This is a genomic window from Bacteroides caccae (genome assembly GCF_002222615.2).
Classification (GTDB): domain Bacteria; phylum Bacteroidota; class Bacteroidia; order Bacteroidales; family Bacteroidaceae; genus Bacteroides; species Bacteroides caccae.
The window spans coordinates 2,018,505-2,076,175 of sequence record NZ_CP022412.2 but is presented as its reverse complement, the minus strand read 5'-3'; the positions used below and the strand labels follow the sequence as shown (position 1 = coordinate 2,076,175).

The window sequence follows — 57,671 nt, the reverse complement described above, 5'->3', positions numbered from 1 at the left end:
GCTGTGCAGAGTATCCAGCAACGCTTCCGTTGACAGTTGAGTGGTAGAAAGCAGTTCCAATGGCAAATCCGGGAAATACTTGGTTACGACTTCTTTCATATCACAACGAGTCTCCTCGCTAATATATCGGTCGTCTGAAATAAATGCCAGACGTTTCATATCAGGAATCAACTGACAAATCAGCTCTATCGTTTCTTTTATGTAATAATGCTGCTTTAGAGTGGTAATGTTATATCCCCGCCTCCATTCTTTAGCCGGAACACTGTTTGCTTCTGTCAACGGAGCGTGAGACAGCAATATTTCCACCGAAGCCGGCAAACGGTCACGGGCATTCGTCACTACCACGGGAACATCTTTCCAGACATCATCAAACAACTCACGGCAGACAATCCAACCCGGATCACCAATCAGTACTACTGCGGCAGGCGGAACTGGATACTTCTCGCGTAGACGGGTAATCACCGCATTTACTTCCATTGTGTCCAACAAAGCGGGAACAGACAATGATTCCGCCTTAACAGAAACACCCCTCTGCTGAAGTTCATCATGTACGCACCAGTAAAAATGTTTCGACCAAGGTAAATTGAAATTGATGGAATTCAAGACCAATACTTCTTTCTCCGCCTTTCCGGTATCTGCCAACATGGAAAAAAGAAGCCCCTCAAAAAGAATGAAGGAGTAGCAAAGTATAATAATCCGTAGTGTTTGCTTCATTTGTCGGTGATATTAAAAGAGAGAACAAAGATAGTATTAAAATTCAATCTAAAAAAGAAAGGCATCCCAAATCTAGCGGGATGCCTTTGTATTGCATAAAATTAAGTATCAAGTGATTATCTTTTCAACAAAATGGTAAGACTTTCTTTCAAAGATTTGATAATACTTTCCGCATCTGCCTGTTTTTTGCGTTCAAGTTCGATTACGGCTGCCGGAGCATTGTTCACGAATTTCTCGTTGCTCAACTTCTTCACAATTCCCTGCAAGAAACTTTCCTTATGTTTCAGTTCTGCCAGCAAACGATTGATTTCCGCATCTATATCAAGCATATCAATCAACGGCACGGCAAATTCTGTTGTTCCTATCATGAAAGAGGCAGCACCTTCCGCCTTGTTATACACTACCATAATAGATGACAGGTTACACATCTTCATGATAACCGAATTTAGTTTCTCTACCGGATGATTACCTATCACCTGCAATCTGAGTTGTTCCTTCATGGCAATATTCTTCTGCAAACGGATACTGCGAATATTACTGATGATTTCCTTGGCAACTTCAAACTCCTGGAGGAATTTCTCATTCACTTCGAATGTCTCACTCAGCCGGGTAACCATTAAGCTCGCACCCGGTTCACGTTGACGCAGTTGCTGCCACAATTCTTCCGTGATAAACGGCATGAAAGGATGAAGCAGTTCAAGCAGACGTTCGAAGCAATTGATAACCATTGAATAAATAAATCCATTGATAGGTTGACCGTAAGCCGGCTTCACAATCTCCAGCAAGTAGGAAGAAAATTCGTCCCAGAACAGTTTGTAAACCAACATCAACGCTTCACTCAAACGATATTTTGAGAATAAGTCGGCCATTTCAACTGAAGCAGCGTCCAGTCGCTGTTCGAACCACTGAACAGCCAGATGAGCATCTTCAGGTACCGGAATCGAACCTTCGGCATTGGTCCAGCCTTTAATCAGACGGAAAGCATTCCATATCTTATTACAGAAGTTACGTCCCTGTTCGCAGAGTGCATCATCGAAAAGGATGTCGTTTCCGGCAGGAGCCGAAAGCATCATACCCATACGTACCCCATCGGCACCGTACTTATCAATCAGTTCCAACGGATCGGGAGAGTTACCGAGCGACTTGGACATCTTACGTCCCAGCTTGTCACGAACGATACCTGTGAAATAAACGTTCTTGAACGGCATTTGTCCTTCGTATTCGTATCCGGCCATAATCATGCGGGCTACCCAGAAGAAGATGATATCCGGTCCTGTCACCAGGTCGCTTGTCGGATAATAATATTTGATTTCTTCATTACCCGGATTGTTGATACCGTCGAACAAAGAAATAGGCCACAACCAAGAAGAGAACCACGTATCCAGACAGTCTTCGTCCTGACGGAGATCTTCCATTGTCAAAGCTGCGTTGCCTGTCTTTTCCTTTGCTTTCGCCAAGGCTTCTTCGGGAGTGGCTGCCACTACGTAACCGCCTTCCGGCAGGAAGTAAGCAGGAATACGGTGTCCCCACCACAACTGACGGCTGATACACCAGTCCTTGATGTTTTCCATCCAGTGACGGTAGGTATTCTTATATTTCGCCGGATAGAATTTCAATTCATCATTCATTACAGGAGGCAACGCCATATCTGCAAAATGCTGCATTTTGAGGAACCACTGCATAGACAGTTTCGGTTCGATCACCACGTTCGTGCGTTCCGAATATCCTACCTTATTTGTATAAGCCTCTGTCTTTTCCAACAAACCGGCAGCTTCGAGATCTTTCTCAATCTGCTTACGAACATCGAAACGGTCCATACCGATATACATACCGGCAGCTTCACTCAGTGTACCGTTGTCGTTGAAAATGTCAATGCTGGGCAGATTGTACTTTTCACCCAACATATAGTCATTCACGTCATGAGCCGGAGTCACTTTCAGACAACCTGTACCGAACTCAATGTCTACATAATCGTCTTCGATAACAGGAATCACACGGTTTACCAACGGAACGATCACTTTCTTTCCTTTCAACCACGCATTCTTCGGGTCATTCGGATTGATACACATAGCAGTATCGCCCATGATTGTTTCCGGACGGGTAGTTGCCACTACTGCATAACGACCTTCCGCATCACCCTCCACTTTGTAACGAAGGTAATACAGTTTGCCATGTTCTTCCTTGTAGATAACTTCTTCGTCAGAAAGGGCAGTCAATGCTTTCGGGTCCCAGTTTACCATGCGGACACCGCGATAAATCAATCCTTTATTATATAGGTCGACAAATACTTTGATTACACTTTCACTGCGTTTCTCATCCATTGTGAAGGCAGTACGATCCCAGTCGCACGATGCACCAAGCTTGCGAAGCTGTTTCAGGATGATTCCTCCATGTTCGTCGGTCCACTCCCATGCGTGTTTCAGGAACTCGTCACGGGTCAGGTCAGTTTTCTTGATCCCCTGAGCAGCGAGTTTATTTACTACTTTTGCTTCGGTAGCGATAGAAGCATGGTCAGTTCCCGGTACCCAACAGGCATTCTTGCCTTCCATACGGGCACGACGAACCAAAATATCCTGAATGGTATTATTAAGCATGTGTCCCATGTGCAACACACCGGTGACGTTAGGAGGAGGAATGACGATAGTGTAAGGTTCACGACTATCGGGTTTTGAACTGAATAAATGATTGTCCAGCCAATACTGGTACCACTTTCCTTCCACGTCGGCGGGATTGTACTTACTTGCTAATTCCATATTGTTTTATGTATATGATAATGTATATTCAAAAATAACGGGTGCAAAATTAATAATTAAAATTCAAATCTTACCACCCTCGGGCTGATTCTGTGCACGGAATGAGAATTTATATCCCTCATAAACAGCAAATCCATAAAATAAGATAGTCATGGAAGCCAGATTCTCGGTCATCAAAGAGAAGATTTCAGCATAGTCTGCTCCAAACAATACATCCGTATAGGACATATCATAATCCTTGGCAATATATCCGATGATAGAAAAGAAATCACCCAACACACAACTAAGTAAAGCCAGCGTTGCGCCGATTATTCCAAAAACAGGACGTATCCCTTTTCCCTGCCGCATGGCGAAACCCACCAGAAAACCGATACCGATAGCCATATATCCTATCTGATAACCGGTAGAAACAGATATTAATCCCCATGCCGCCGCACCCACTATACAAGCGATAACTGCATATAACACACCCTTCGGCAGATTTTCTTCGGCAAGCATTTCTTCTCTTGTCAACGTTACAGGGAAGTCATCCGGTTTGGGCGGAGCCATTTTCTCCAGTTCTTCGTCTTTCTGAAAACTTTCGCACTCCTCTTTAAATGCAGGAAGGTCTCTGGTGCGAGAACATACAAGGCCTTTTCCATTCACAAAATCACGCGACACGCAATTCCGGCAATACTTCTCAATTTCTTCGGTCGTAGCCATTTTTTATCCGGTTTATGTTCAACAATCGCCTCTATCACACGGGGAATAAAGTCACTGTTAACAGATTTTTTGCAAATATAGAGGTATTTTTTCGCGCGACGTTTATTTAATGCATATTTTTGTTGACCAATAGTAGACAAATGATGAAAATGAAGCCAAATGTTAGATATTTAGTTCTGGGAGTATTATTGGGCCTGGTGTGGCTGACTCAATTAATTCCTGCTCTGGCGACGTTTTATTCGCAAACAGTCTACCCCTGCTTTTCCTATATTCTATCCTCTTTTTCGAACCTGTTTCCTTTCGCCATAGGAGATCTATTTATATTTCTCAGCATTGCCGGAATCATTATTTATCCGATCTACACCCGCCTGCGCAAGAAGACACCTTGGAAAAAGATTTTGCTGCGCGACGGCGAATACCTGTTGTGGGTGTATGTATGGTTCTATCTTGCCTGGGGATTGAATTATTCTCAAAAGAACTTTTACCAACGGACCGAAATTCCGTATACCGCCTACACACCCGAGAATTTTCAGAAATTCGTGAACGAATATATTACCCGACTGAACCGTTCGTACACTCCCATAAACAGTATTAACCGGGATTTGATTCGGGAAGAAACCGTACGGCTATACAAACAGTTAAGCGACAGTCTGGGCGTTCACCGTCCGCCACATGATGCCCCGAGAGTAAAAACAATGATGTTTACTCCGTTTATTTCAATGGTGGGAGTCACCGGCAGCATGGGACCTTTCTTTTGTGAGTTTACACTCAACGGAGATTTACTTCCGGCCAATTATCCGGCTACTTACGCCCACGAACTAGCCCACCTGCTTGGTATCACCAGCGAAGCGGAAGCAAATTTCTATGCATATCAGGTTTGTACCCGCTCGCAAGCCATGGGCATTCGCTTCTCCGGATATTTCTCCGTGCTCAATCATGTACTGGGAAATGCGCAAAGATTGCTGCCGAAAGAAGAATACGCGAAACTCCTGAAACGTATCCGCCCGGAGATTATCGAACTAGCGAAGGCCAATCAGACATATTGGGCCGCCAAATACAGCCCGGTCGTCGGTGCTGTGCAGGACTGGATATACGACCTTTACCTGAAAGGGAACAAGATAGAGAGCGGTCGCCGAAACTATTCGGAGGTGATAGGATTACTGATTTCCTATCAAGAGTGGAAGAACCGATAATTAATAAGAAATTTTTCTTTTGTGTAGCAGGATTAAACTAACTTTGCAGCATTCTAAAAAAATAAACTGATTATGTCACATACCAGACAAGAACAAATGGAAGCCTTCGGACGCTTCCTGGACATACTTGACGAATTGCGGGTCAAATGTCCGTGGGACCGCAAGCAGACAAATGAAAGCCTTCGTCCCAATACGATAGAAGAAACTTACGAACTTTGCGATGCCCTGATGAGAGATGACAAGAAGGATATCTGTAAAGAGTTGGGAGATGTCCTGTTGCACGTCGCTTTCTATGCCAAGATCGGCTCGGAAACAGGAGATTTCGACATCAAGGATGTTTGCGACAAGCTCTGCGACAAACTGATTTTCCGTCACCCCCACGTATTCGGAGAAGTCAAGGCGGAAACGGCAGGACAGGTTTCCGAAAACTGGGAACAGTTGAAACTGAAGGAGAAAGACGGAAACAAAAGTGTGTTAAGCGGAGTCCCTGCCGCCCTCCCTTCGTTAATCAAGGCATACCGCATTCAGGATAAAGCACGCAATGTCGGTTTCGACTGGGAAGAACGGGAACAAGTATGGGATAAAGTGAAAGAAGAAATCGGTGAATTTCAGGAGGAAGTAGCCAACATGGACAAGGACAAGGCGGAAACTGAATTCGGAGATGTCATGTTCAGTCTCATCAATGCGGCACGCCTCTATAAAATCAATCCCGACAATGCCTTGGAACGTACCAACCAGAAATTCATCCGCCGCTTTAACTATCTGGAGGAACATACCATTAAAGAAGGGAAAAACCTGAAAGATATGTCTCTTGAAGAAATGGACGCGATCTGGAATGAAGCAAAAAAGAAAGGATTATAAACCTCCCTTATAAACAAAAAAAACAGAGGCTCTGTTTCAGTGAAACGGAGCCTCTATTTTACCTGAACAGAGCGTCTGTTTGCACGAAACAGAGCCTCTGTTTTTCATCATTATTTCCTTTTCGAATCGTTTCCGCCACCCTTGCGGTTCATGCCTTTTATCATTTCCCGGTGGAAACGCATTTCCGCCCGCTGTACAAGAAATATTTTCTTACTGGAAAGAATCTTCTTGAACTTGCTCAGGTAGGTTTTATCAAGTTGGTCGGCAGCGATACGGTTATTGGCAACTTTCTCGTTTATTTCTTCGTATTGGCTTTCCGTTGTCTTATCATCTTTACCTTTACGCATCAAATCCCATGACTCGTCATTCAGCTTTTTCTTTTTATCCTGAAGTTCGAAATAAACGGGAAAGAACTTGGCAGCTTCTTGTTTACTCAAGCCTGCCTGTTCTATTATAAATGCTTTTTGTTTCGTCCTGAACTCTTCACGGGACAGATGTTGGTCACACCCGTCGGCAGCCCAAAGAACAGGCATAAAGCCACACAACAAAACGACTAATGCGATTACTTTTTTCATTTTCTGTATTCAATCGGTTTTAATAAATCATTCTACACTCGCGTCACTCAAATAAACATATAACGAATAATCATCCAGCATGGCACGGTCCAGTGCCACATCAATCATCTCATCAGATATTACTTCAGTATCCACTACTTCTGTCACTGCCACATCATCTGTCGCAACAGATTTATGGTCTGTCGATGCCACCCGTATAATAAGAGCCGCACCTATAAACATAGCTGCCATATAAAGCAATGGTTTCAGTCTTGTCCATGTGCTGACAGGTTCTTCCTTCAAAGTTACTTTTTCTTTTTCAGGAAGTTTATTCATCACCTCTGAAGTCAGGTTTTCAAAGTAACCTTCGGGAACTTTGAAGGAATTTTCCTTTCCCAGCTTCTTCAATAGGATATCTTCTTCTTTCATACGTTTTTCTCCTCTCTTTTCTTTAGACATTGTCCGGTTTAAAAGGTTTAATCTACTTCTTCTAAAAACTTCTCTATTTTCTTCACCGCATGATGATACGATGCTTTCAGCGCTCCGACCGATGTTCCGAAGATCTCCGACATATCTTCGTACTTCATCTCCTGATAGTATTTCAGGTTGAACACCATGCGCTGTTTTTCCGGTAAAGTCAGCAATGCCTTTTGCAAGAGCAACTGCACTTGGTCTCCTGAATAATAGGAGTCACTTTCCAGTTTCTGCACAATCATCGCTTCGGGATCGTCAATAGCTATGGTCGTTGTAGCACGCTGCTTGTTCAGAAAAGTAAGACATTCATTCAGCGCAATACGATAGAGCCAGGTAGACAACTTCGCCTCGGCACGGAAGTAGTCGATATTCGTCCATGCCTTGATGAAAGTATTTTGCAGGAGGTCGTTCGCATCCTCGTGCGAGAGCACCATTCGGCGGATTTGCCAGTATAATTGTTCGCTGTATTGCGCCACAATTATTTCGAAGCCTTTCCGCTGCGTACTCTCCTCCTGGAGAAGTTTCAGAACCTCGGGTTCATTGTAAGGTGTCATAGTCTCTCGTTTTCTGTATGTTTTTATTTATGGTTTCAAATTCAGGCTTTTCATCGCCTCTAATAAAGACGGATCATAATTGTAAATGTCCTCACAATACCGCATATTATTATCGGCCGACAGATAGACGGTTTGATAATCTATAAATAAAGGTATGTATTGTTCGAGGCTGTAATGCTTCAGTTCACGGTAAGCCGCGCTGATAGGCAATTTCTTTCCTTCCTCGCTTACCGGTTTGATATCCATGGCAATGCGGATACGGTCTTCCAACAATTCATCCGGCTCTTTCAGCAGGAAGAATGCAAAGTCGAGCGCTTTTTGCAGACGGACACAACCATGACTCACTGCGCGGTTCTTCCGACTGAAAGCCCACTTGGAAGGCGTATCATGCAGATAAACGGAATAAGGGTTCGGGAAACGGAAAATAATACGCCCCAACGAATTACCGGCTTTATTATCCTGTTTCACCGTATAAGGAACGCCTTTTCCTGCATACTTCGCCCATTTAATGCTATGCGGATCTACCTGCGTGCCATTTTTATCGTATACCTTCATCCGGTTACGGGTAAAGTATGTCGTATCCCTGCGGTAAGTAGGGATAATCTCTTTCCTGATAATACTTTGGGGAACATTCCAATATGGGTTCAATTCCATATAGTAGATTTTACTCGACAACAGCGGAGTCCTATTCTTCACACTTCCCACACAAATACGCATTTCCAAAATGGAATCCGTTTCTTCGTTGACAGCTTGCAGCATAAAGGCGGCCGTATTGGCAACCACGTATTTCTTTCCCTTCTCCAATGCATATTGCCAACGCGCACGTTCCATATTCACCAGCAGGCGGTTTCGGTAATAATCTGTCGTATCCGTTTCGCCCCAAGAGTTCACGCGTTCCAGTTCTTCCTGCATCTTTTTATAAAACCGGGAGGAAGGTTGCGCCCGTCGGAAAGCCGCATTTGCATCTGTCCGCAGAGAATCGAGAGCTGCCAATGCAAACTCTTTGTCGCAGCGTTTTAAAGGAATCCGATCGATCGAATCGTTCCACCTCCGTTCGGGAGGCAGAAAGCCGAACTTTAGTCGGCAAACATAGGACAGGTAAGCAGATGTCAACCGATATTCCACGTCGGCCAGCAAGCGATTCATTGTCTTTTTCCCTTGCAGTTGCAAGGTACGTATTTGCTCCAAATCGTTACGAATACTATCTGTAAGGTAAAGCCCCGGATGAATGCCATGTTTCGAGATATTTCCTAACCAGTATAACAGAGAGTCTGCTGGCTGTGTAGCCGGTTTATCGGATACCAGAGAATCATTCAGCCAGAAGAATTCATCTTTCTCCTGATAATAAGCTACTAGAGCCGAGTCCCAGGGAGTAACCTGTTTATTCTCGTCCAGATATGAGCGAATCATCCGGTGTATGCTGTCCGTACTGATTTGATAAGCGGGATTGAACAACTTCTGCAAGGAAGCCGGAGAATCGGGTATCGGAGATTGAGGCTGCTCTTTTTTACAGGCTGCCAGACAAGCTATCAATCCTATCACCATACCCCATAGAAGTCTTTTACTTTTCATGCGCAGTTCCTCCGTCAACGTCAATGCATAGATTTTCTTTCGCTAATATCGTTTGCGGGAAGATAGCCGCTGCTTCATTGAGCAATACCGATTCATCTTCATAACGAGCTGAGAAATGTCCGATAACCAATTGTTTCACCTCTGCGTCCAAAGCCAGTTGGGCAGCTTGCGCAGCCGTTGTATGGTAAGTCTCCTTGGCACGTGCCTGTTCCGTCTGTGCAAAGGTTGATTCGTGGAAAAGTAAATCCACTCCTTTTATCTGTTCGGCAATCTTAGGCAGATACATTGTATCGGAACAATAAGCGTATTTTCTCGCCGGAGCCGAAGGACGTGTCAGGCGGGAGTTTGCAATCACTTCTCCCTCGGGAGTGACAAAATCCGCCCCGTTCTTAATCCGGTTCAACTCGTAGACAGGAACTTTGTAAAAGTCCACCATGTCTCTGATTATATGATTCGGGCGTTGCTTCTCTTCAAACAGGAATCCGCAACAAGGGATACGATGTTTCAGGGGGATCGTAGTTACCGTCACCGAACGGTCGTCATAGATAAGTGCCGGTTCTTTCGTTTCAAATTCGTGAAAGAGTACTTTATACGTCAGCGTCTTACAAAAGAAGGCAAGCATCGGAGCAAACAGTTCTTCAAGTCCTTCCGGGGAATGGATATGCAAATCGGCAGTCCTGCCCAACAGCCCGAATGTAGAAATTAACCCCAGCAAGCCAAAGCAATGGTCGCCATGCAAATGGGAGATAAAGATATGATTCAAACGGGAAAACTTCAGCCGGGAGCGGCGCAACTGCATCTGCGCACCCTCTCCACAGTCGATCATAAACAACTTTTCACGCAAGTTCACGACTTGGGACGTCGCGAAATGGCGCGTGGTAGGCAAAGCGGAACCGCATCCTAATATATGTAGCTCAAATTTTTCCATTTCATGCAAAGATAGAGTATTTCAGATTCAATCTTGCAAAGAATAAAGAAAAAAGTTACAATAGACTGTCTCTATCATCCCTGTTATCCATATAAAATTCAGTTCCTCTTTCATACGACATCATATCCGTAAACACAAAAAAGGCGTCCCGAATAACCGGAACGCCTTTTTATTTATCTGGAAATACTTCTTATTATTTCTTTCCTTCCAACTGTTCTTTCAATGCAGCAAGAGCGTCGATATCGCCCAGTGTAGTTGAAGCAGCTTGGTTTTGGATCATCGGAGAATCTTCTCTCTTGTTAGATGTCTTCTTAGCACCGGAAGCAGCCTTCTTTTCAGCTCTTTCTTCAGCTTTAGCTACATCTTCGAAGATACGGCTGTGAGACAGGATGATTCTCTTAGCGTCCTTGTTGAATTCGATCACTTTGAATTCAAGTTTCTCATCCAGCTGAGCTTGTGAACCGTCTTCTTTTACAAGGTGTTTCGGAGTTGCGAAACCTTCTACACCATAAGGAAGAGCTACAACAGCACCCTTATCCAACATTTCGATGATCGTACCTTCGTGTACAGAACCTACTGTAAATACAGTTTCGAATACATCCCAAGGATTTTCTTCGAGTTGTTTGTGACCAAGGCTCAAGCGACGGTTTTCTTTGTCGATTTCCAATACCTGAACTTCAATGTCAGCACCAATCTGAGTAAATTCTGACGGGTGTTTCACTTTCTTAGTCCAAGAAAGGTCAGAGATGTGGATCAAGCCGTCTACACCTTCTTCGATTTCTACGAATACACCGAAGTTAGTGAAGTTGCGTACTTTAGCAGTATGCTTAGAACCAACAGGATACTTTTCTTCGATAGTTTCCCATGGATCTTGTTTCAGTTGTTTGATACCCAAAGACATCTTACGTTCTTCGCGGTCAAGTGTAAGCACAACAGCTTCTACTTCGTCGCCTACCTTCATGAAGTCCTGTGCAGAACGCAGGTGTTGGCTCCAAGACATTTCTGAAACGTGGATCAAACCTTCTACGCCGGCAGCGATTTCGATGAATGCACCGTAGTCAGCCATAACAACAACTTTACCTTTCACCTTGTCACCAACTTTCAAGTCAGGATCAAGAGCATCCCATGGATGCGGAGTAAGTTGTTTCAGACCCAAAGCGATACGTTTCTTTTCGTCATCAAAGTCAAGGATAACAACGTTAAGTTTCTGATCCAGTTCAACAACTTCTTTCGGATCGCTAACGCGTCCCCAAGAAAGGTCTGTAATGTGGATCAAACCGTCTACGCCGCCAAGGTCGATGAATACACCGTAAGATGTGATATTTTTAACAGTTCCTTCAAGAACTTGTCCTTTTTCGAGTTTACCGATGATTTCTTTCTTCTGTTGTTCCAATTCGGCTTCGATAAGAGCTTTGTGAGAAACAACAACGTTTTTGAATTCCTGGTTGATCTTAACAACTTTGAATTCCATTGTTTTGCCAACGAATACATCATAGTCACGGATCGGTTTAACGTCGATCTGAGAACCCGGCAAGAATGCTTCGATTCCGAATACGTCAACGATCATACCACCCTTAGTGCGGCACTTGATGTAACCCTTGATAATTTCTTCATTTTCCAGAGCAGCGTTCACGCGGTCCCAAGAACGAGTAGCGCGGGCTTTTCTGTGTGACAGAACGAGCTGTCCTTTTTTGTCTTCCTGATTTTCGATGTATACTTCTACTGTATCACCTACTTTCAGGTCAGGATTATAACGGAATTCATTCAAAGGGATGATACCGTCTGATTTGTAACCGATGTTCACAACTACTTCACGCTTGTTCATTGCGATTACGGTTCCGTCAACAACCTCACGGTCGTTAACTTTGTTAAGCGTACCGTCGTAAGCTTTTTCAAGTTCTTCGTGGCTTGCGTTTGTTACCGCTTCACCGTTTTCATAAGCATCCCAGTTGAAATCTTCAATAGGAGCTACGTTCTTTAAGTTTTCCATTAATAAATAAATTGTTTAATACTTTAATTAAATAAGACATTATATTATCTATAAATCGGGCGCAAAGGTAGAAATATTTTCTTGATTGCCAAAAGAATGCCAAAAGAAAAGATGCTTATATCCTTATTTTTTGTAATATTGCAAGTCTTAATTTATATAGCTCTAGCCATGGACGAGAGATTGGACAAAGTCAAGGTGCAATGCGACTATTTGCCGCTTATTAATTTCGCGATGCAGCAGAACGGCGCATCTATTATTCATCAGATTTCAATTGAGAACACGACACATGCTCCACTGAAAGATGTACAAGTGCAAATCACCACCGAACCGACCTTTGGTAATTCTGTTCCAACAGTTATAGAAGCAATTCCGGCTAACGACCGGGTCTGTCTGCAAACTTTCAATCTCACCTTGTCCACCAATTATTTCACCCAACTGACCGAAAGATTATCAGGCAGCCTGAAAGTAGAAATCACGTCAGAAACGAAAGCTATATTCTCGCAAACGTATCCGATTGATATTCTCGCTTATGACCAATGGGGCGGACTCAATGTCCTGCCCGAAATGCTGGCTGCGTTCATCACTCCCAATCATGCTGTTATTTCGCCCGTCATCAAACGAGCCGCTACCATTTTGGAGCAGTGGACAGGAAATCCGTCACTGGACGAATACCAGAGCCGTAACCCGGACAGGGTAAGAAAGCAAATGGCCGCCGTCTATACTGCTATCACCGAGCAGCAGATTATTTACAGCACTATCCCGGCTAGCTTTGAGGAGTACGGGCAACGCATCCGGCTCACCGATTCCGTCCTGGCTCAGAAGCTGGGGACTTGCCTGGATATGGCGTTGCTTTACGCCTCCTGCCTGGAAGCTATCGGACTGAATGCTCTCCTCATCATCGCCCGGGGACACGCCTTTGCAGGTGCTTGGCTGGTGCCCGAAACTTTTCCGGACGCTACAATTGATGATGTTTCGCTATTAACCAAAAGGACTGCCGAGGGGATTTATGACATCACGCTGGTTGAAACGACCTGCATGAACATGGGACAGCATTCCGATTTCGATGATGCAGTGAAAAGCGCAAACGGTAAACTGACCGATTCAAGCAAGTTCATCCTTGCGATAGATGTCAAGCGGGCAAGGCATTCGGGAATCCGTCCCGTACCGCAACGGGTACTGAACGGACAGATCTGGGAAATAGAAGAAGATACCGCTTTATATAATAAAGATACGGCTTATGCCACCCCGCAAAGTATCAATCCATACGATTTATCCGGCAACGAAACGCAGACGGTCATAACCAAACAACTATTGTGGGAACGACGGCTATTAGACCTAAGCCTGCGCAACAACCTGCTGAATATCCGGATTACCAAAAACACGCTTCAACTTATTCCCGCCAATCTCTCCTGCCTGGAAGACGCTTTAGCAGACGGGGAAGAGTTCCGCATCCTGCACCGTCCTTCCGACTGGGAGAATCCGGGCATGGAGTTCGGAATCTATTCTTCAATACCGGCTTCCGACCCGATTACTGATTTTGTAAATTCGGAGCTTTCCCAGAAAAGATTACGTTTTTATCTGCCGGAAAATGATTTGAGCAAAGCGCTTACCCACTTGTACCGTTCTTCCCGTACTTCTATTGAAGAAAACGGGGCGAATACGCTTTATCTCGCTCTCGGACTGCTAAAATGGTACGAGTCACCTTCCAGCGAACGTCCCCGCTATGCTCCTATCCTGCTATTACCGGTAGAAATCATCCGTAAGTCAGCGGCCAAAGGATACGTCATCCGTTCACGTGAGGAGGAAACGATGATGAATATCACCTTGTTGGAAATGCTCCGCCAAAACTTCGGGATCTCCGTCCCCGGACTGGACCCGTTGCCGACTGATGAAAGCGGTGTAAACGTCAAGCTTATCTACTCCATTATCCGAAACAGCATTAAGAACCAGCGCAAATGGGACGTGGAAGAACAGGCTATCCTGGGAATATTCTCCTTTAACAAGTTTATCATGTGGAATGATATCCACAACAATGCCAATAAACTGACTCAGAATAAAATTGTTTCGAGCCTCATCAACGGAAAGATAGAATGGGATGCCACAACTGAAGAAATAGATGCCACCTACATGGATAAGGAACTGTCTCCGGCAGATATCGTATTGCCTATTATTGCCGATTCGTCCCAACTGGAGGCTATCTATGAAGCGGTACACGACAAGACTTTCATCTTGCACGGCCCTCCGGGCACGGGAAAGTCGCAAACCATTACCAACATTATCGCCAATGCTTTATACAACGGCAAACGTGTATTATTTGTAGCAGAAAAAATGGCTGCCCTCTCTGTTGTTCAAAACAGGTTGGCAGCGATCGGACTTGCTCCCTTCTGCCTGGAAATTCACTCCAACAAGACTAAGAAATCCGCCGTTATCTCACAACTTAGAGAAACGACTGAAATCATCAAACAGACTTCTCCCGAAGAATTTAAAAAGGAAGCGGAACGCTTGTTGCAACTGCGGGCGGAATTAAACGGATACACAGAAGCCTTACATAAGGAATATCCTTTCGGCATTTCTTTATACGATGCCATTATCCACTATCAATCAACAGACGGAGAGCCTTGTTTTGATATTCCGCAAAGCTATCTGGATACATTGAACAAAGAAACATTCTCCGAATGGAAAGAAGCTGTCGAAACTCTGGTAAGAACTGCCAATGCTTGCGGACATCCTTATCAACATCCGCTATCGGGAATCTCTATTGCGGAATATTCGTCTGCCATAAAGGAAGAAGCTGCCCAATTACTGAGCACTTTCATCGACTTGCTGAGCACAATTCAGCCGAAGTTATCCGTATTTCCCACACTACTGAGAGATACGGATATGCACCCCACACGCATGGATTTCCAAACGACAGCGGACATTGTCCGAAAAGTACTCGACATTCCCGAACTCACTCCCGGATTGCTGACAGCATCTTCATTGAGCGAGACTCTCGACGAATATCGCGAAGTGTCCGCTCGTGGCAGGAAACGTGATGAGATAAAAGCAACCGTAGAAACCGGATTCACCAAAGAGATTCTCGAAATAAATGCAACACAAATGCTCGCAGAATGGAACAGGGTGAGCGCCCAATGGTTTCTTCCCAGATATTTCGGACAGAAAAAAATCAAAAAGGCAATCAATCTATATGCTTTGAAGCCTGTCAAACCGGAAGCCGTCAAGCCCCTGCTCCACCAAATCATCCATTATCAGGAAGAAGCGGAGTTCGTCCGGAAACACGCTGACAGGCTGCCTTCCCTGTTCGGAGGCTTCGGAAGAAGTGAAGACTGGAGCACAATTGAACAGATCATTAATGATATGGGAGTCCTCCATTCCCTTCTACTGAATTATTCGAAGAATATTGCCAAGGCAACGCAAATCAAGCAAAACCTGTCCGTGCAGCTAACGGAAGGGCTCCGGTCATTCAGAGATATGCACGCCCATTCCCTAAATGAATTATACCAACTTGCCGAAAGATTGGTAAACATTGAGAACCGGCTTTCTTCCACGCTGGGCATATCTGCCGAAACGCTTTACATGAACTCTGCCGACTGGATAAACACCGCTCTGGCAAAAGCCCGCCTCCACAAAGAAAATCTGGACAAGCTCAAAGACTGGTACCAGTGGCTCCAGGCATACCGCCAACTGGATAAACTGGGTATAGGATTCATTGCCCTGGAATATAAAGAGAAGAATATCCCGACCGACCGGCTTATCGACAGCTTCCACAAGAGTTTTTATCAGGCAGCTATCCGCTATATTATCTCAAAAGAGCCGACACTGGAATTATTCAACGGCAAGATATTCAACGATATCATAGCGAAATACAAACAAATATCGACGAATTTTGAGACAATCACCCAAAGAGAGTTGTTCGCCAGATTAGCTTCAAACATTCCGTCTTTTACTCATGCAGCAATCCAGAGTTCCGAAGTTGGCATACTCCAGAAGAATATCCGCAACAATGCACGTGGCATATCTATCCGCAAGTTGTTCGACCAGATCCCCACTCTACTGTCGCGTATGTGCCCGTGTATGTTGATGAGTCCGCTTTCCGTAGCCCAATACATTGACGCAGATGCGGATAAATTCGATCTGATCGTTTTTGACGAAGCCTCACAAATGCCGACTTATGAAGCCGTAGGTGCTATTGCACGCGGCAAGAACGTAGTGATCGTAGGTGACCCGAAACAAATGCCTCCCACCAGCTTCTTCTCCGTCAACACCGTTGACGAGGATAATATAGAACTGGAAGACCTCGAAAGCATTCTCGATGATTGCCTGGCACTGTCTATTCCTTCTAAATATCTGTTATGGCACTACCGAAGCAAACATGAGAGCCTTATCGCCTTCAGCAATTCGGAATATTACGACAATAAACTAATGACCTTCCCGTCTCCGGACAACATTGAATCCAAAGTGAGAATGGTAGCAATCGACGGTTACTATGACAAAGGAAAGTCCCGCCAAAACCGGGCGGAAGCACAAGCCGTAGTAGACGAAATAGCAAGAAGATTAAGAAGTGAAGAATTAAGGCGGAAGAGTATCGGTGTTGTTACTTTCAGCGTCGTCCAACAAGCATTGATAGAAGATTTGCTATCCGACCTCTTCATCTTTCACCCCGAACTGGAAACACTTGCACTGGAAAGTGAAGAACCTTTGTTCATCAAGAACCTGGAGAATGTGCAGGGAGACGAGCGGGATGTCATTCTTTTCTCTGTCGGCTATGGTCCCGATTCCGAAGGGCGCGTCAGCATGAATTTCGGTCCGTTAAACCGGATCGGCGGAGAAAGGCGACTGAATGTAGCCGTATCCCGTGCCCGGTATGAGATGATAATCTTCTCTACTTTAAGATCGGATATGATAGACCTCAACCGGACTTCGTCTATCGGAGTGGCTGGACTGAAACGGTTTCTCGAATATGCGGAAAAAGGTACAAGGAACACACCCGGCAGCTCCCTTCCCTCTTTATCGGAAGAAACGGTATCTATCGAAAATATCATAGCGGACAAACTACGCTCTTTAGGATATACCGTACATACGGACATCGGATGTTCTGGCTATAAAATTGATATTGGAATTGTGGATCCTCAAAACACATCCAATTATCAACTAGGTATCATCTGTGACGGAAAGAACTACAAACGTACGAAAACCGCACGCGACCGTGAGATTGTCCAAAACAATGTATTGAAAGCACTCGGCTGGAACATCTGCCGCATTTGGACAATGGACTGGTGGGAGAAGCCGGATGAAGTCATTGCATCCATACAGGAAGCAATCAGCAAAGGAACCTCCGTTTCCAAACAAAAAGAACCTCGGCAGGAAGAACCAACCCGGAAAGAAACACGCAGCGAAGAACCCATAAAAGGTGGGCAAATAAAAGAAGTAACACTAAACGAGGCACCGATAAAGGAAGTATCGCTAAAGACAACACCGGTTTTCGCAAAACCGGAAATAATCTCCGCCGATATTCCCCAACGAAAGTATAACAGCACGAAAGTGAACCCGAACAAATATTCTTCGAAAGATTTCTTCGCTACGGAGAACATCCCTATTCTTATCTTTCAAATCCGGAAACTCATAGAAAACGAAGCACCCATCAGCAAATCATTACTCTGCAAAAAGGTTCTGGTCGAATGGGGAATCAGCCGGTTGGGACAACGGATAGAAGCGCATCTGGAAAAGATCTTCGACAGCCTTCACCTCTACCGTACCACATACGATGGTCTCGTCTTCTTCTGGAAAGATGAAGTACAATGCTGTCTCTATTCCGGTTACCGCCCCGAGTCCGATCGGGATGCAACAGATTTGCCACCCGAAGAGATAGCCAACGCAGTACGGCAACTATTGGCTGATTCTATCAGTCTTCCTTTGGCGGATTTGGTGAAAGCGTGCGCACAAGAATTCGGTTTCACACGTATGGGATCAAACATAGACACTGTCATGCAGAGAGGAATCAATAAAGCCATAAAAAAAAATTATGCCAAAATAGACAATGAAAAAGTAACGATTGCAGACTAATACCCTTTCTCCAAACGTTTCAAAGCAGCAATGGAATCGGATGCATAGGTATTGTCCGGTTCTATCGCCCGCCAATAGCAAAGCATTCCGATAAGCCGTTTCAGATAAGCTGGATCATGAGAGCCGATCCTGCGCTGGTGTTCTGCCAGACCTTTCGTCAGGATGAAATAAACATTCTTGCGAATCTCCCTCTTTTTGCTTTTAGGAATAGTCAGCTTCACACCGGAAGCGACAGACACCCCCGTAATAATCTTCCTACTACTCTGATTCATAAAATGAGTCTTTTTATGGTTCGGCTCGAACTTCTCATCACGGATAATCCGTTTGACTTGAGGGATGATCTGCTCTTTCGGAAACACATCTCCCGAAAAGGTTAGGTCGTCGGCATAACGGGTATAAGTCAACCCGTATTCCGCAGCCAACGCTGAGAGTTTCCTGTCCATTTCGTATCCCACAATATTACTTAAAGCCGGACTTGTAGGCGCTCCTTGCGGCAAATGCCTGTGCAGGCAACACAAAGCCCCCAGTACTTTCGACACATTCTCCGGATAACCTATTTTCTTAAATGTCTGCCTCACTCTCGGGCTTCGTATAGAGCCGAAGAAATCATGAATATCCATTTTCAACACATACCGCTTACCCAAATGAGGAGCAGCATTGTCCACCACAGACCGACCGCAGCGAAAACCGACGGCTGCCGGATGAACTATCGTCACCGATGATAAAATACGCGAATAAATAGTAGATTGGATAGCCTGCAAATCCTTGTCCGGAGCAGAAATCATACGATACCCTCCGCTTCTTTTTCTCATCCAAAACTCCTGATAATGCCCGGAAACATTGTTCAATATTTCTTCCAGGCGGTTCACTTCCACTCCTAACAGAGCAGCACACCAGATTACAGCCTCTTTTTCAAATCTCGGAGTATAGGGGGCCACCGGAGTAGTAACACCCATTGCATGACGAAGCCAGGATCCTCGCTCCCATTTTGTTTTATCAACCTTTTCTTCTTTACCACCGCCTGTTGCTTTCCACCTTTTATACCCTTCTTGTCTCCTGCTCGAGGAAATCATTTTATAAATCAAAAAGCCGGTGATAATAAGTATCGTTATTAGAATTTTGTTCATTGTGCATCTGTATAAAACTAAGGAGAAGAGGATGAGTTATTTACTAAAATAAATTTAGGTATGTATACCTAGTAATTTATTTTCTAGGAAAATACCTGTGCTTATGAGGCGACTACACCTCTCTTGTGCTAAATTCTGCCCTCATCCTCTTCTACACAAAGGTAGAAAATAATTCCCGGATATCCAACCGGAACGCAGAAAACTATCGGTTAAACAACTCGAATGTAAACTTACAGCCTATCCCGCCAAACTTCCAGTTCTCGCTGCTCACAAAAACTCCGAGATCAAAGATATGCGTGCCAATGCCGTATCCCACTTCCAAATAAGGTTGAAGATGTGGCATGGAAAGGGCGCTGACATAGATCCGTTCATTTTGTACATAACGAGTATACTTCATCAAATGCCGCAGGACAAGGAACGGAGCCTCATACGTGAAATGTCCGCGTACATAACGGCGGGAGGAGTTGTACCAACGTCCGTCAAGCACCTGAAACACACCACCGATTTCATCATTCCACCCTACGGGAAGATTGTGACGTGAAAAGTTGACAAAGTCCACAAAATACAGTTCGTCCTGATTGGTGAATGCGCCGAATCCGAAGCGGTAATAGATATTACGCATCAGTCCCAAACGGATTTGATGTTGAAGGTCGAACTCTATCCTTTCATATTCCCCCGTACTTTTGAACACATCCTTTATACCCCGTTCGTAATCGACCGAGAAAGTCGGGTAGAAAGAACGGAGGTTTATCTTACGCTTTCCGTTCATGTAGTAATAAAGTCCTGGCGTCCATTCCACACGAATACGAGGGGCAAAACTGATATAGGTATTCTTGAACTTATCCATAAACTCGGGAGGCGGCATCGGATAGTCACCGGTAATAACAAAGCGGGAACGCTCCACTGCAGTTCTCTTGTGCGCCGAGAAACCGACACTTATATCCAGCCCGTTAGTAACTTCAACGCTATGGAAAAAATTGAAATATAAATCCTTAAAATAATCCAGGTGAATCAGGTCGAAATTAAAGATACTGTCCGGCATGGCTTTCAGTTCATCCAACACTTTACTGCTATAAATACGGTTACCGTTACCCACATTCAGCCGGAAGAATCCCCGCTTTTGAGGCCAATACTCAAAGTCGGCATTCAGTCCCCAATAGAACTCTTTCCGGGTGAAGTTATACCCCAGTCGAGGGACAATGCGGAGCAACTTATCGCCCCTGAAAAGGCGGTTATACCGGAAGTCCTGCCGATAGGACAACCCATTGCTACCGCTATAACTGAACAAAAGCGGATTGATAAACGGAGAGAAACGGACACTTCCGATATTGGATAAATTGAATTTATAATCTTCCAACATCAAGTCACCCATTGTTCCCCAAAAAGCCTGGCTTTTCGTTTTTTTCTGACTGACCACGGTATCGCGTCTTAACTGGTAGTCCTGATACAGTTTCTTCTCATCGTCCGCCAACGGAATAGGACGAAGTATGGCAAAAGTCGAAGCGTCTGTTTTGTAGGCATTCGTATCGCACTGCAACGAGAAAGATTCTGACAGGTTATACTTCTTCTTTTCTTTCTTACGTGTTTTCTTCTCTTTCAGTTCGATCGACTTATAATCCAAAGAAGCCGTATAGGAGCCGTCAACCTTGTTTCCCAAAAACTTAAAGAGGGCCTCCACGTCATATCGAACCGGCAGAAACTCGTCTTTCTTGCCCACTTCTCCCATTTTAATCCAGCAAGTAAAGGTAATCAGTTCCGACCGTCCCGAGAAACGTATCTCCCGTACGCTCCACACATTACTGCTGACAATCATATAACCTCCTACCAACTGATCGCTTTTCGTTTTGGGGATAAAGCGTATCCGGTAGTCAAGGTTATTGGGGTCGCCCATTACACTATCTATCCGGTATTTATAAAATTTCTGTCCGTTCTTGGCAAGAGGTGACATCAGGCGTTCATCGTTTAAAAGCGAAGCCGAGTAGATATTTACACTAAAATATTCGAGCAACCCCGGCAATCCCCTGTTTCCTCTCACTGTACCTTGCGAGGCTTTTACTTTCTGGTCGTAGATATTGGGAGCCGTATAATGAAGGTCACTGTATGTTTCGAGCATATATTCACGCACCCCTTTCTGCAAACGGAACATGGAAGGTACGTAGCGGAGAATAAAATTCTTCTTCTGGATATCCATTCTACCCTTTATATATAGGTTCGCGCGATAATCGCTTACTATTGTCTCATACAAAGGGGCAAAAGTCATGACACGTTCGATAATGGAGTCAGCCGAGATCTCCGTACTGGTATAGGGATTCATTATATAATTGTTGGCTGTTCCCTTTGATATAAAAGAAAACAGGCATACTATGCATCCTATCAATATTTTAACTCTCAATCGTCGTATCTCCTTCATTAACGTAGGCAAATATAGAAAAGAATATCGAAAAGCAAAGGCAATGTGTCACTAAAAAGAGTTATCAATTAATAGTTGTTATCAGCTTATCTACTAATAACAAACTTCCTGTTGCCCAATAATAAACTTGCTTTGAACCAACAGCAAACTTATAAAACTAAAGTTTCAATTAGTATCATCTCCTTCTATATTTTATAAAATACAAGAAAAAAGTCTACCTTCCCCACAAAAAAGTAGGGGTATTTCTCAAAAAACACACTTATTTTCAAAAATACCCCTACAAAAACAGGGGTACTTTCAGAAAAAACATATAATTTTGCGCCCAGCAACCAATAAAAGTAGACTATTTATGTCAAAAATGCGTTTTTTTGCTCTGCAAGAGCTTTCCAACCGGAAACCTTTGGAAGTGACCGCTCCTTCCAACAAACTCTCTGATTATTATGGCAGCCATGTGTTCGACCGCAAGAAGATGCAAGAGTATCTTCCCAAAGAAGCTTATAAAGCGGTAATCGACGCTATCGAAAAAGGTACACCTATCAACCGTGAAATAGCCGACCTGATTGCCAACGGCATGAAAAGCTGGGCGAAGTCGCTCAACGTTACTCACTACACCCATTGGTTCCAACCCCTGACGGACGGAACAGCCGAAAAGCATGACGGCTTTATCGAGTTCGGTGAAGACGGTGAAGTCATCGAACGCTTCTCCGGCAAACTGCTTATCCAGCAGGAACCGGATGCTTCTTCTTTTCCCAACGGTGGCATCCGCAATACTTTCGAAGCTCGCGGCTATACGGCATGGGATGTTTCTTCTCCGGCATTCGTTGTAGACACAACTCTCTGTATTCCCACGATTTTTATTTCTTACACAGGCGAAGCATTGGATTACAAAACTCCATTGCTGAAAGCACTCGCTGCCGTAGACAAAGCTGCTACGGAAGTTTGCCAGCTATTCGACAAAAACATCACTCGTGTATATACAAACCTGGGCTGGGAACAGGAATATTTCCTTGTTGACTCCTCCTTATATAATGCACGTCCCGACCTCTGCCTGACAGGACGGACACTTATGGGACATTCTTCCGCTAAAGATCAACAGTTGGAAGACCACTATTTCGGCTCTATCCCTCCACGCGTCACGGCATTTATGAAAGAACTCGAAATCGAATGCCACAAACTGGGTATTCCCGCCAAGACACGTCATAACGAGGTAGCACCCAACCAGTTCGAACTGGCTCCTATCTTCGAAAACTGTAATCTGGCAAACGACCACAACCAGCTTGTCATGGACTTGATGAAACGTATTGCTCGCAAGCATCACTTCAACGTGCTTCTGCACGAGAAACCTTATAGTGGCGTGAACGGTTCGGGCAAGCACAACAACTGGTCGCTTTGTACCGACACAGGCGTCAACCTGTTTGCACCAGGCAAGAATCCGAAAGGAAATATGCTATTCCTTACTTTCCTGGTGAATGTGCTGATGATGGTTTATAAGAACCAGAATCTATTGCGTGCTTCTATTATGAGTGCCAGCAACAGTCACCGCCTGGGAGCCAACGAAGCTCCTCCCGCTATTCTTTCCTGCTTTCTGGGTTCACAACTTTCGGCAACTCTTGACGAAATTGTACGCCAGGTGGGAAACGAGAAAATGACCCCGGAAGAAAAGACAACGCTGAAACTGGGTATCGGACGTATACCCGAAATTCTGCTCGACACAACCGACCGTAACCGTACCTCCCCTTTCGCCTTCACCGGAAACCGGTTTGAGTTCCGTGCCGCAGGTTCTTCTTCCAACTGTGCCGCCGCTATGATTGCTATCAACGCTGCCATGGCAAACCAGTTGAACGAATTCCGCGCATCGGTGGAAAAGCTTATGGAGGAAGGAGTAGGCAAAGACGAAGCTATCTTCCGTCTGCTGAAAGAGACAATCATCGCTTCCGAACCGATCCGTTTCGAAGGCGACGGCTATTCCGAAGAATGGAAACAGGAAGCTGCACGCCGCGGACTGACCAACATCTGCCACGTCCCGGAAGCTCTGATGCACTACGTTGACAATCAATCCAAATCCGTACTTATCGGCGAACGCATTTTCAACGAAACGGAGTTGAACAGCCGTTTGGAAGTGGAATTGGAGAAATACACCATGAAGGTTCAGATTGAAGGCCGTGTATTGGGCGACCTCGCTATCAACCACATCGTGCCGACTGCCGTGGCTTATCAGAATCGCCTGCTCGAAAATCTTCGCGGAATGAAGGAAATCTTCTCTGCCGAAGAATACGAAGTGTTGAGCGCCGACCGTAAAGAGTTGATTCGTGAGATCTCCCACCGGGTGACCTCCATTAAAATACTGGTCCGTGAAATGACCGAAGCGCGAAAAGTAGCCAACCACCTTGAAAACTACAAGGAAAGAGCATTTGCATACGAAGATAAAGTGCGTCCGTATCTCGACCAGATACGAGATCACATCGACCATTTAGAAATGGAAGTAGACGATGAAATATGGCCTCTACCGAAGTATAGGGAACTGTTATTTACTAAATAAAATGTTTTCAAGATTGCACGAAAGCTACCGCTTTTGTGCAATCTTTTTATAGATTCGTTCATTTTCTCATTTTTTATTTTTACTTTTGTGCTGTATAACACAGTTTTGTAGCACCCATGGTAAAAATGAATATGTCAGACATAGATATTTCGGAACCGTTATCCGACATGTTAGCTCCTTTAAACAATGAGCAAAAGGAGTTTCTGATGAATAATTATACGATACAGACCTACAAAAAGAATGAAACCATTTATTGTGAAGGAGAAACCCCCTCTCATTTGATGTGTCTCATCAGTGGCAAAGTAAAAATCTTCAAAGATGGTGTAGGAGGAAGAAGTCAGATTATTCGCATGATCAAACCGCGGGAATATTTTGCGTACCGCGCCTACTTTGCGAAACAGGACTTCGTTACCGCTGCAGCTGCTTTTGAACCTTCCGTTGTCTGTCTGATTCCTATGAGTGCTATCACCACCTTGGTTGCTCAGAATAACGATCTGGCCATGTTCTTTATCCGCCAACTTTCTATTGACCTCGGTATCTCCGACGAACGTACCGTCAACCTGACACAGAAACATATCCGCGGACGTCTGGCTGAATCGTTGATGTTCCTGAAAGAGAGCTACGGGCTGGAAGAAGACGGTTCTACCCTAAGCATTTATCTTTCACGCGAAGATTTGGCTAATTTATCGAATATGACGACTTCAAATGCCATTCGTACATTATCTCAATTCGCTGCAGAACGATTAATCACAATTGACGGAAGAAAGATAAAAATCATCGAAGAAGAAAAGCTGAAGAAAATAAGCAAAATTGGATAAAAAACTCTTTTATGCCAATTGCGCCGCTTTAAACAGTGAACACACATATAGAAAATATAATTGCAGACATCAAGCGTGGTAACAAACAAGCTTTCAAAAAGCTATTTGATGACTACTACCCTATTCTTTGCGTTTTCTCATTTCACTATGTTGAAGATAAAGAAGTCTGCAAAGATATTGTTCAAGACGCATTGTTGGCTTATTGGGAACGAAAAGAAGACTTCAACGATATCTTGAAAGTAAAAAGTTTCCTTTATACTGTCACTCGAAATAAATGTTTGAATTACCTCAAACACGCACAACTAGATATTCCTTTTTTTCACGGAAAAGAAGAATATGACAATGGATTTGAAGCTGAGATTATTGAGCAAGAAACATTTCGCATTGTTCGCAAAGCGGTAGAAGAATTACCTACTCAAATGCGGAATATCATCTTATATTCAATGAAAGGGTTAAAAAACAATGAAATTGCTGACAAATTGCAAATCTCAGAAGGAACTGTCCATAAGTTAAAAAAAATAGCTTATCGCAAACTCCGAGAAAGCCTAAAAGGAATTAATTACATCTTATGTCTTTTTCTATGCAAATAAAGTAACTTTTTGATTACCCCATTTTTTCATTTGGATTGTTTTATATACGAACCAATTGAAAAAATGATGGAATCATTTAAAGAAAAATTTAAGATTGCTAAAGTATTAGCCTCCATATTCACTCATTCGTCAACCTTGGAAGAGAATGAGAGTTACCATAAATGGATTAATGAGAATCCGGAACATCAAAAGATAGCCGACCGGATATTAAATCAGAGGACATATGAAGAACACTCACTGTTGATAAAGAGCTTTTCCTCACAAAAAGCATGGGAAAAGATTTATCCTCTGTTAAATGGAGAAAAGGCACCTAACCTTTTTCTGTGGAAAAGAAGTATGAGATATGCAGCCCTTATCTTACTACTCATGATACCGGTTTCCTATCCTATATATAAATGGATATCTGAAGAACCGATTAGCGAAATCAATCCCGGCACACATGGCGGAGAAGTTACATTAAGTAACGGCACTACATTCAAAATTCCGGAAGGAGCTTTACCAGAAGGGACAAGCAAGATGTTTATCATTGATTCCAAAGGTATCAATTATCAAATGCCTACCAATAAACCTCAAATAAAAGAAATCAAAAACACCCTGCAAACACTACATGGAATGGAATGTCACATAACCTTGTCAGATGGAACGAAAGTACATTTAAACGCAGAATCCCAATTGATATATCCTGTATGCTTCAGTAACGAACAACGTATTGTCCAAATCAAAGGAGAAGCATATTTCGATGTTGCTCCAGACAGTGAACATCCATTTATTGTCCAAACACCATATACCTCTATTCAAGTGACAGGAACAACTTTCAATGTCAGAGCCTATCCAGACGAGAATATTGAAAGCACTACACTTATTAATGGATCTATAAAAATTAAAAGTAAAAACGAAGATTTCGAATTAACTCCCAACCAACATTTCATTTTTGACAAGAATTCCAAAAGAAATACTGTAACCAATGTAAATACAGAATTATACACATCTTGGGAATCCGGTTCATTCATATTCAAAAATATCCCTCTTGAGAGTGTCATGTCATATCTTTCTAAATGGTATGGATTCAAATACACATTTGAAGATGATGCTGTCAAACAAGTAAAAATTGGAGCCTATCTTAATCGATATGCAAATATGAATCCGATTATTGACATGATAAAAGAACTGAACCTGGTAGATATAAAACAAAGAGAAGGCGTTCTGCATATCTCTTATAAATAATTACTAATACATTATAACTAACGCTTATGAAAAGACGAGCACATTCCTTATTCAGAGGGATATCGCGTACGAGCAGAAATATTATCAAGCTCTGCTTTTTATGCGTATTCTCTCTATCTTCACTTATGATTCAGGCACAAGACAACCAGAGAATATCGGTTGATCTTAGAGAAGAGACTTTAGAATCAGTACTCTGGTACCTGCAAAATCGAACAAAATTTATCTTTATGTATGCAACTGAAGATATCGCTAACATTACTGATATCAGTGTAAGAGCAAAAGACAAAACAATTACCGAAATTTTGGACGAATGCCTGGAAGGAACTAATCTCACTTACGAAATTTCAGGTAGTGCTATCGTTATCAAGAAAAGAAAAACTGACAAAATCACTATTAGCGGTTGGATACGTGACACAAGCGGTGAAGCACTTCCGGGAGCTACGGTCAGTGTTCGAGGATCAAAGCAAGGAGCTATTGCCGGATTGGACGGACACTACACCTTTAGCATTCCGGCACAGGAAGGACTAATATTGACCTATTCGTTCATCGGAATGGAAAAGAAAACAGTCAAATATACAGGAAAGAGAACCATCAACGTCACTCTAAACAATTCCTCAAATACAGAAATAGACGAAGTAGTGGTAACCGGTTATCAGAACATCCAGCGACGTGACCTGGTAGGTTCGATCACTACCGTCAAAGCCAAGGATATCATAATGCCTTCGTATACCACTATTGACCAAATGTTACAAGGACGTGTGGCAGGTATGGTAGTGACCAATACCAGTAGCCGCGTAGGTACTGCTCCCAAGATTCAGATTCGTGGTACAAGTACACTATTAGGTAATCAGGACCCGTTATGGGTAGTAGACGGAATTATTCAGGAGGACCCATTAGAATTGGATGCGACCTCTCTAATGACCAATGACTTAAAAAATATCATCGGTAACCAGATATCTTGGCTGAATCCGGCCGATATTGAAAGCATCAGTATTCTAAAAGATGCTTCTGCAACTGCTATTTACGGTTCAAAGGCATCTAATGGTGTCATTGAAATTACCACTAAAAAAAATACTACTGATCGTTTAAGCGTTAATTACACATCCAATTTTATAATAGGAACACGACCTAATTACGATCAGTTCAATTATATGAATTCAAAAGAAAGGGTACTGTTCTCACAAGAAGCTTTCAACTGGGGAACTCCTTACAGTGCTGAACCTATCAAACAAATGTACACGTACGAAGGATTATTGAATATGTATTTATCACATGATATATCCTCTGAAGAGTTCCTTGCCCAACGGAATGTTTTGGAAACACAAAACACAGATTGGTTCAAACTACTAACCCGCCGCGCTTTCAGCCATAATCACAATCTAAGTGTTTCCGGCGGAACAAACAAATACAGTTATTCGGCTTCTATGGGATATTCCAAAAGCGAAGGACAAGAAATTGGAAATGATAGTGAACGCATGACCGGCCGTCTTGCTATCACTATACGTCCGGTACAGAAACTAACCATAAATGCAGCTATCAATGGAAGTGTAAACACGAATAAAGGATTTGCGGGAGGAGTCAATCCTTTAGGATATGCCACTACCACTAACCGCTCAATAGACCCTGATGTCTATTATCAGATGAAAGCCTCCTATCCATATAATGAAGGAGTAAGATCGTTATCATACAATTTCATTAATGAACGGGAGAATAGCGGCTCAAAATCAGCATCCAGCTATCTGTCCGCCTCACTTGACTTAAAATGGAACATTCTAGACTGGCTGACTTATCAATTCACCGGAGGATATTCGGATAATAATAGTACAAACGAGGCATGGGAATCGGAACGGACATTTTACATTGCCGAGAATTATCGCGGATATGACTTTAACTCGGTTTCACCAGCCAGTAAAGAATTCAAAGCCGCCTTACTTCCTTTTGGTGGTGAATTGTTTACTAACAACACACATCAATACTCTTACAACATACAGAACAAGTTGCAATTCAGTAAGGCTTTTAATGATGAGAACCGATTGAATGCACTAATAGGTATGGAATTGCGTTCTACTACCAACAAAGGAATCAACAATACGGTATGGGGATATGTTCCCGATAGAGGAGAAGTCATCACAAGCCCGACCACCTTACAAGCTTTCGAACCGATTACCGGTTCTCAAAACAGCGGTTGGGGCATTCTACAAAGAATATATGACGGTGGTTGGAGAAAAGTTAATACTACAGATAATTTCTTCTCTGTATTTGCCACACTGGCCTATTCATTCAAAAATCGCTATGTAATAAATGCCAATGTACGTAATGACGCATCCAACCGCTTCGGACAAGATACCAATCATCGTATTGACCCAACCTACTCATTTGGTTTCTCATGGAGGGCTTCAGAAGAAAGGTTTATGAGAAAATATGTGGGCTGGATAACTAACTTAAACTTCCGCGGCACTTATGGTATTCAGGGAAATGCACTCACACGTCTTAGCCCGGATCTAATTCTGAATCAAGGAACAGTAGCTGATCTATACAATAGATATCAATCTACTATTTCCCAGATTCCGAACCCGACTCTGTCTTGGGAACGTACCAAATCATGGAATTTCGGAATCGATCTGGAATTATTTAATCTGTTCAACATGAATCTGGAATATTACACAAGACGCTCTAATGCGATTGTCGAATTAGACCTGCCTTATGAATATGGAATTTCTTCTATGAAACGTAACGGAGGTATTATCCACAACAGAGGTATCGAATATACATTGACTTTTACTCCGATACAAAAACGTGACTATGCATTAAGTGTCAGCCTGAATGCATCTAAAAACTGGAACGAGGGCGGGCATACGGATATCGAAGTCAAGGCTAGTGATTTTCTGAACGGACGCTCGGATATCATACTCAAACAAGGTTATCCCCTTAGTAGTTTCTGGTCATACTCATTTGCCGGTCTGAATGGACAAACCGGAGAACCTCAATTCAACCTTCTGGATATTCCGGATGACCAACGAAGCCGATTGATAGACCCGACCACCTACCTGGTTTATTCAGGGCAAAGAGATCCCTATTTTACAGGTGGATTAAGTTTAAGTTTCCGGTATAAATCACTGACTCTGAACAGCAGTTTCTCACTCTTGCTTGGCAACAAAAAACGTCTGCCCTCGCCCTACTCGCAGTTTAGCAGTTCCTACTATATGCCAGACCCATATACGAATATAAACCGTGATTTGTTAAACCGTTGGAAAGAGCCGGGAGACGAAGCACATACTATCATACCTTCACTGCCTAAGGGCAATATGTCTCTCATACAATTACCTAATGGAGAGAGTACTTTCAAAATCCCGGTATGGGAGCAGTCTGATGCTATGGTTGTAAGTGGTTCATTCCTACGCTGCCGTAATATCGGTTTATCTTGGCAAATGAAACGCGAATGGTGCGAAAAGATATACATGAAGAACTTGTCACTCAACTTCAACATGGATAATATCTTCGTTATCGCCAGCAAACGTTTCAACGGGTTCGACCCGGAAATCAGCAATAGTGTACTTCCGCGCAATTACTCACTAGGTATTAACATTGGTTTCTAAAAAAAATAAAAGATGAAAAAATTTATATATACAATTATAGGAATCGTTTTATTATCACTGTCCTCCTGCTCCGACTTTCTGGAACCGAAATCCCAAAGCGAATATGTTCCTAAAGACGCTAACGCCCTCCAAGAGATGCTAATCGGCAGTGCTTACCCCCAACATAAGTCAGGCAACAATTTACTAGGTTTTTTAAGTTTCCTCGATGATGATGTCCAGTTCCACAAAACCGGGTATGAGTTCGATTCCAACTCATCAGGATATGTAGAATCCAAGAAAGCAGTTTTCACATGGCAACCGGATATGTTCTTCATAATGGAAAAGAACAGTCCCGTTGTTTACAATATCTGGGAAGGTTACTATAAATTTATTTTAGGGGCAAATGCCGCACTTGATTATATTGGTGATGTAAACGGAACAGAAGCTGAAAAGAACTATGTGATTGCCCAAGCTTTAGGTCTAAGAGCATTCTACTACTTCATGTTAGTCAATCACTTCGGTGCACCTTATAATTATGACAAGCAAGCAGCGGGAGTACCTCTTAAATTGACAAGTAACCTACTGCCCGAAGAAGATTTATTAATGACACGTAATAGTGTAGAAGAAGTTTATAACCAGATTATAGAAGATTTGAGCGAAGCGGAACGGTTGTTTCTCACTTTATCGAAAGATAAGCAATACGAACCGAACTATTTAATCAGCCTTCCTATGATACAATTATTGAAATCCCGTGTTTTCCTTTACATGGAAAATTGGAAGGATGCAGCGATATATGCCGACAAGGTAATCAATGAGTGGTCTTTCTCTTTAATCAATTTGAATAATCTGCCTTCTACGTCAACAGTAGAACCTTATTACAATTTCACGTCTTTGAAATCATCAGAAGTAATCTGGCTATATGGAAATGTATCTGATCTCACAGAATTTAATAACGAAACAGTATCTCGTGAAGAGGAAGACCCCGATTATCCCGGTTGGGGAATAAATATTACCTACTATCGGAAAGCCTTCACAGCTTCCGATGATCTGTTGGAAAGTTTTAAAGTTGGAGACTTAAGAAAAGAAAAATACATAGCTAAAGAATATAACAGAATAAATAACAGTTTTTATCCGGACTATTACAGTTCTTTCGGGAAATACCAACTATCTGCAATGGGCGAGCCTAATGGTTCAGAGAATTTTGCACTCTCTTTTAGACTGAGTGAAGCATATCTGAATCTTGCAGAAGCTGCTGCCTACAATAACGAAGAAAGTAAGGCGCTTTCAGCTATGAGAACTTTATTGGAGAATCGTTACGAACCAGAAAAGTTAGTTGTCCCTGCCGGATTGACCGGTGAGACGTTGAAAAACTTTATCAAGGCAGAAAGAAGAAAAGAACTCTGTTTTGAGGGACAACGCTGGTTCGACCTGAGACGCTACGGAATGCCTCAAATCACACACGAATGGGAAGGTAAAACATATACGCTAAAATCTAACGACCCTTCTTATACCATGCCGATTCCGGATGAAGTATTGATTAAAAATAAAAGACTGGAACAAAATCCTTTGGCTCCTAAACGAGAAAACTAATGCTAATAATTTCAGTAACTTAAAAAAGAAACAAATATGAGAAATATATATTTATTATGGGGACTCCTCACTTGCATAGCATTCACCTCATGCTATGAAGAAGATGCACTTACCCCCACAGAAGGAGGCATTGAATTACGTTTCAAAGTTCCCCAAGGAACGAATAGCTGGGATGATGACATCTCACAAATACAAAAAGATTTCGGCGTCTATCTGATTTATAAAGATTTGCAAGATGAAGATTTCAATCGTAGCTGGACAGGAGGTGCATCCACAAATTATAAAGGGGAAGGGTGTATCAACGATGAAATGGCGAAGTTCTATACGGAATTTATGAAGAAACATGTATTCTCCTACCTCAATAACGAAAAGTGTAAAAAGGTTACAAGCAAATTATTACCGTTATATTGGTATATGGCTTATAATGTGCATATAGCAACGGAAATAGATTTGGGAGCAGTCGTTATCAAACAAAATAATGCCATGCACGAAATCATTAATGGTCTGGATTACTGGAGTACCTGTTTATTCGGACCTCAGGCAGAAATGACCGACAAATATATTATGCCGGACGACCAAGTAACGTTCAGCCAACGTCGGAAAATGATTCTCGGTAATATCATAAAGGCTGCTGTAGAAAAAAGGCTAATTACCATTCCCGAAGAATTCAACCGTGGTTTGGATTACGTGACTCCTATATCATTCTATTTTTGGGAAACAGACAGTCCTGATTTTCACTTGAACAGGGGATTTCCAGGTACTGTAAATACAAATAAATTCACACTGAATGAAGAATATGACGGCAGCAACCCGACCCGGGAAGCAACATTTGCCGGATATGCCTTACTATCATTATATTATACGGAAGCCGAAAGTACCGAAAGATACAGTCAATTCCCGCTTATTATTGAGAAATTCGCTTTCGTACGCAAATACATGAAGGAGAATTATGGAATTGATTTGGAAGCCATAGCTAAAGGTCCGAATGACTGGGATATTCAGCCTCATCCAGAAATACCGGGTAACAACGATGAAGACGGTGGAGACGATGACGATCCCTGGCCAGGATTTGACTGGTAACTATTCTCCTGTGACGATTATTATTTAAATACAATTCTATGATATCAACAAAGAAACTTTTCATTTTATTTTTTTCGTCCTTCTTATGCGCCACGACAAGTTCGTGGTGCAAAGATGGACTACAAATTAAAGGCAAGTTAAGAATACTGAAACCAACCACTTTGCAAGTGAATGACCTGAACGGAACACTTATTCTTAGCTGTGAACTCCAACCCAATAAAGAGTTCGCCACAGAACAGAAGCTGATTCAACCCGATATCTACACATTGCGAATCGGAAAAACGGAAGAAAAAATATATTTCGAGAACCATGAAGTGAACATCATCGGCTACTATGATGAGACAAATCCCGAACAAAGTTCCCTGTCGTTTAAAGGTATCGACTCGTTTCTCACTCTGCAAGAATATTTACCCGCAGATAAAGACCCGGACACAGCAACTGTTTCTCTTCCAGCTAACGCGCAACTGTCACCTAATATGGTATCCGCGCTTGCTTATCTGGCCAATGTAAATGACTATTACTCTAATAAGAAATTATTGGATATGATTTCCGATGATGAGCGAAACTCTTTATCTGCCCGCTGGCTGGTAGAAAGAGTCAAAATCCTTTCCCACCAAATTATTGGTGCAGAATGTCCGGACTTTACTTTCACGAATGTCAATGATCAGAAGGTCAATTTAAAAGACTTTCGCGGTAAAATTGTCGTTTTGGATTTCTGTGCTTCCTGGTGCGGCCCTTGTCGTAAGGAGATGCGTAGTATGCTAAAAATATATAATGAACTGAAAGCTGACGATTTGGAGTTCATCAGCGTATCACTAGACGATAGCCAAGCTAAGTGGAAAAAGATGCTGGACGAAGAAAAACTTCCCTGGGTAATGCTGTGGGATAAAACAGGCTTTCCGAAAAGTAATGAAGCTCCAAGTGCTATCCAGACAGCTTATGGCTTTTATGCCATCCCTTTCCTTGTAGTCATTGACAAAGAAGGAAAACTAATAGCACGTAATGTCCGCGGAGAACAAGTACGTGAAGCCATATTAAAAGCTAGAAATTAATCTGACTATATAAATATCATAACTCATCCTACAATGAAAAAACTTATATCCCTTATCTTATGCTGCCTTATTTGTGGAATTACATCAGCTCAATTAATAAAACAAAAAGTTGAAAAACAAAAAAAACAATCCGAACTGGACTGGTACAATTGTTCTTTCGACAGAGACAGTGTATATGGCGCTGAAGTTAACAAAGCCTATGAATATTTGAATGCTAACAAAAAGAAACTCAAGAAAAGGCCGATTGTCGCATTAATCGGAACCGGAATGGACGTGGAACACGAAGATCTGAGACAGGCTATATGGATCAATCCCAAAGAAAAATTAAATCAAAAAGATGATGATAGAAATGGTCTCATTGATGATATTAATGGTTGGAACTTCCTCGGGGGCAAAGATGCTCAAGTTGTGGAGTCTTTGACGAGAGAAGGAGAACGTGAATTCTTCCGCTTGAAAGATAAATATGCAGACTATATTTTTGATGGGAAAAAGTATTATAAAATTATTAATGGAACACGTCAGGAAGTAGCTGCACCGGAAAACATGGAAGAATATAACTATTATCGATATAAAGTAATGCCCGAATCCAGAATAGGAAGTACTTACAGTGGTCTGCAACTTGCTTATGTCATCGAAGAATACGTTGAAAAATTTAATAGAGACATGAAGCAGCGCTTCCCTAGAAAAGAATTAACCGTCGAGGAGTTTCAAAGTTGTTATGACCCTAAAGCGGAAAGGGACAGCCTCTCTGAAGTAGCCTTTGTATGTACAGCCTATTATTTCAGTTTATATAATACAGATAAATGGGAACCTGTATACCAAAATATGGGTAAGAAAAGTGTGGAAACAGCTAAAGCCTCTTACGAAGAAGCCTTAAGAAAATATGGTACGGACCAACGAAAAGAAATTACAGGTGACAACCCAATGGACATAAATGACAACAATTATGGAAATAATATACTACTTACATCCGATGCAGCAACCAACATAATGAAGGCAGGAATTATAGCTGCTAAACGTGACAATAAAATAGGAAGCGATGGCATTGCCGATCAAGCAGAAATCATGACGCTACGTATCTGTACAGGAGAAGGGGAACCTTACCTGAAAGATATGGCATTAGCCATTCATTATGCAGTCAGCCACGGAGCAGATGTGATTGTATTGCCTGAACAGAATATGTTATACCCCGAGGAACAAAAACAATGGATAATCCATGAATTGAAAGAAGCGGAAAAGAAAGGAGCCATAGTGATAGTTCCCGCGTGGAATACATCTATCGATATGGACAAAGTAGAATTCTTCCCGAACCGGAAAATGAGTAAAGACAAAGAACTCACCAATCTTATGATAGTCGCCTCTTCTGATAAAAAAGGAAATCCGGTTATGGATACAAATTATGGAGCAAATACACTAGATATCTATGCTCCGGGAACAGATATATATTCTGCATACATGGGAGACACTTACCGAACAGGAACAGGAGAAGGACTAGCGGCCGCTACCGTAGCCGGAGTAGCCACACTCATAAAATCTTATTTTCCAAAGCTTACCGGCTCACAAATCCGTGATATTCTATTAAAAAGTGTAACCTCACGCAAAGGAGTAGAAGTAGAAAAAGGCATTCGAGTAGACGACAGACCTTCACAAGATTTATTCCTTTTTGATGATTTATGTATCTCCGGAGGTATTGTTAACGCCTATCAAGCTATTCTAGAAGCAGAAAAAATGAATTCGCAAAAGAAATGATATGAAAAGAGCAGAGATACTCACCGGTTTATGGCTGTTAATGTTTCTAATCTATGGAAAGGAATGTATGTCGCAAATCCAAAATAAGGTTTGCGACACTATTCCCTATGAATTGGTACACAACAAAATCATTATTCCTGTCACAATCAACGGCGTTAAAACGAAATATATCGTCGACACCGGTGGCAAAACTGGAACGATGTACGATATAGCCCTTGAAATGCAGGCAAACGCTGCAGGATATACACGCATTTCTGATGTGAACGGACAGGGACAAAACTATCAAGAAGCATATGTCTCCAATGTATCCATCGGCAATAGTTACCAAATCAAGCTATTAAAAACAATGGTGCTGCCCAAAGATCCTTTTTTCACAGATTTAGGAGTCGCCGGCATTCTCGGTGGAGACGCATTCTCACAATCTGTAGTAACATTCGACTCTCGCTATAGAATCATGGTCATCAACTATCCCTATCGCCCCGAGAAACTGAAACTAACAGACGGAGTTCCTCTTCTGGATGAAACGGAATATCACTCATTTATCACTGTCAAGCAAGAAGAACAGACAATGAAAATATTGTTTGACACTGGTGCAGAAGGTTTTCTACTATATTCGATACAAGATTATAACAGGCTGGCTGATATATCCGATATAAAAGAAACAAATCATGCACATGGGATTGTATCTGCCGGATTAACCGGACTGGGAAGTCCTGTAGAAATCAAAAAACTGAACATACCTTCTATTCGTATCATGGATAAGGAATTCACAAACATAGGCTGCACGACAAGCATAATGAATGAAACAATCATAGGAGTAGACTTGCTGAAATATGGAAAAGTGATTATAGACTATATGCGTAAACGCTTCTTCTTCCTCCCATTCGAAAAAGGGAAAACTGATATGGGAGGTGCTCCCGTTCTTTGGAATGTGAGTATATTGCCACGCAACGAACGATTTGAAATCACAACGATATGGGATAGTATGAAAGACCAAGTATCTTTCGGTGATCAGGTAATCAATATCAACGGAACCTCATTAAGCAACTGTCCGATGAGCCAGATTGCTATAGAAGAGATAATGAACGCTATTCCCGGAGATACAGGATATATTATTATTAAAAAGGACAATCAGGAGAGAAAAATAGAAATCAAAAAAGAAAGATAGACTTTAAAACAATATGAATTTGAGAAATATGATAATAAAAATACATATATGTTTGATTGCTTTTTGTTTTATTTCAGGCATAAAAGCACAAACACAGAACAGTATGACGGAAATCATTCCATTTAAAACAATCGATGGAAAGATTATCATAGAAGCCAATATAAATGGAGAAACAGCAAATTTTGTACTTGATTTAGCCGGACATAATGCATTACTTCCGGAAGCTGTCAACCAACTGAAAATCAACACGAAAAACGCCAGTAGTTTTGGAAGTTATCAGAATTTCAAATTCAAACAGGTTCCCGTAAAGAAGATCTATGAAATAGGAACCTTAACTATTGGCAATAATACATTCAGCAATAGTCTGCCAACATTCATATTAGAAGATGAACCTTATCTACGCAAACTGGGAGTAATGGGAGTATTGAATTCTGCAGTATTCCGAACTTCCGTCTTGACCATTGACATGCGACGAAAAAAGATCACTATCACTCAGCCGTACCGACCTTCGTACATGAAACTAAACTATAGAGAAAATTTTGAATTGATAACAGGTTTAGGTATAGTATGTTCGATATCGATTCAAGATAAAACAATTTTTCCTATTTTAGATACATGGAGCGACGGATTAATCAACCTCACTGAAAAAGACTTTAACGAGTGTAGCACACTTTATCCGAAGGGAACTCCGCAAAAAGTTTCAATCGGCTATAAAGAGACGGCACAAGAAGAAGAAAGCCTGACCTTACCGGAAACAATATTCGTGAAAACAAAGATAGACGATGCCTTTGCCGTGAGGAATCCATCTCTGAAACATTCTGTTTTAGGAAAGAAACTATTGGACTACGGCATTTTGTCCATTGATTATGTTCATCAAAAAATATACTTCCAGCCTTTCGACTTGGTTCCTATTCCCGAATCGGAAGCTAAAGTAACGGAAGTCAAAGCGGAAGACGGCAAGATGAATCCGATTACCCGCCAATTCTTTCTGGAACATATTTTTGATTACCGGACAGGAAATGATTTCGTTTATAATGGAGACAAACCTGTGGTTGTTGACTTTTGGGCAACTTGGTGCGGCCCTTGCATGAGACTGCTTCCGAAAATGGAAGAATTGGCTGAAAAGTATAAGGGAAAAGTCATGTTTTATAAAGTGAATGCGGATAAAGAGAAAGACTTGTGCAAACATTTCGGAGTACAGGCGCTGCCGACTCTTTTCTTTATTCCGGTAGGCGGCAAACCTATCGTCGAAGTCGGAGCTACTCCGGAGAAGTACGTGCAAATCATTGAGGAACAGCTTCTCAAATAATAGCAATGGAGAAAGAGGTATTGATGCCAGCCACCATTGCCTATGTATTCAGCTTCAAAACGGAAACAGGGTATTGACTTTTCCTTTTTTATTTTGTATATTTGCAGAAACGAATCAGAAACAACAGGTATGAAACATACAAAAATAAAGACATAAATCATCAGATTGCATACACGCAAGTGTACTGTAAGAACTAACAATGGGGTGAAGTCTGCAAGGATTTCGCCCCATTTTGTTTAAATTCTTCACCCATTTTTCAAGAGTTCAGCCAATAATCGTTTATAATAAACTTAAGACCCGTTTATAATAAACGTTCTCACTTTTTATTATAAACACAAAGTCTGTTCTTTAAACAACTTGTATAAGAAAGAGAAACAAGATCCATTCTTTTATACGCATAAAGCAATAGGCACAAATAATTTTGTACAAACAGAAATTACAAATTTGTCGTGTCAAATCTATTTATAACTTAACACACATTTTAGGATCATGAAGGAAAGTATTTCTCTTCTTCTTTTATCTTTATCAATGGTCCGGAAGTGATTCCTGCCGAATTATGGCTGGACGAGATTGAAGCGTATTAACCAAGTGTAAATCATCTTAGAGTAAACCCAATATAAAAAGAACGGTGGACACTAGTTTCTAACCGATGTCCACCGTTTTTATTTTAAGAGTTACCACACCGGAATTGTGTGATTACTATCCTTCGGTTTTATACTGAACATTATATTTATCAGATAAGTCCTTTTGCAGAAAGGTAACGTTCTGCCTCAATAGCAGCCTTGCATCCGCTTCCCGCCGCTGTAATAGCCTGACGGTAATGAGGGTCGGCCACATCTCCGGCAGCAAACACTCCGGGAACTTTCGTACGCGGACTGGCACCATCTGTAATGATATAACCCACTTCATCCGTATCCAGATAATCCTTGAATATATCAGAATTCGGTTGATGACCGATAGCCAGAAAGAAACCGTCGATAGGCAGGCTGTAACGTTCCTCATCCGGTTCACCCCAACGTTTCACAAGGTTTACACCTTCCACTCCATTGTCACCGTACAAACCGACAGCATTGTGTTCAAAAAGAACTTCAATCTTCTCGTGATTCATCACGCGCTCCTGCATAATCTTCGATGCACGCAGGAAAGGCTTACGGACAATCAGATATACTTTCGATGCAAGTCCGGCAAGATAAACCGCTTCTTCACAAGCCGTATCACCGCCACCGACTACGGCAACCACTTTCTTACGATAGAAGAAACCATCGCAGGTAGCACAAGCGCTGACACCCATTCCCGCATATTTCTTTTCGTCTTCCAGTCCCAAATACTTAGCTGTTGCCCCGGTAGAGATAATCAACGTCTCCGCTTCGATTTCTTTTTCTCCGTCAATCGTTATTTTATAAGGAGCCTTGCTCAAATCCGCTGCAGTAGCAATACCGAAACGTACATCTGTCCCAAAGCGGCTCGCCTGTGCACGCAAATCTTCCATCAACTGCGGTCCGCTGATACCTTCCGGATAACCGGGGAAGTTTTCAACATCCGTAGTTGTCGTCAACTGACCGCCGGGCTGCAATCCTTCATAAAGCACCGGACACAAGTTTGCACGTCCCGCATAAATCGCTGCCGTATATCCGGCAGGTCCTGAACCAATAATCAGGCACTTAACTTTTTCTATTTCTGCCATTTTAATTATACCTTTATCGTTTTGTTATTCAAAAACATTTTATCTCAAATCAATAATCTCTGCATTCGGATATTGTTTTTTATCAAAAGAAAAAATACTATCCGCATAATTCAGCCGTGTCTGATAACCTGTCACGGTAATCTCATTACGCGTCTGCTGATCACGCTGCTGAAGCAGAATATATAGAGGCTCATACGTATTCTTCGTCACATAAAGAGTGATACGCTCCAAATCCTGTTTCTTATCCTTCGCTATGAGAATTACTTCCCAGACAGCCTTTCCCCCGTAAGTCTTTACTGTTCCCAGTTTATAGGAAAATCCTTTCTGATACATATACAGGAATGTATACGGATTAATCTGTTGCAGTTCTTCCTGTGTCGGATTGCTGACGTTCACTTCATCATTCCTGACTACATAGCTCCATTGCGTTTTCCCATCAAACCAGGTTATCACTTCGGACGCCTTCAATACGAACTTCTCTCCTTTCAACTGAATCGTACCGCTTTCCGACCCTTCCACCAAACCGTTAGTCACAGATTTAATAATGAAATCAGCCTTCACTCCGCCTGCCTTACGAAATGCTTCGGCTGTCTTATCAAGAACAGCTTTAGCCTGCGACTGCTGTTGTTGAGCAATCACAGGCAATGACAGTAAAGCTATTAAAACACTAAAAATGTATTTCCTCATTTGATTAATAAACGATTGATTACTGCAAATTGTTCAAACGCATTTCAAGATCATTATCATCGATGCAAAGTACGTCACGCGCTTTGCTTCCCTGCGTAGGACCGACGATTCCAGCCTTTTCAAGTTGATCCATGATACGGCCGGCACGATTATAACCGATAGCAAACTTACGTTGAATTAACGACGTGGAACCTTGCTGATGAATAACCACCAACCGGGCAGCGTCTTCAAACAACGGGTCAAGACGCCCCATATCAATATCCCCTACTTCGCTACCGCTGTCTTCACTCACATACTCGGGCAGGAAGAAAGGAGTAGGATATCCTTGCTGACGGGCAATAAACTTCGTGATTTCCTCTACTTCCGGCGTATCGATAAAGGCACATTGCACACGCACCGGATCAGCTCCCTGTAAGAAAAGCATATCTCCCTTACCAATCAGACGGTTGGCACCCGGACGGTCAAGAATCGTTCGGGAATCCATCATGGCGGATACACGGAAAGCGATACGGGCCGGGAAGTTGGCTTTAATCGTACCCGTGATGATATTCGTCGTCGGCCGCTGTGTAGCGATAATCATGTGGATACCGACAGCACGCGCCAACTGGGCGATACGGGCAATCGGAAGTTCCACCTCCTTACCTGCCGTCATAATCAGGTCACCGAACTCGTCGATAACAACGACAATATACGGCATGAACTTATGTCCTTTCTCCGGATTCAGACGACGGTTGATAAACTTCTCATTATACTCCTTGACATTACGTACATGAGCCATTTTCAACAGGTCATAACGGGTATCCATTTCCACACAGACGGAATTCAGAGTTTGCACTACTTTCGTCACGTCCGTAATAATCGGTTCACCGCCATCGGGAAGTTTGGCAAGGAAATGGTTTTCAATGACCGAGTAGATGCTGAACTCTACCTTCTTCGGGTCGACCAGGACAAACTTCAGTTCAGCCGGATGTTTCTTATATAATAAGGAAGTAATAATTGCATTCAGACCGACAGACTTACCCTGACCGGTTGCACCTGCCACCAATACGTGCGGCATCTTGCAAAGGTCGAACATAAAGACTTCATTCGTAATAGTCTTTCCCAACACAATAGGCAGGTCAAACTTGGATTCCTGGAATTTCTTGCTTCCGATAACACTTTGCCCGGAAACAATCTTCGGATTCTTGTTCGGTACCTCAATACCGATGGTTCCCTTGCCCGGTATCGGGGCAATGATACGGATACCGTCAGCAGACAGGCTCAACGCAATATCATCCTCCAATCCGCGAATTTTGGAGATACGCACGCCTTGTTCGGGAGTTATCTCATACAGAGTAACCGTAGGACCGACCGTTGCCTTAATCGTGCTGATTTCAATGCCGAAGCTGCGCAACGTATTGATGATACGGTCTTTATTGGCATTCTGTTCATCCATATCAATTGTCGGATCGTCGTTTTCAAAATGCTTCATCAGGTCGATCGTGGGGAAACGATAATTCTCCAAATCTTTTGTCGGGTTATAAGGTTCCATTTCCGGTCCCTGATATTCTTCTTCCGAAGCGGCAGACTCCACTTCAAAACCGGGTTCTTCATCCTCCGAAGACTCTCCCCCCAAAGGAGGAACAACATTGGAAACGGTTGGTTCGAACACCATGGTTACTCCTTCACTCTCATCGGATGAAGCGGAGGATATATCGTCCGTTTCCGGTTCACTCACCGGAAATTCTTCTTGGGGTTCTTCCGCCTGTATATCCATTACAGGTGCCGGAGGCGGTGTCTGTTTGTATGTCCGTTTCAAGTTAAATTCTACTTCCTGCGGTTGGGAGGTCGTAAATTCCTGCGGTTCTTCTCCGGTAGTGGCAAGCTCTTCTTCCTCCTTCTTCTTTCGTTTCAGGAAACTCAATGCAAAGAGTTTGCGCAACCAAATCACTGTACGCGCACTTATATATATAAAGAAGCAAATAGCCGTTATCAACAGAATCATCCACACCCCGGGTACACCGACCTGAGAGATCAGCCAACGGCTGACATTGTATCCGTGCATACCGCCCAGATAAATGAAAGAATCCTGATAATGATCCATAAGCACAAATCCGAAGAATATAGAGAACCATACCAGTAACAATGTGCAACCTATAAACCACTTCCACAGACGGACAACACGCACACGCATCAACTTCAATCCTGCCACCGCCAAAAAGACAAGAATAAAGAAGGAAGAGACACCGAAGCAATCATTAATCAAGTAATGAGCCAACTGCGCCCCACGCGAACCAGCGTAGTTCTTCACATGATTGTTGACCGCCGACAGGTCTGCCGGATTTCCACTGTCGATAATACTCTGGTCGGCAGCTCCCGTGAAAAAGAAAGAGGAAAAAGCCAACAATAAATAAACGGAAAAAATGACCAACATTAATCCGATAACAAAGTGGACAGTCTCATTCTTTAAAATTGCTGCGATTTTACCCGGAGAAGAGGGAGTACGTTCGACCTCCTTATCTAATTTTTTTTTTGCCATGAGTCTTTTATTCTTTTTATAAAATTGGAATCGTAATCTAAGCCGCAAAAATAATAAAAAAATAACGAGCGCTACGCTCATTCAATCCTTTTTCTTACCTTTGCGTTTCAAATCAACGCTGATTATGGAAAAAGAAAGCCAAACGATATTTGATAAGAATGTAATTGAGTTCGTAACGGTAGCCGCCGAATTTTGTGCATTCCTCGAACGTGCCGAAAGCATGAAGCGCAGCACTTTCGTTGATACATCATTGAAAATACTGCCTTTACTCTATCTCAAAGCCTCCATGCTGCCGAAGTGTGAGACGATCGGGGATGAGGCACCCGAGACGTATGTGACTGAAGAAATTTATGAAATTCTTCGTATCAACCTTGCAGGATTAATGGGAGACAAGGATGATTATCTGGACGTATTTGTGCAGGATATGGTATACAGCGACCAGCCTATCAAGAAGTCCATATCTGAAGATTTGGCTGATATTTATCAAGATATCAAAGACTTTATTTTTGTTTTCCAACTGGGATTGAACGAAACGATGAACGATTCGCTGGCCATTTGTCAGGAAAACTTCGGAATGTTGTGGGGACAAAAGCTGGTTAATACACTGCGCGCCCTCCACGACGTGAAGTATAATCTGCAGGACAACGAAGAAGAGGAAGAAAACAACGAAGAAGGATTTTACGAACCAAGCGAAGACGACAGTTGTTGTGAAGAAGGCGGTTGTCATTGCCATGACGACGAATGTCACTGCCACGAAGGCAGTTGCCATTGTCACGATGATGAAAAATAAAAATGATTGTAAGAAGAACCATTGATAAAGACGAATTAAAGGAACTCCCGAAAGTAGTTTTTCCGGGAAGAATCCATGTTATCCAATCGGAATCGGAAACGGAAAAGGCGGTAGCCTACCTGTTGTCGCAGCCGATATTGGGTATCGACAGCGAAACGCGGCCCTCTTTCACAAAAGGGCAATCACACAAAGTAGCGCTTCTCCAGATTTCTTCCGAAGAATGTTGTTTTCTGTTCCGGCTCAATATGACGGGACTTACACAGCCATTGGTTGACTTGCTTGAGAACCCGGGAATTATTAAGGTGGGGCTTTCGCTGAAAGACGACTTTATGATGTTGCATAAACGTGCTCCTTTCAACCAACAGAGTTGTATCGAATTGCAGGACTATGTACGTCAGTTCGGCATACAGGACAAAAGCCTCCAAAAGATTTATGCCATTTTATTTAAGGAAAAAATTTCCAAATCGCAACGACTGTCCAATTGGGAAGCGGATGTGTTGAGTGATGGACAAAAACAATACGCCGCCACCGACGCCTGGGCATGCCTCAACATCTACAACCTGCTGCAAGAACTAAAGCGGACAGGCAATTATGAAATAGCTCCCGAAGAAAAGAAAGAAGAACATTTAATAGAATCAGATAAATAAAACACTATGCATAAAGTATACCTCAAACCCGGTAAAGAAGAGTCGCTGAAAAGATTTCACCCCTGGATTTTCTCCGGTGCTATCTCCCGTTTCGACGGAGAACCCGAAGAAGGTGAAGTTGTAGAAGTATACACCTCCAAGAAAGAATTTATCGCCGAAGGACACTTCCAGATCGGAAGTATCGCCGTACGTGTGCTTTCTTTCCGGCAAGAACCGATCAACCATGATTTCTGGAAACGCAAACTGGAAATTGCATACGACATGCGTTGTGCCATTGGAATCGCTATCAATCCGGTCAACGACACCTATCGTCTCGTACACGGTGAAGGTGACAATCTCCCCGGACTGGTGATTGATATTTATGCCAAAACTGCCGTCATGCAAGCTCACTCGGCAGGAATGCACGTAGACCGCATGGTGATCGCCGAGGCTTTGTCCGAAGTCATGGGTGACAAGATTGAAAATATCTATTATAAATCAGAAACAACGCTCCCTTTCAAAGCCGACCTTTTCCCCGAAAATGGTTTCCTGAAAGGAGGAAGCAACGATAATATCGCACAAGAGTACGGCCTGAAGTTTCATGTAGACTGGCTGAAAGGCCAGAAAACGGGATTCTTTGTAGACCAACGCGAAAACCGCTCGTTATTGGAACGGTATGCCAAAGATCGCTCGGTACTGAATATGTTCTGCTACACCGGAGGCTTTTCTTTCTACGCCATGCGCGGAGGTGCAAAGCTCGTCCACTCGGTAGACAGCTCTGCGAAAGCAATCGACCTGACCAACAAGAATGTGGAACTGAACTTCCCTGGTGATCCCCGCCATGAAGCATTCGCTGAAGACGCCTTCAAATACCTCGACCGTATGGGCGACCAGTATGACCTGATTATCCTCGACCCACCCGCATTTGCCAAACACAAGGATGCGTTGCGGAACGCATTGCAGGGTTATCGGAAACTGAACGCCAAAGCATTCGAGAAAATCAAGCCGGGTGGTATCTTGTTTACTTTCTCCTGCTCACAGGTAGTAACCAAAGATAATTTCCGCACAGCAGTATTCACCGCAGCCGCCATGTCGGGACGCAGCGTGCGTATCTTGCACCAGCTCACCCAACCTGCCGATCATCCGGTGAATATCTATCATCCGGAAGGCGAATATCTGAAAGGACTTGTACTCTACGTAGAATAAGTCCGGCAAGATGTCGGAACCAGATTTCTACTCGAAGGATAAAAAAGAATATTATAAGAGGAAATCAGGAGGCAGTAACAGAAAAAAGGAGTATTCAAAGTTAATTAGAGTTAACAGCATGCAGTTTTTCAATAAAACATTATGTTGTATAACATAAACCACTTATCTTTGCACTGTGTTTTTCATGGTATTAGATTTAAGGTTAACAAAGATTGGCTGTCTGGGATAGATAGCCTTCTTTTTTTATATACCCTTTCCATTCTTATTTTTTATCATAGATATTCTTCCTTCTTTGCATTTATGCCTTTTTTATCGCCTTTTTATCAATTAACTTGCTCACCCAATCAACGAAAATATTATATTTGCATCTATTATTAGCAAAAGAGAAACACAAATTTAAAAAGTCATGAGCATAAAAGTTCGTTTGATTATTATGAACTTCCTGCAATTTTTTGTCTGGGGGTCATGGTTAATTTCACTAGGTGGCTATATGGGCAGAGAACTCCATTTCGAAGGTGGACAAATCGGAGCCATTTTCGCCACTATGGGAATTGCCTCTTTGGTGATGCCCGGCATTATCGGTATCATTGCCGATAAATGGTTTAATGCAGAGCGTTTATACGGACTTTGCCACATTGTAGGTGCAGCCTGTCTTTTCTACGCTTCCACCGCTACGGGATACGACCAGATGTATTGGGCCATGTTACTCAATCTATTGGTATATATGCCTACTTTGTCATTAGCCAATACCGTTTCATACAATGCATTGGAGCAATATAAATGTGATTTAATCAAAGATTTCCCCCCTATCCGCGTATGGGGAACGATCGGTTTTATCTGTGCCATGTGGGCGGTAGACCTTACCGGATTCAAAAACTCAAGCGCCCAACTTTATGTCGGTGCCATATCCGCGCTGTTACTGGGAGTTTATTCTTTCACCCTTCCGGCTTGTAAACCCGCCAAAACAGAAAACAAATCACTGCTTTCGGCTTTCGGGCTGGATGCATTGGTGTTATTTAAAAGAAAGAAAATGGCAATTTTCTTCCTTTTCTCCATGCTTTTGGGGGCGGCTTTACAGATAACCAATACATACGGTGACCTGTTTCTAGGCAGTTTTGCCGGTATTCCGGAGTTTGCAGATTCTTTCGGGGTGAAACATTCGGTTATCCTGCTATCCATATCACAGATGTCCGAGACACTGTTTATTCTTGCTATACCGTTTTTCCTGAAGCATTTCGGCATCAAGCAAGTGATGTTAATCAGTATGTTTGCATGGGTATTCCGGTTCGGTTTGTTCGGCTTCGGAGATCCGGGAGGCGGATTGTGGATGTTGATTCTTTCCATGATTGTTTATGGTATGGCGTTTGATTTCTTCAACATTTCCGGTTCCTTGTTTGTTGAACAAGAGACTAATTCCTCCATTCGTGCCAGTGCTCAAGGGTTGTTCTTTATGATGACTAACGGTCTGGGAGCTATCATCGGAGGATATGCCAGCGGAGCTGTGGTAGATGCTTTCTCGGTATATGCCGACGGCAAATTGGTGAGTCGGGAATGGACGGATATCTGGCTGATTTTTGCTGCGTATGCGTTGGTTATCGGAATTCTGTTTGCCTTGGTATTCAAGTATAAGCACCGACGGGAGAGTAAAACAAATTAAGTAAAAAACAATGGATAAAAAGGTAGAATTACAAGTTTTAAATATCACAAATAGCCAAGCGCAGGTAGGTGCATTCGCAATGCTATTGGGTGAAGTGGACGGTGAACGGCAACTGCCTATCATCATCGGTCCCGCCGAAGCCCAGGCTACCGCGTTGTATCTGAAAGGAATTAAAACTCCACGCCCGTTAACACACGATTTATTCACCACAAGCCTTACCGTATTGGGGGTAAGCCTGATACGTGTGCTGATTTACAAAGCTAAAGACGGTATTTTCTACTCTTATGTTTACCTGAAAAGAGACGAAGATATTATACGTATTGACGCACGTACATCGGACGCCATTGCATTGGCGGTACGTGCCGACTGCCCGATTCTGATTTATGAATCTATCCTCGACCGGGAATGCCTGCGCATACCGGATGAAGAAAGGAACCGTTCTGAAGAAACAGTTGGTGACAAGGAATCTATGGAAGAAGAACATGAATCGTCGTCGCGCAGTGCCACTTCCAAAACACTTGAACAAGCATTGGAGCAGGCTATTAAAGACGAGAACTATGAATTGGCCGCTAAAATACGCGACCAGATCAATCAAAGAAATAAAAATCAATAATTACTATATGCACGTTTTTTATACTCCCGATATACAGAAAACCAATGAGCTTCCGGAAGAAGAAGCACAGCACTGTACCCGTGTCTTGCGGTTAAGTATCGGAGACGAAATCACCCTTACCGATGGAAAGGGTAGTTTCTACAAGGCAGAAATTACGGCAGCAACCAACAAACGTTGTCTGGTAGCTATCAAAGAGACAATTTTCCAAAAACCACTATGGCCGTGCCACCTGCACATCGCCATGGCACCAACTAAAAATATGGACCGTAATGAATGGTTTGCCGAGAAAGCCACTGAAATAGGATTCGACGAACTGACATTTCTCAACTGCCGGTTCTCGGAACGTAAAGTTATCAAGAACGAACGGATCGAAAAGATTCTTATCTCGGCAATCAAACAATCACTCAAAGCCCGTCTGCCGAAACTGAATGAGATGACAGATTTCAATAAATTCATCAATCAGGAGTTTAAGGGACAGAAGTTTATCGCTCACTGCTACGAAGGTGAGAAACCTCTGCTGAAGGACGTACTAAAAGCCGGAGAAGACGCCTTGGTGCTGATCGGCCCGGAAGGAGATTTCAGTGAGGGCGAAGTAGAAAAAGCTATTGAACGGGGATTCACGCCGATCAGCCTGGGTAAATCACGACTTCGGACAGAAACAGCGGCATTGGTGGCTTGCCACACGTTGAATCTGCTAAATCAACAATAAAAGAACAGTTAAATTGAAATTTATACACCATTAAAAAATATGAGTATGGCAAAGAAAATGATTTCACGACTCTCGGTACTTACAGTACTGATTGTTTTCCTGGCAGCATGTTCCAAAACAGTGGAATATACCAATATAATACCGGCTGATGCTACGGTTGTTACCTCTATAAATCTAAAATCCTTGACTAGTAAGGCCGGATTGAATGATAAAGAGAATGAAGCTGCCAAGCAAAAAGTATTGGAAGCACTAAAAAGTGGAATGAACGCTGCCACTTTCCAACAATTAGAAAAAGTGATGAATAACCCCAGTGAATCGGGAATTGACGTAGAAGCTCCTGTCTACGTATTTACTTCGCCCTCTTTTCCATACTCTACCGCAGTTGCGAAAATCAAAAGCGAAGATGACCTGCACGCTTCCTTGGAAATAATGGTAAAAGAGCAAATCTGCCAACCAATCAACGAAGCAGCTGGATATAGCTTTACAACCATGAACGGAGGTTTAGTCGCTTTCAACAATTCTACCGTAATGCTCATTTCCGTAAAAGGAACATCTCAAATAGAGAAAGCCAAAGAAGGCATCACCAATCTGTTGAAGCAAACCGCAGATAACAGCATTGCGAAATCCGGCGCTTTCCAGAAAATGGAAAAACAAAAAAGTGACATCAATTTCTTCGCTTCCATGGCAGCTATTCCTGCACCTTATCAAGAGCAAGTCAGTATGGGACTTCCCGCTGAAGTGAAAGCAGAAGACATAACCATAATAGCCGGATTAAACTTTGAAAAAGGAAGAATTGCCTTGAAAACAGAAAATTACACGGAGAACGAGGCTGTAAAAGCTTTAATGAAAAAACAATTGGAAGCATTTGGAAAAGCAAACAATACGTTCGTAAAATACTTCCCGGCTTCTACCCTGATGTTTGTCAATCTGGGTATAAAAGGAGAAGGTCTTTATAATCTCCTAAGTGAAAATAAGGAATTCCGTAACACAGTATCTATCTCCAAAGCAGATGAAGTTAAAGAATTGTTCAGTTCCTTCAACGGTGATATCTCCGCAGGGTTAATCAACGTAACCATGAACAGCGCTCCTACCTTTATAGTGTATGCAGACGTAAAAAACGGCAATGCACTCGAAGCTCTTTATAAGAACAAGCAGGCATTGGGACTGAAAAAAGGAGAAGATATTCTGGAACTGGGCAAAAACGAATATGTCTATAAGAGTAAAGGAATGAACGTATTCTTTGGTATCAAAGACAAACAAATGTATGCCACCAATGACGAGTTACTCTACAAAAATATAGAAAAAGCGGCAGACAAGTCTATCAAAGACGCTCCGTATGCATCGGAAATGAAGGGAAAAAACGTATTCATGGCTATCAACGCAGAAGCTATACTTGAACTTCCTGTTGTTAAAATGCTGATCGGATTTGGTGGTGAAAAGTTCCGGACCGGTTCTGAGATGTTATCAAAAGTTTCCTATCTGTCCGTTAGTTCAGAAGGAGAAACAAGCGAAATCGACCTTTGCCTGAAAGATAAAGACGTCAATGCGCTCAAATTAATCGTTGACTTCGGTAAACAATTTACCGGTATGTAATTCGTAAACAAACGGCATGAATAGCATTCATTTACAGCAAACACTTCCCCAAGTGTTTGCTGACCGTAATTCGGTGACTTCGGATATATGGCATCAGGATCTTATCTTCCGGAAAGGGGAAATGTATCTGATAGAAGCGGCTTCCGGCACCGGAAAATCTTCATTGTGCAGCTATATTTATGGCTATCGCAACGACTATCAGGGGATTATCAATTTCGATGAGACTAATATCAAAGCATATTCTGTGAAGCAATGGGTAGACCTGAGAAAGCATTCACTGAGTATGCTTTTTCAAGATTTACGTATCTTCACCGAGCTGACTGCTCTTGAAAATGTACAACTGAAAAATAATCTTACCGGATACAAAAAGAAGAAAGAAATCCTAGCCTTCTTCGAGAAACTGGGACTTTCGGACAAGCTGAATGTAAAGACCGGTAAACTCTCGTTCGGACAGCAACAACGGGTTGCCTTTATCCGAGCACTCTGCCAGCCTTTCGATTTCCTTTTTCTGGATGAACCTATCAGTCATCTGGATGATGACAACAGCCGCATTATGGGAGAACTTATTATTGGCGAAGCTGAAAAGCAACAAGCCGGAGTAATCGCCACTTCCATAGGAAAACATATTGAGTTGCCTTATCAACGCATACTCCAGCTATGATAAGTGGCGAGTAATGAGTTATTGTAAATTATAATTTGTAAATCATAAATAAAATGTCAGCCCTTGTCTGGAAACTTCTCCGCCAACATATCAGTATCGGCCAGTTAGCCGGTTTCTTTTTAGCCAATCTATTCGGTATGATGATTGTATTGCTTAGTGTACAGTTTTATAAAGATATCATTCCGGTATTCACCGAAGGAGACAGCTTTATGAAGAAAGATTTCATCATAGCCACAAAGAAGATTAGCACGCTCGGCTCTTTTGCAGGAAAAAACAACACATTCTCTGCCGAAGACATCGCCGACCTGAAGAAACAATCGTTTACCAAGACAATCGGAGCTTTTACCCCCTCCCAATTCAAAGTTTCGGCGGGACTGGGTATGCAGGAAGCTGGTATTCATCTTTCCACCGATATGTTTTTCGAATCGGTTCCCGATGAATTTGTTGATATTAAACTCGATAAATGGCACTTTGATGAAGCCACACACACCATTCCTATCATTATTCCCCGCAATTACCTGAATCTTTATAACTTCGGCTTTGCCCAAAGCCGTAGCCTGCCCAAGCTATCGGAAGGCTTAATGAGTCTGATCCAAATGGACATCATGATGCGCGGAAATGGCCGGGTAGAGCAGTATAAAGGAAATATCGTCGGTTTCTCCAATCGACTGAACACCATTTTGGTCCCCCAGTCTTTTATGGAATGGGCCAACAAGAACTTTGCCCCGAATGCGGAAGCACAACCAGCACGACTGATTATTGAAGTCAGCAATCCTGCGGATTCCTCCATTGCCGGTTATTTTCAAAAGAAAGGATATGAAACGGAAGACGGAAAGTTGGATGCAGGCAAGACTACCTATTTCCTTCGCCTGATTGTAGGTATTGTGCTGGGAGTCGGCCTATTTATCAGTATCCTTTCATTCTATATCCTGATGTTAAGCATCTTCTTACTGCTACAAAAAAATACGACCAAGCTGGAAAGTCTTTTATTAATAGGATACAGCCCCAATAGAGTAGCATTGCCTTATCAGATACTCACAGTAGGGTTGAACATCGTTGTATTACTGCTATCTATCGGATTAGTAACCTGGCTGCGTAGCTATTACATAGAAAGTATCCGCCTGCTATTCCCCCAATTGGAAACAGGTTCACTATGGGCAGCTATCGGCATGGGTATTCTTCTGTTCCTTATCGTATCAATCATTAATATACTCGCAGTCAAACGAAAAGTACTTTCTATCTGGATGCACAAAAGTTAACACTCTAACATTATATATCGTATGAAAAGCAAAACTACCTTACTGACACAAATATGTCAAATAGCTCTGATAACAGGAATGTTATTATCAACTTCAATGCTATCAGCACAAAGTATGCAAGATACGGTTATTGCCAATTTTAGCCTGTTAGAGAAAATACCCCATGAGAAGGTTTATCTCCACCTGGACAAACCATTTTACGGTGCCGGAGAGAAAATCTGGTTCAAAGGCTACCTGATAAATGCCATTACCCACCAAGATGATAGCCAGAGTAACTTTATCATTACAGAATTAATCAATCGTTCCGACTCGATCGTAGAACGAAAAAAAATCCGTAGAGACTCTTTAGGTTTCCACAATGCTTTTACCCTGCCTCCTACCCTCCCCGCCGGTGATTACTACCTGCGAGGATACAGTAACTGGATGTTGAATGAAGGACCGGAATTCTTCTATTCACGTAATCTGAAAATCGGAAACTCCATAGATAACACCATCCTTTCAAACATCGAATATCAACAAGAGGACGATACCCATTATACAGCAAAAGTCAAGTTTACCAGCAATACCCAAGAGGTTTTTAAGAACACAGCAATCCGGTATCGGTTTATCGTAAACGGAAAAATAAAAGATAAAGGGAGAAAAAAGACAGATGAAAACGGACTGATTTCCATTTCCTTACCGGATTTGAAGCCAACTGCTGCCCGCAGCATTGAAGTGGAATTTGACGACCCGCAATACATCTATAAAAAGACTTTTTATTTGCCGGCATTTACAAATGACTTTGACGTCACTTTTTTCCCGGAAGGAGGCGCACTACTTGCTGTTCAGCACCAGAACATAGCGTTCAAAGCTCAGGGAGCAGACGGATTCTCCAAAGAAATAGAAGGTTTCTTACTGGATTCCCAAGGAGATACACTGACATCTTTTCATTCCGAGCACAAAGGAATGGGGATTTTCACATTAAACCCTTCCAACGGCAGTTCCTATTACGTAATGGCTACGTCCAGCGATGGAGTTACCAAACGATTTGACCTCCCGGCTATCGAACAAAAGGGAATCACACTTTCCATAAGTCACTATAAACAGGAAATACGTTATGAGATTCAGAAAACAGAGGCAACAGAATGGCCTCAAAAGCTATTTCTCATTGCTCACACCCGTGGTAAACTTTCCATACTTCAACCTATTAATCCGACAAGGACTTTCGGAAAAATGAATGACAGCCTGTTTACAGAAGGGATCACTCATTTCATGTTAATCGACCAGCAAGGGAATGTGCTCAGCGAACGGCTAGTCTTTGTTCCCGACCGCAAAACTCCCCAATGGCAAATAACTCCGGACCGACCGACATACGGAAAAAGAGAAAAAGTATCATTAAATATTTCAATAAAAGACGACAAGGGAAATCCTGTAAACGGTAGTTTCTCCGTCAGCATTACCAACCGGAAAAGTATCCAACCGGATTCTCTCGCTGACAACATTGTATCAAACCTACTGTTGACTTCCGATCTGAAAGGATATGTGGAAGACCCGGGGTTCTATTTTCTCCGCCAAGATGCACGAACCCTACGCTCGTTAGATTTCTTGATGATGACACATGGCTGGCGCAGATACAAATTTGATAATGTACTGCGTGCTCCCTCATTGAACTTCACTAATTATATTGAGAAAGGACAGACTATCAGTGGGCGTATTAAAGGTTTCTTCGGAGGGAATGTAAAAAAAGGACCTATCGTATTATTAGCTCCTAAACAAAACATTATCGCCACAACAACCACAGACGAGAAAGGAGAATTTATAGTCAATACCTCATTCAGAGACAGTACCACTTTCCTCATACAAGCACGTACAAAGAGAGGTTTTGCCGGAGTTGATATTGAAATAGAAAAACCTGAGTATCCGGTTGCCTTCCATAAATCCCCTTTCCGTGACGGAGCAGCAACCTTTATGGAAGACTATTTGCTCAATACCCGCGACCAATATTACATGGAAGGCGGCATGAGAGTCTACAATCTGAAAGAAGTACTGATTACAGGAAACCGGAAAAAGCCCAGTTCAACAAGTATTTATACAGGAGGAATCAACACCTATACTGTCGAAGGAGAGCAACTGGAAAAATACGGTGCACATACAGCCTTTGATGCAGTAATGAGACTGCCGGGAGTTAGCGTAATGAATGGAAACGAAATACATATACGCAACAATCCGCAACAGCCTGTTATCGTGATTGACGATGTAGTGTACGAGGATGACAATGAGATCCTGACCACCCTGCAAGCCAGTGATATGTCCAGTTTAAGTCTGCTCCGCGGAGCAGATGCGGCAATATTAGGTTCCCGTGGTGCTGCCGGTGCCATTGTTATCACATTAAAAGACGGAAGAGATCTTCCGGCCAGACCGGCACAAGGAATCATCACTTACTCTCCACTCGGGTACAGTGACTCGGTGGAATTTTATCACCCAACCTATGATACTCCCGAAAAGAAAGATGCCCGGCGTTCAGATTTAAGGAGTACTATCTATTGGAATCCGGCACTGCAATTGGATGAAGAAGGAAATGCAATAATAGAATATTACACTCCAGACAGCACCGCACCGGAGGACATTATTATTGAGGGTATAGATGAGAACGGGAAAGTATACAGGCTAACGCAGACAATAAATAAATGAAAATCTATTCCTATATCCTCAAAAGACATATATTTTTTTGATATTTCTAAATTAAATAGGATATTTGTATACGCAATTTATTTAATTGCGTGAACCTCATAAAGTCTAATCAATCATGAAGAAACAGAAATCCGGCTTATATGAAAAAAGTCTTATTCGTATTATTTTGTTTTTGTGCATAAACTTCATACATTTTCCTTTATACGGATATTATTTTAAAAATATAGGAGTAAAAGACGGACTCTCGCAACCTTCAATACTAAGTATTCATCAGGATGAATTGGGAAGGATGTGGTTCGGAACATTGCAAGGTTTGAGTATCTATGACGGAAATGAAATGATAACCTTGAAAGGAGGTGAAGAACGTTTTGACAACTATATTAAAAATAATACAATTTATCGAATCGTTGAAGATTCAAATCACAATATATTTTTGCGTGCTGACAATTCTTTGGTTTGTTATAAATTGACTGAAGACCGTTTTCAGTGTATCAGAGAAAGAGATATAAACGCTGTTAATTCTATTGGTGGCAAAATTTATATAGCTGCTAAAGATTCAATTTTGGAATGGAATGAAGGCGATAATCGTTGGGATTTCTTCAAAAAAATAGAAATCTCTTCAGGAAGAATAAGTTCTATATTTTGCAATAGAAGTAGTGAATGGTATATCGTCACGTCAAAAGGATGTTACAAAGAATATAAAAATGGATTATGGAAATGTATATTGGACATACCTTCCATCGAAATGCTTTATGAAAGTAAAGATGGTTCTATTTGGATGGCAACTCGTTCAAACGGGCTGTATCAGTTTGACAATGATATTTGTGTAAACCATATTGTCAATAATCCCGGAACAGCGAATAGTCTTTGCAGCAATGACGTAAGGGTGGTAACCGAAGACCAGTCCGGTAATTTATGGATCGGAACTCGTGAAGGACTGAACAAATACTCTATCTCAACCGGTAATATAGAGTCCTATGCCTCAGGAGGTTTTTCCGGTGACATGAAACATTCATCCATATTCGCCCTCTATTTGGACAAGGAGGGAGGATTATGGGTCGGCACTTATTATGGAGGGGTCAGTGTCTTTTCCCCAGAGAGTAGAATTTTTAAATACTATCCCGCAAACAAGGAACGCTCTGATTGTCTCAATTTTCCATTTGTCAGTGGAATTGTAAAAGACAAACGGGATGATTTGTGGATATGTACAGATGGCGGAGGACTTAATTATATGAATCATAAGACTGAAATATTCCGTCACCTCAGTACGAAAGACTCCGGTCTTGTAGCAGATAATATGAAATCTATCTGTTATGATAAGAATAAGGATAAATTATATATTGGTACCTATTTATCGGGATTGATAGCTTATGACATACCTTCCGGAAAATTCACCAAGTGTTTTAAGTCTCCAAAGGATAGAGTGTTACATCACACTGTGACACATGTATATATGTATGGCGATAAAATTGTATTTTCTTCAAGTGATGGTATTTATGTGTTTAATGAAAAAACCAACGAAGTTACCCCGCTATTATGTATTAAGGGAGTACTTGCGTTTGTTATCGATCAATCAGACCAGATATGGGCGATATATAATAAAAATATAGTTTGTATGAAAATAGGTGTGCCAGATTCAATGAAACGATACCAATCGAGTGATTTTGGCATAAAGCACAATGTACTCTTATGTATATGTGAAACAAGTAACGGTGAGATTTATGTAGGTACGGAAGGTGGTGGAATGTTAGGATATAATGCTAAAGAAGATACTTTTCAAATATATAATTCCAAGAATTCCCTAATATTGGATGATTATTGCTTTAATTGTATTTCTCTCGATGAAAGATTTATGATAATTATGTGTAGTAACGGACTTTCTTTTTTCGATACAAAAGAAAAGAGAGTGAAATATTCTATATCGGGGAAAAAACTGCCAGTTTCATCGTTTGGTGTAGATAACGGACTTTACGTTTCCGAAAATAAGGATATATATGCGGGCAGTTTGGAGGGGCTGGCTGCATTTTCTGTGGATAATTTAAAGAATTCAGCTAACAAAAAGTCCTTGTATCTTTCAAAATTATTTGTAAATAACGCATTAATGTTACCCAATGACAGTAACAAAATTCTGAAGCGTATTATTTCATATACAGATAAAATTGTATTGAAACACAATCAGAACAATCTGGAATTTACTTTCTCGGACAACGATTTTTATTATTCTATATTTCCGACATTTTATGAATATAAATTAGACGGATTGGATAAAAAATGGATAAAAACTAATGGACATCATATCACCTATACCAATATTCCTCCTGGCAATTATACGTTGCATATCAGAGAAAACAATATTTATGGTAATGAACAGGACGAAGGAATAAGTCTCGATATTGTTGTAAAATTACC

Annotated in this window: 39 protein-coding genes (2 of these 39 cut by a window edge); 25 read left to right on the top strand and 14 right to left on the bottom strand. The window is 42.2% G+C overall.

Going from position 1 to position 57,671, the window contains the following annotated elements:
* The 3 genes from CGC64_RS08065 to CGC64_RS08055 all read right to left on the bottom strand — a co-directional run.
* Positions 1-714, bottom strand: the start of a protein-coding gene (locus CGC64_RS08065; RefSeq protein WP_005677488.1) for a sensor histidine kinase. It extends 1,182 nt beyond the left edge of the window; the window shows 714 of its 1,896 coding nt (coding positions 1-714); its start codon is at positions 712-714; its stop codon lies off the left edge, out of view.
* 116 nt (positions 715-830) lie between these two features.
* Positions 831-3,467, bottom strand: coding sequence for a valine--tRNA ligase (locus tag CGC64_RS08060; protein WP_005677487.1), 2,637 nt, complete (start codon positions 3,465-3,467; stop codon positions 831-833).
* Positions 3,468-3,530: 63 nt separating this feature from the next.
* Positions 3,531-4,169: a hypothetical protein gene (locus CGC64_RS08055; protein ID WP_005677486.1), complete on the bottom strand. Its 639-nt coding sequence runs from the start codon at positions 4,167-4,169 to the stop codon at positions 3,531-3,533.
* A gap of 140 nt (positions 4,170-4,309) precedes the next feature.
* Here CGC64_RS08055 and CGC64_RS08045 point away from each other — a divergent pair, with 140 nt between their 5' ends.
* Both CGC64_RS08045 and mazG read left to right on the top strand, forming a co-directional pair.
* Positions 4,310-5,362 (top strand): DUF3810 domain-containing protein, encoded by a 1,053-nt coding sequence (locus tag CGC64_RS08045; RefSeq protein WP_005677484.1) that lies wholly within the window; start codon positions 4,310-4,312, stop codon positions 5,360-5,362.
* A gap of 72 nt (positions 5,363-5,434) precedes the next feature.
* Complete coding sequence (gene mazG, locus CGC64_RS08040) at positions 5,435-6,223, top strand: nucleoside triphosphate pyrophosphohydrolase (RefSeq protein WP_005677483.1); 789 nt, start codon at positions 5,435-5,437, stop codon at positions 6,221-6,223.
* Between the two features lie 110 nt (positions 6,224-6,333).
* Here mazG and CGC64_RS08035 read toward each other — a convergent pair whose 3' ends face one another.
* From CGC64_RS08035 to rpsA, 6 genes are all read right to left on the bottom strand, one after another.
* On the bottom strand, positions 6,334-6,798 hold the full coding sequence (locus CGC64_RS08035; RefSeq protein ID WP_005677482.1) for a hypothetical protein: 465 nt from the start codon (positions 6,796-6,798) through the stop codon (positions 6,334-6,336).
* A 27-nt stretch (positions 6,799-6,825) separates the two neighbouring features.
* Positions 6,826-7,206, bottom strand: coding sequence for a hypothetical protein (locus CGC64_RS08030; protein ID WP_081447303.1), 381 nt, complete (start codon positions 7,204-7,206; stop codon positions 6,826-6,828).
* 47 nt (positions 7,207-7,253) lie between these two features.
* Entirely contained in the window at positions 7,254-7,805 is a 552-nt protein-coding gene (locus tag CGC64_RS08025; RefSeq protein WP_005677479.1) for an RNA polymerase sigma factor, read from the bottom strand.
* A 27-nt stretch (positions 7,806-7,832) separates the two neighbouring features.
* Positions 7,833-9,377, bottom strand: a complete 1,545-nt coding sequence (locus CGC64_RS08020) for a L,D-transpeptidase family protein (protein WP_005677477.1) — start codon at positions 9,375-9,377, stop codon at positions 7,833-7,835.
* Positions 9,367-10,305 carry a ribonuclease Z gene (locus CGC64_RS08015; RefSeq protein ID WP_005677476.1) on the bottom strand — a complete coding sequence of 313 codons (939 nt, stop codon included), beginning with the start codon at positions 10,303-10,305 and terminating at the stop codon, positions 9,367-9,369. Before CGC64_RS08015 ends, CGC64_RS08020 begins: the two co-directional genes overlap by 11 nt.
* A gap of 193 nt (positions 10,306-10,498) precedes the next feature.
* Positions 10,499-12,295 carry a 30S ribosomal protein S1 gene (rpsA, locus tag CGC64_RS08010; protein ID WP_005677475.1) on the bottom strand — a complete coding sequence of 599 codons (1,797 nt, stop codon included), beginning with the start codon at positions 12,293-12,295 and terminating at the stop codon, positions 10,499-10,501.
* Positions 12,296-12,391: 96 nt separating this feature from the next.
* On the opposite strand from rpsA, the gene CGC64_RS08005 reads away from it, so the two are divergent.
* The gene (locus CGC64_RS08005) at positions 12,392-18,358 is read left to right on the top strand and encodes a DUF3320 domain-containing protein (protein WP_005677474.1); all 5,967 of its coding nucleotides are present in this window, start codon (positions 12,392-12,394) and stop codon (positions 18,356-18,358) included.
* Here CGC64_RS08005 and CGC64_RS08000 read toward each other — a convergent pair.
* Both CGC64_RS08000 and CGC64_RS07995 read right to left on the bottom strand, forming a co-directional pair.
* Positions 18,355-19,485: a retron St85 family RNA-directed DNA polymerase gene (locus CGC64_RS08000; RefSeq protein WP_005677473.1), complete on the bottom strand. Its 1,131-nt coding sequence runs from the start codon at positions 19,483-19,485 to the stop codon at positions 18,355-18,357. The genes CGC64_RS08005 and CGC64_RS08000 overlap by 4 nt on opposite strands.
* Positions 19,486-19,687: 202 nt before the next feature.
* Positions 19,688-21,895, bottom strand: a complete 2,208-nt coding sequence (locus CGC64_RS07995) for a DUF5686 family protein (RefSeq protein WP_005677472.1) — start codon at positions 21,893-21,895, stop codon at positions 19,688-19,690.
* Positions 21,896-22,244: 349 nt separating this feature from the next.
* Between CGC64_RS07995 and CGC64_RS07990 the strand changes: the two genes are divergently transcribed.
* From CGC64_RS07990 to CGC64_RS07940, 11 genes are all read left to right on the top strand, one after another.
* Positions 22,245-24,434 carry a glutamine synthetase III family protein gene (locus tag CGC64_RS07990; protein WP_005677470.1) on the top strand — a complete coding sequence of 730 codons (2,190 nt, stop codon included), beginning with the start codon at positions 22,245-22,247 and terminating at the stop codon, positions 24,432-24,434.
* A gap of 116 nt (positions 24,435-24,550) precedes the next feature.
* On the top strand, positions 24,551-25,252 hold the full coding sequence (locus tag CGC64_RS07985) for a Crp/Fnr family transcriptional regulator (protein ID WP_005677469.1): 702 nt from the start codon (positions 24,551-24,553) through the stop codon (positions 25,250-25,252).
* 35 nt (positions 25,253-25,287) lie between these two features.
* Positions 25,288-25,842 (top strand): RNA polymerase sigma factor, encoded by a 555-nt coding sequence (locus CGC64_RS07980; RefSeq protein ID WP_005680171.1) that lies wholly within the window; start codon positions 25,288-25,290, stop codon positions 25,840-25,842.
* Positions 25,843-25,908: 66 nt separating this feature from the next.
* Complete coding sequence (locus tag CGC64_RS07975) at positions 25,909-27,066, top strand: FecR family protein (RefSeq protein ID WP_032837994.1); 1,158 nt, start codon at positions 25,909-25,911, stop codon at positions 27,064-27,066.
* Positions 27,067-27,191: 125 nt separating this feature from the next.
* Positions 27,192-30,662: a SusC/RagA family TonB-linked outer membrane protein gene (locus CGC64_RS07970; RefSeq protein ID WP_005677466.1), complete on the top strand. Its 3,471-nt coding sequence runs from the start codon at positions 27,192-27,194 to the stop codon at positions 30,660-30,662.
* 12 nt (positions 30,663-30,674) lie between these two features.
* Positions 30,675-32,231: a RagB/SusD family nutrient uptake outer membrane protein gene (locus CGC64_RS07965; protein ID WP_005677464.1), complete on the top strand. Its 1,557-nt coding sequence runs from the start codon at positions 30,675-30,677 to the stop codon at positions 32,229-32,231.
* Positions 32,232-32,267: 36 nt separating this feature from the next.
* Complete coding sequence (locus CGC64_RS07960) at positions 32,268-33,311, top strand: hypothetical protein (RefSeq protein WP_005677463.1); 1,044 nt, start codon at positions 32,268-32,270, stop codon at positions 33,309-33,311.
* A 38-nt stretch (positions 33,312-33,349) separates the two neighbouring features.
* On the top strand, positions 33,350-34,363 hold the full coding sequence (locus tag CGC64_RS07955) for a TlpA family protein disulfide reductase (RefSeq protein ID WP_005677462.1): 1,014 nt from the start codon (positions 33,350-33,352) through the stop codon (positions 34,361-34,363).
* A gap of 33 nt (positions 34,364-34,396) precedes the next feature.
* Entirely contained in the window at positions 34,397-36,112 is a 1,716-nt protein-coding gene (locus tag CGC64_RS07950; protein ID WP_005677461.1) for a S8 family serine peptidase, read from the top strand.
* A gap of 1 nt (position 36,113) precedes the next feature.
* Positions 36,114-37,280 carry a pepsin/retropepsin-like aspartic protease family protein gene (locus CGC64_RS07945; RefSeq protein ID WP_005677460.1) on the top strand — a complete coding sequence of 389 codons (1,167 nt, stop codon included), beginning with the start codon at positions 36,114-36,116 and terminating at the stop codon, positions 37,278-37,280.
* 13 nt (positions 37,281-37,293) lie between these two features.
* A complete protein-coding gene (locus tag CGC64_RS07940; protein WP_005677459.1) occupies positions 37,294-38,589 on the top strand; it encodes a thioredoxin domain-containing protein in 1,296 nt (431 codons plus the stop codon).
* 733 nt (positions 38,590-39,322) lie between these two features.
* Here the strand turns inward: CGC64_RS07940 and trxB are convergent.
* From trxB to CGC64_RS07925, 3 genes are read right to left on the bottom strand one after another with little or no spacing between them, the layout of a single operon-like run.
* Positions 39,323-40,273 (bottom strand): thioredoxin-disulfide reductase, encoded by a 951-nt coding sequence (gene trxB / locus CGC64_RS07935; protein WP_005677457.1) that lies wholly within the window; start codon positions 40,271-40,273, stop codon positions 39,323-39,325.
* A gap of 39 nt (positions 40,274-40,312) precedes the next feature.
* A complete protein-coding gene (locus CGC64_RS07930; protein ID WP_005677456.1) occupies positions 40,313-40,960 on the bottom strand; it encodes a LolA-like putative outer membrane lipoprotein chaperone in 648 nt (215 codons plus the stop codon).
* Between the two features lie 19 nt (positions 40,961-40,979).
* Entirely contained in the window at positions 40,980-43,478 is a 2,499-nt protein-coding gene (locus CGC64_RS07925; RefSeq protein ID WP_032855127.1) for an FtsK/SpoIIIE family DNA translocase, read from the bottom strand.
* Positions 43,479-43,602: 124 nt separating this feature from the next.
* Between CGC64_RS07925 and CGC64_RS07920 the strand changes: the two genes are divergently transcribed.
* The 11 genes from CGC64_RS07920 to CGC64_RS07865 form a co-directional block, all read left to right on the top strand.
* Positions 43,603-44,268: a DUF5063 domain-containing protein gene (locus CGC64_RS07920; protein WP_005677454.1), complete on the top strand. Its 666-nt coding sequence runs from the start codon at positions 43,603-43,605 to the stop codon at positions 44,266-44,268.
* A gap of 2 nt (positions 44,269-44,270) precedes the next feature.
* A complete protein-coding gene (locus CGC64_RS07915) occupies positions 44,271-44,915 on the top strand; it encodes a 3'-5' exonuclease (protein WP_005677453.1) in 645 nt (214 codons plus the stop codon).
* Positions 44,916-44,921: 6 nt separating this feature from the next.
* Positions 44,922-46,100, top strand: coding sequence for a class I SAM-dependent rRNA methyltransferase (locus CGC64_RS07910; protein ID WP_005677452.1), 1,179 nt, complete (start codon positions 44,922-44,924; stop codon positions 46,098-46,100).
* Between the two features lie 406 nt (positions 46,101-46,506).
* Positions 46,507-47,757, top strand: a complete 1,251-nt coding sequence (locus CGC64_RS07900) for a nucleoside permease (RefSeq protein WP_005677451.1) — start codon at positions 46,507-46,509, stop codon at positions 47,755-47,757.
* Positions 47,758-47,767: 10 nt separating this feature from the next.
* Positions 47,768-48,370 carry a bifunctional nuclease family protein gene (locus tag CGC64_RS07895; protein WP_005677449.1) on the top strand — a complete coding sequence of 201 codons (603 nt, stop codon included), beginning with the start codon at positions 47,768-47,770 and terminating at the stop codon, positions 48,368-48,370.
* Positions 48,371-48,377: 7 nt separating this feature from the next.
* Positions 48,378-49,079 (top strand): 16S rRNA (uracil(1498)-N(3))-methyltransferase, encoded by a 702-nt coding sequence (locus CGC64_RS07890; protein ID WP_005677448.1) that lies wholly within the window; start codon positions 48,378-48,380, stop codon positions 49,077-49,079.
* Positions 49,080-49,124: 45 nt separating this feature from the next.
* A complete protein-coding gene (locus CGC64_RS07885) occupies positions 49,125-50,672 on the top strand; it encodes a DUF4836 family protein (RefSeq protein WP_032855125.1) in 1,548 nt (515 codons plus the stop codon).
* 16 nt (positions 50,673-50,688) lie between these two features.
* Positions 50,689-51,333 carry an ATP-binding cassette domain-containing protein gene (locus CGC64_RS07880; protein WP_005677445.1) on the top strand — a complete coding sequence of 215 codons (645 nt, stop codon included), beginning with the start codon at positions 50,689-50,691 and terminating at the stop codon, positions 51,331-51,333.
* A 53-nt stretch (positions 51,334-51,386) separates the two neighbouring features.
* Positions 51,387-52,592: a hypothetical protein gene (locus CGC64_RS07875; RefSeq protein WP_005677444.1), complete on the top strand. Its 1,206-nt coding sequence runs from the start codon at positions 51,387-51,389 to the stop codon at positions 52,590-52,592.
* Between the two features lie 21 nt (positions 52,593-52,613).
* Positions 52,614-55,262: a TonB-dependent receptor plug domain-containing protein gene (locus CGC64_RS07870; protein ID WP_005677443.1), complete on the top strand. Its 2,649-nt coding sequence runs from the start codon at positions 52,614-52,616 to the stop codon at positions 55,260-55,262.
* Positions 55,263-55,377: 115 nt separating this feature from the next.
* A protein-coding gene (locus tag CGC64_RS07865) for a hybrid sensor histidine kinase/response regulator transcription factor (RefSeq protein ID WP_005677442.1) crosses the window boundary here: on the top strand, positions 55,378-57,671 show its 5' portion. The gene runs 1,747 nt beyond the window's last position; 2,294 of the gene's 4,041 nt are visible here — the first part of the coding sequence; its start codon is at positions 55,378-55,380; its stop codon lies off the right edge, out of view.

Coding starts and splice junctions, on each gene's coding strand:
- CGC64_RS08060 (WP_005677487.1), bottom strand. CDS start 3,467: ATGGAATTAGCAAGTAAGTACAATCCCGCCGACGTGGAAGGAAAGTGG.
- CGC64_RS08055 (WP_005677486.1), bottom strand. CDS start 4,169: ATGGCTACGACCGAAGAAATTGAGAAGTATTGCCGGAATTGCGTGTCG.
- CGC64_RS08045 (WP_005677484.1), top strand. CDS start 4,310: ATGATGAAAATGAAGCCAAATGTTAGATATTTAGTTCTGGGAGTATTA.
- mazG (WP_005677483.1), top strand. CDS start 5,435: ATGTCACATACCAGACAAGAACAAATGGAAGCCTTCGGACGCTTCCTG.
- CGC64_RS08035 (WP_005677482.1), bottom strand. CDS start 6,798: ATGAAAAAAGTAATCGCATTAGTCGTTTTGTTGTGTGGCTTTATGCCT.
- CGC64_RS08030 (WP_081447303.1), bottom strand. CDS start 7,206: ATGAAAGAAGAAGATATCCTATTGAAGAAGCTGGGAAAGGAAAATTCC.
- CGC64_RS08025 (WP_005677479.1), bottom strand. CDS start 7,805: ATGACACCTTACAATGAACCCGAGGTTCTGAAACTTCTCCAGGAGGAG.
- CGC64_RS08020 (WP_005677477.1), bottom strand. CDS start 9,377: ATGAAAAGTAAAAGACTTCTATGGGGTATGGTGATAGGATTGATAGCT.
- CGC64_RS08015 (WP_005677476.1), bottom strand. CDS start 10,305: ATGGAAAAATTTGAGCTACATATATTAGGATGCGGTTCCGCTTTGCCT.
- rpsA (WP_005677475.1), bottom strand. CDS start 12,295: ATGGAAAACTTAAAGAACGTAGCTCCTATTGAAGATTTCAACTGGGAT.
- CGC64_RS08005 (WP_005677474.1), top strand. CDS start 12,392: ATGCCAAAAGAAAAGATGCTTATATCCTTATTTTTTGTAATATTGCAA.
- CGC64_RS08000 (WP_005677473.1), bottom strand. CDS start 19,485: ATGAACAAAATTCTAATAACGATACTTATTATCACCGGCTTTTTGATT.
- CGC64_RS07995 (WP_005677472.1), bottom strand. CDS start 21,895: ATGAAGGAGATACGACGATTGAGAGTTAAAATATTGATAGGATGCATA.
- CGC64_RS07990 (WP_005677470.1), top strand. CDS start 22,245: ATGTCAAAAATGCGTTTTTTTGCTCTGCAAGAGCTTTCCAACCGGAAA.
- CGC64_RS07985 (WP_005677469.1), top strand. CDS start 24,551: ATGGTAAAAATGAATATGTCAGACATAGATATTTCGGAACCGTTATCC.
- CGC64_RS07975 (WP_032837994.1), top strand. CDS start 25,909: ATGGAATCATTTAAAGAAAAATTTAAGATTGCTAAAGTATTAGCCTCC.
- CGC64_RS07970 (WP_005677466.1), top strand. CDS start 27,192: ATGATTCAGGCACAAGACAACCAGAGAATATCGGTTGATCTTAGAGAA.
- CGC64_RS07965 (WP_005677464.1), top strand. CDS start 30,675: ATGAAAAAATTTATATATACAATTATAGGAATCGTTTTATTATCACTG.
- CGC64_RS07960 (WP_005677463.1), top strand. CDS start 32,268: ATGAGAAATATATATTTATTATGGGGACTCCTCACTTGCATAGCATTC.
- CGC64_RS07955 (WP_005677462.1), top strand. CDS start 33,350: ATGATATCAACAAAGAAACTTTTCATTTTATTTTTTTCGTCCTTCTTA.
- CGC64_RS07950 (WP_005677461.1), top strand. CDS start 34,397: ATGAAAAAACTTATATCCCTTATCTTATGCTGCCTTATTTGTGGAATT.
- CGC64_RS07945 (WP_005677460.1), top strand. CDS start 36,114: ATGAAAAGAGCAGAGATACTCACCGGTTTATGGCTGTTAATGTTTCTA.
- CGC64_RS07940 (WP_005677459.1), top strand. CDS start 37,294: ATGAATTTGAGAAATATGATAATAAAAATACATATATGTTTGATTGCT.
- trxB (WP_005677457.1), bottom strand. CDS start 40,273: ATGGCAGAAATAGAAAAAGTTAAGTGCCTGATTATTGGTTCAGGACCT.
- CGC64_RS07930 (WP_005677456.1), bottom strand. CDS start 40,960: ATGAGGAAATACATTTTTAGTGTTTTAATAGCTTTACTGTCATTGCCT.
- CGC64_RS07925 (WP_032855127.1), bottom strand. CDS start 43,478: ATGGCAAAAAAAAAATTAGATAAGGAGGTCGAACGTACTCCCTCTTCT.
- CGC64_RS07920 (WP_005677454.1), top strand. CDS start 43,603: ATGGAAAAAGAAAGCCAAACGATATTTGATAAGAATGTAATTGAGTTC.
- CGC64_RS07915 (WP_005677453.1), top strand. CDS start 44,271: ATGATTGTAAGAAGAACCATTGATAAAGACGAATTAAAGGAACTCCCG.
- CGC64_RS07910 (WP_005677452.1), top strand. CDS start 44,922: ATGCATAAAGTATACCTCAAACCCGGTAAAGAAGAGTCGCTGAAAAGA.
- CGC64_RS07900 (WP_005677451.1), top strand. CDS start 46,507: ATGAGCATAAAAGTTCGTTTGATTATTATGAACTTCCTGCAATTTTTT.
- CGC64_RS07895 (WP_005677449.1), top strand. CDS start 47,768: ATGGATAAAAAGGTAGAATTACAAGTTTTAAATATCACAAATAGCCAA.
- CGC64_RS07890 (WP_005677448.1), top strand. CDS start 48,378: ATGCACGTTTTTTATACTCCCGATATACAGAAAACCAATGAGCTTCCG.
- CGC64_RS07885 (WP_032855125.1), top strand. CDS start 49,125: ATGGCAAAGAAAATGATTTCACGACTCTCGGTACTTACAGTACTGATT.
- CGC64_RS07880 (WP_005677445.1), top strand. CDS start 50,689: ATGAATAGCATTCATTTACAGCAAACACTTCCCCAAGTGTTTGCTGAC.
- CGC64_RS07875 (WP_005677444.1), top strand. CDS start 51,387: ATGTCAGCCCTTGTCTGGAAACTTCTCCGCCAACATATCAGTATCGGC.
- CGC64_RS07870 (WP_005677443.1), top strand. CDS start 52,614: ATGAAAAGCAAAACTACCTTACTGACACAAATATGTCAAATAGCTCTG.